54 protein-coding genes, 6 tRNA genes and 1 pseudogene (1 of these 61 only partly in view) are annotated in these 55213 nt (G+C 61.3%); 49 read left to right on the plus strand and 12 right to left on the minus strand.

The window, feature by feature from the left end:
* Positions 1-64 precede the first annotated feature (64 nt).
* A pseudogene (locus ACM6IP_RS21685) lies at positions 65-661 on the plus strand (methyl-accepting chemotaxis protein); the annotation flags it as partial.
* A gap of 58 nt (positions 662-719) precedes the next feature.
* Here the strand turns inward: ACM6IP_RS21685 and ACM6IP_RS21690 are convergent.
* A complete protein-coding gene (locus ACM6IP_RS21690) occupies positions 720-1478 on the minus strand; it encodes a hypothetical protein (RefSeq protein ID WP_174244569.1) in 759 nt (252 codons plus the stop codon).
* A gap of 370 nt (positions 1479-1848) precedes the next feature.
* On the opposite strand from ACM6IP_RS21690, the gene ACM6IP_RS21695 reads away from it, so the two are divergent.
* From ACM6IP_RS21695 to ACM6IP_RS21740, 10 genes are all read left to right on the plus strand, one after another.
* Positions 1849-1924, plus strand: a tRNA-Glu gene (locus ACM6IP_RS21695).
* Between the two features lie 2 nt (positions 1925-1926).
* Positions 1927-2002, plus strand: a tRNA-Gly gene (locus tag ACM6IP_RS21700).
* A gap of 104 nt (positions 2003-2106) precedes the next feature.
* Positions 2107-2182, plus strand: a tRNA-Glu gene (locus ACM6IP_RS21705).
* Positions 2183-2185: 3 nt separating this feature from the next.
* Positions 2186-2261: transfer RNA gene (locus tag ACM6IP_RS21710), tRNA-Gly, on the plus strand.
* Positions 2262-2345: 84 nt separating this feature from the next.
* Positions 2346-2421, plus strand: a tRNA-Glu gene (locus ACM6IP_RS21715).
* 2 nt (positions 2422-2423) lie between these two features.
* Positions 2424-2499: transfer RNA gene (locus tag ACM6IP_RS21720), tRNA-Gly, on the plus strand.
* Between the two features lie 480 nt (positions 2500-2979).
* Positions 2980-3762, plus strand: a complete 783-nt coding sequence (locus tag ACM6IP_RS21725; RefSeq protein WP_095167588.1) for a transporter substrate-binding domain-containing protein — start codon at positions 2980-2982, stop codon at positions 3760-3762.
* A gap of 56 nt (positions 3763-3818) precedes the next feature.
* Positions 3819-4547: an ABC transporter permease gene (locus ACM6IP_RS21730; RefSeq protein WP_095167590.1), complete on the plus strand. Its 729-nt coding sequence runs from the start codon at positions 3819-3821 to the stop codon at positions 4545-4547.
* The gene (locus tag ACM6IP_RS21735) at positions 4544-5254 is read left to right on the plus strand and encodes an ABC transporter permease (RefSeq protein WP_401126748.1); all 711 of its coding nucleotides are present in this window, start codon (positions 4544-4546) and stop codon (positions 5252-5254) included. The genes ACM6IP_RS21730 and ACM6IP_RS21735 overlap by 4 nt, the downstream gene beginning before the upstream one ends.
* Positions 5255-5322: 68 nt before the next feature.
* On the plus strand, positions 5323-6087 hold the full coding sequence (locus ACM6IP_RS21740; RefSeq protein WP_095167593.1) for an ABC transporter ATP-binding protein: 765 nt from the start codon (positions 5323-5325) through the stop codon (positions 6085-6087).
* A 42-nt stretch (positions 6088-6129) separates the two neighbouring features.
* Here ACM6IP_RS21740 and ACM6IP_RS21745 read toward each other — a convergent pair whose 3' ends face one another.
* Together ACM6IP_RS21745 and ACM6IP_RS21750 are read right to left on the minus strand one after the other, a co-directional pair.
* A complete protein-coding gene (locus ACM6IP_RS21745; protein ID WP_159994482.1) occupies positions 6130-6768 on the minus strand; it encodes a LysE family translocator in 639 nt (212 codons plus the stop codon).
* Between the two features lie 82 nt (positions 6769-6850).
* Entirely contained in the window at positions 6851-7477 is a 627-nt protein-coding gene (locus tag ACM6IP_RS21750; RefSeq protein WP_414862255.1) for an alanyl-tRNA editing protein, read from the minus strand.
* A gap of 91 nt (positions 7478-7568) precedes the next feature.
* On the opposite strand from ACM6IP_RS21750, the gene ACM6IP_RS21755 reads away from it, so the two are divergent.
* Positions 7569-8567 (plus strand): LysR family transcriptional regulator, encoded by a 999-nt coding sequence (locus ACM6IP_RS21755; protein WP_095167599.1) that lies wholly within the window; start codon positions 7569-7571, stop codon positions 8565-8567.
* 192 nt (positions 8568-8759) lie between these two features.
* Here the strand turns inward: ACM6IP_RS21755 and ACM6IP_RS21760 are convergent, their stop codons facing one another.
* Together ACM6IP_RS21760 and ACM6IP_RS21765 are read right to left on the minus strand one after the other, a co-directional pair.
* Complete coding sequence (locus ACM6IP_RS21760; protein WP_095167600.1) at positions 8760-9158, minus strand: PA2817 family protein; 399 nt, start codon at positions 9156-9158, stop codon at positions 8760-8762.
* A 95-nt stretch (positions 9159-9253) separates the two neighbouring features.
* The gene (locus ACM6IP_RS21765) at positions 9254-11701 is read right to left on the minus strand and encodes an acyl-CoA dehydrogenase (protein ID WP_414862256.1); all 2448 of its coding nucleotides are present in this window, start codon (positions 11699-11701) and stop codon (positions 9254-9256) included.
* A 250-nt stretch (positions 11702-11951) separates the two neighbouring features.
* Here ACM6IP_RS21765 and ACM6IP_RS21770 point away from each other — a divergent pair, with 250 nt between their 5' ends.
* From ACM6IP_RS21770 to ACM6IP_RS21785, 4 genes are all read left to right on the plus strand, one after another.
* Entirely contained in the window at positions 11952-12611 is a 660-nt protein-coding gene (locus ACM6IP_RS21770; RefSeq protein ID WP_095167604.1) for a transglutaminase-like domain-containing protein, read from the plus strand.
* 43 nt (positions 12612-12654) lie between these two features.
* Entirely contained in the window at positions 12655-13278 is a 624-nt protein-coding gene (locus ACM6IP_RS21775) for a glutathione S-transferase family protein (protein ID WP_414862257.1), read from the plus strand.
* Positions 13279-13411: 133 nt separating this feature from the next.
* Positions 13412-14344, plus strand: a complete 933-nt coding sequence (locus ACM6IP_RS21780) for an ABC transporter ATP-binding protein (protein ID WP_095167609.1) — start codon at positions 13412-13414, stop codon at positions 14342-14344.
* On the plus strand, positions 14341-15120 hold the full coding sequence (locus tag ACM6IP_RS21785) for an ABC transporter permease (RefSeq protein ID WP_095167610.1): 780 nt from the start codon (positions 14341-14343) through the stop codon (positions 15118-15120). Before ACM6IP_RS21780 ends, ACM6IP_RS21785 begins: the two co-directional genes overlap by 4 nt.
* Before the next feature lie 49 nt (positions 15121-15169).
* Here ACM6IP_RS21785 and ACM6IP_RS21790 read toward each other — a convergent pair whose 3' ends face one another.
* Entirely contained in the window at positions 15170-15691 is a 522-nt protein-coding gene (locus ACM6IP_RS21790; RefSeq protein ID WP_095167612.1) for a DUF2062 domain-containing protein, read from the minus strand.
* 135 nt (positions 15692-15826) lie between these two features.
* Here ACM6IP_RS21790 and ACM6IP_RS21795 point away from each other — a divergent pair, with 135 nt between their 5' ends.
* From ACM6IP_RS21795 to ACM6IP_RS21845, 11 genes are all read left to right on the plus strand, one after another.
* The gene (locus tag ACM6IP_RS21795; RefSeq protein WP_401126738.1) at positions 15827-18067 is read left to right on the plus strand and encodes a DNA internalization-related competence protein ComEC/Rec2; all 2241 of its coding nucleotides are present in this window, start codon (positions 15827-15829) and stop codon (positions 18065-18067) included.
* Between the two features lie 105 nt (positions 18068-18172).
* Positions 18173-18808 (plus strand): MotA/TolQ/ExbB proton channel family protein, encoded by a 636-nt coding sequence (locus ACM6IP_RS21800; RefSeq protein ID WP_162530197.1) that lies wholly within the window; start codon positions 18173-18175, stop codon positions 18806-18808.
* Positions 18805-19233 carry an ExbD/TolR family protein gene (locus ACM6IP_RS21805; RefSeq protein WP_095167615.1) on the plus strand — a complete coding sequence of 143 codons (429 nt, stop codon included), beginning with the start codon at positions 18805-18807 and terminating at the stop codon, positions 19231-19233. Before ACM6IP_RS21800 ends, ACM6IP_RS21805 begins: the two co-directional genes overlap by 4 nt.
* On the plus strand, positions 19233-20243 hold the full coding sequence (gene lpxK, locus ACM6IP_RS21810; protein ID WP_414862258.1) for a tetraacyldisaccharide 4'-kinase: 1011 nt from the start codon (positions 19233-19235) through the stop codon (positions 20241-20243). The genes ACM6IP_RS21805 and lpxK overlap by 1 nt, the downstream gene beginning before the upstream one ends.
* A 24-nt stretch (positions 20244-20267) precedes the next feature.
* The gene (locus ACM6IP_RS21815; RefSeq protein ID WP_095167619.1) at positions 20268-20453 is read left to right on the plus strand and encodes a Trm112 family protein; all 186 of its coding nucleotides are present in this window, start codon (positions 20268-20270) and stop codon (positions 20451-20453) included.
* Positions 20450-21214 (plus strand): 3-deoxy-manno-octulosonate cytidylyltransferase, encoded by a 765-nt coding sequence (gene kdsB, locus ACM6IP_RS21820; RefSeq protein ID WP_095167621.1) that lies wholly within the window; start codon positions 20450-20452, stop codon positions 21212-21214. Before ACM6IP_RS21815 ends, kdsB begins: the two co-directional genes overlap by 4 nt.
* Positions 21214-21678, plus strand: coding sequence for a low molecular weight protein-tyrosine-phosphatase (locus tag ACM6IP_RS21825; protein ID WP_159994492.1), 465 nt, complete (start codon positions 21214-21216; stop codon positions 21676-21678). Before kdsB ends, ACM6IP_RS21825 begins: the two co-directional genes overlap by 1 nt.
* The gene (gene murB, locus ACM6IP_RS21830; RefSeq protein WP_414862259.1) at positions 21675-22694 is read left to right on the plus strand and encodes a UDP-N-acetylmuramate dehydrogenase; all 1020 of its coding nucleotides are present in this window, start codon (positions 21675-21677) and stop codon (positions 22692-22694) included. Before ACM6IP_RS21825 ends, murB begins: the two co-directional genes overlap by 4 nt.
* Before the next feature lie 239 nt (positions 22695-22933).
* Positions 22934-23404, plus strand: a complete 471-nt coding sequence (locus ACM6IP_RS21835) for a (2Fe-2S)-binding protein (RefSeq protein WP_095167626.1) — start codon at positions 22934-22936, stop codon at positions 23402-23404.
* On the plus strand, positions 23401-25716 hold the full coding sequence (locus ACM6IP_RS21840; protein WP_414862260.1) for a molybdopterin cofactor-binding domain-containing protein: 2316 nt from the start codon (positions 23401-23403) through the stop codon (positions 25714-25716). Before ACM6IP_RS21835 ends, ACM6IP_RS21840 begins: the two co-directional genes overlap by 4 nt.
* Complete coding sequence (locus tag ACM6IP_RS21845) at positions 25716-26315, plus strand: nucleotidyltransferase family protein (RefSeq protein ID WP_414862261.1); 600 nt, start codon at positions 25716-25718, stop codon at positions 26313-26315. Before ACM6IP_RS21840 ends, ACM6IP_RS21845 begins: the two co-directional genes overlap by 1 nt.
* 126 nt (positions 26316-26441) lie before the next feature.
* Here ACM6IP_RS21845 and rne read toward each other — a convergent pair whose 3' ends face one another.
* Complete coding sequence (rne, locus tag ACM6IP_RS21850) at positions 26442-29642, minus strand: ribonuclease E (protein ID WP_414862262.1); 3201 nt, start codon at positions 29640-29642, stop codon at positions 26442-26444.
* Positions 29643-30382: 740 nt separating this feature from the next.
* Between rne and rluC the strand changes: the two genes are divergently transcribed.
* From rluC to sppA, 3 genes are read left to right on the plus strand one after another with little or no spacing between them, the layout of a single operon-like run.
* Positions 30383-31345 carry a 23S rRNA pseudouridine(955/2504/2580) synthase RluC gene (rluC, locus tag ACM6IP_RS21855; RefSeq protein WP_095167632.1) on the plus strand — a complete coding sequence of 321 codons (963 nt, stop codon included), beginning with the start codon at positions 30383-30385 and terminating at the stop codon, positions 31343-31345.
* The gene (locus ACM6IP_RS21860) at positions 31332-31997 is read left to right on the plus strand and encodes an HAD-IA family hydrolase (RefSeq protein ID WP_095167634.1); all 666 of its coding nucleotides are present in this window, start codon (positions 31332-31334) and stop codon (positions 31995-31997) included. The genes rluC and ACM6IP_RS21860 overlap by 14 nt, the downstream gene beginning before the upstream one ends.
* Positions 31998-32018: 21 nt before the next feature.
* Positions 32019-33008, plus strand: a complete 990-nt coding sequence (sppA, locus tag ACM6IP_RS21865; protein WP_414862263.1) for a signal peptide peptidase SppA — start codon at positions 32019-32021, stop codon at positions 33006-33008.
* A gap of 125 nt (positions 33009-33133) precedes the next feature.
* Here sppA and ACM6IP_RS21870 read toward each other — a convergent pair whose 3' ends face one another.
* Positions 33134-33712, minus strand: coding sequence for a Maf family protein (locus ACM6IP_RS21870; RefSeq protein WP_414862264.1), 579 nt, complete (start codon positions 33710-33712; stop codon positions 33134-33136).
* 105 nt (positions 33713-33817) lie between these two features.
* Between ACM6IP_RS21870 and ACM6IP_RS21875 the strand changes: the two genes are divergently transcribed.
* The 12 genes from ACM6IP_RS21875 to ACM6IP_RS21930 all read left to right on the plus strand — a co-directional run bounded on the left by ACM6IP_RS21875 (position 33818) and on the right by ACM6IP_RS21930 (position 43653).
* On the plus strand, positions 33818-34345 hold the full coding sequence (locus ACM6IP_RS21875) for a YceD family protein (protein ID WP_008050439.1): 528 nt from the start codon (positions 33818-33820) through the stop codon (positions 34343-34345).
* Positions 34346-34358: 13 nt separating this feature from the next.
* Positions 34359-34541 carry a 50S ribosomal protein L32 gene (gene rpmF / locus ACM6IP_RS21880; RefSeq protein ID WP_003179396.1) on the plus strand — a complete coding sequence of 61 codons (183 nt, stop codon included), beginning with the start codon at positions 34359-34361 and terminating at the stop codon, positions 34539-34541.
* A gap of 3 nt (positions 34542-34544) precedes the next feature.
* On the plus strand, positions 34545-35555 hold the full coding sequence (plsX, locus tag ACM6IP_RS21885) for a phosphate acyltransferase PlsX (RefSeq protein WP_095167639.1): 1011 nt from the start codon (positions 34545-34547) through the stop codon (positions 35553-35555).
* A 125-nt stretch (positions 35556-35680) separates the two neighbouring features.
* Entirely contained in the window at positions 35681-36619 is a 939-nt protein-coding gene (fabD, locus tag ACM6IP_RS21890) for an ACP S-malonyltransferase (protein ID WP_095167640.1), read from the plus strand.
* A 16-nt stretch (positions 36620-36635) separates the two neighbouring features.
* Positions 36636-37379, plus strand: coding sequence for a 3-oxoacyl-ACP reductase FabG (gene fabG / locus ACM6IP_RS21895; protein ID WP_414862265.1), 744 nt, complete (start codon positions 36636-36638; stop codon positions 37377-37379).
* Between the two features lie 192 nt (positions 37380-37571).
* Positions 37572-37808, plus strand: coding sequence for an acyl carrier protein (gene acpP, locus ACM6IP_RS21900; RefSeq protein WP_003175607.1), 237 nt, complete (start codon positions 37572-37574; stop codon positions 37806-37808).
* A 108-nt stretch (positions 37809-37916) separates the two neighbouring features.
* The gene (gene fabF, locus ACM6IP_RS21905) at positions 37917-39161 is read left to right on the plus strand and encodes a beta-ketoacyl-ACP synthase II (protein ID WP_095167644.1); all 1245 of its coding nucleotides are present in this window, start codon (positions 37917-37919) and stop codon (positions 39159-39161) included.
* On the plus strand, positions 39161-39976 hold the full coding sequence (gene pabC, locus ACM6IP_RS21910) for an aminodeoxychorismate lyase (protein ID WP_414862266.1): 816 nt from the start codon (positions 39161-39163) through the stop codon (positions 39974-39976). Before fabF ends, pabC begins: the two co-directional genes overlap by 1 nt.
* A gap of 3 nt (positions 39977-39979) precedes the next feature.
* Positions 39980-41164, plus strand: a complete 1185-nt coding sequence (mltG, locus tag ACM6IP_RS21915; protein WP_414862267.1) for an endolytic transglycosylase MltG — start codon at positions 39980-39982, stop codon at positions 41162-41164.
* A 19-nt stretch (positions 41165-41183) separates the two neighbouring features.
* On the plus strand, positions 41184-41816 hold the full coding sequence (tmk, locus tag ACM6IP_RS21920) for a dTMP kinase (protein WP_095167651.1): 633 nt from the start codon (positions 41184-41186) through the stop codon (positions 41814-41816).
* Positions 41809-42795: a DNA polymerase III subunit delta' gene (locus ACM6IP_RS21925; RefSeq protein ID WP_095167653.1), complete on the plus strand. Its 987-nt coding sequence runs from the start codon at positions 41809-41811 to the stop codon at positions 42793-42795. The genes tmk and ACM6IP_RS21925 overlap by 8 nt, the downstream gene beginning before the upstream one ends.
* Positions 42796-42855: 60 nt before the next feature.
* On the plus strand, positions 42856-43653 hold the full coding sequence (locus ACM6IP_RS21930; protein ID WP_414862268.1) for a TatD family hydrolase: 798 nt from the start codon (positions 42856-42858) through the stop codon (positions 43651-43653).
* A gap of 237 nt (positions 43654-43890) precedes the next feature.
* On the opposite strand, the gene ACM6IP_RS21935 is transcribed toward ACM6IP_RS21930, so the two are convergent.
* A complete protein-coding gene (locus tag ACM6IP_RS21935) occupies positions 43891-45024 on the minus strand; it encodes an aminotransferase class V-fold PLP-dependent enzyme (RefSeq protein ID WP_414862269.1) in 1134 nt (377 codons plus the stop codon).
* Positions 45025-45104: 80 nt separating this feature from the next.
* Between ACM6IP_RS21935 and ACM6IP_RS21940 the strand changes: the two genes are divergently transcribed.
* From ACM6IP_RS21940 to ACM6IP_RS21955, 4 genes are all read left to right on the plus strand, one after another.
* On the plus strand, positions 45105-45743 hold the full coding sequence (locus tag ACM6IP_RS21940) for a TetR/AcrR family transcriptional regulator (RefSeq protein WP_095167659.1): 639 nt from the start codon (positions 45105-45107) through the stop codon (positions 45741-45743).
* Between the two features lie 139 nt (positions 45744-45882).
* The gene (locus ACM6IP_RS21945) at positions 45883-46851 is read left to right on the plus strand and encodes a GTP 3',8-cyclase MoaA (protein WP_414862270.1); all 969 of its coding nucleotides are present in this window, start codon (positions 45883-45885) and stop codon (positions 46849-46851) included.
* 67 nt (positions 46852-46918) lie between these two features.
* Positions 46919-47524: a DUF4823 domain-containing protein gene (locus ACM6IP_RS21950; RefSeq protein WP_095167662.1), complete on the plus strand. Its 606-nt coding sequence runs from the start codon at positions 46919-46921 to the stop codon at positions 47522-47524.
* Positions 47525-47541: 17 nt separating this feature from the next.
* The gene (locus ACM6IP_RS21955) at positions 47542-48102 is read left to right on the plus strand and encodes a DUF1285 domain-containing protein (RefSeq protein ID WP_095167663.1); all 561 of its coding nucleotides are present in this window, start codon (positions 47542-47544) and stop codon (positions 48100-48102) included.
* A 20-nt stretch (positions 48103-48122) separates the two neighbouring features.
* Here ACM6IP_RS21955 and ACM6IP_RS21960 read toward each other — a convergent pair whose 3' ends face one another.
* On the minus strand, positions 48123-49343 hold the full coding sequence (locus ACM6IP_RS21960) for an MFS transporter (protein ID WP_414862271.1): 1221 nt from the start codon (positions 49341-49343) through the stop codon (positions 48123-48125).
* Between the two features lie 230 nt (positions 49344-49573).
* On the opposite strand from ACM6IP_RS21960, the gene ACM6IP_RS21965 reads away from it, so the two are divergent.
* Positions 49574-50056 carry a GNAT family N-acetyltransferase gene (locus ACM6IP_RS21965; protein ID WP_095167667.1) on the plus strand — a complete coding sequence of 161 codons (483 nt, stop codon included), beginning with the start codon at positions 49574-49576 and terminating at the stop codon, positions 50054-50056.
* A gap of 8 nt (positions 50057-50064) precedes the next feature.
* Here ACM6IP_RS21965 and ACM6IP_RS21970 read toward each other — a convergent pair whose 3' ends face one another.
* The gene (locus ACM6IP_RS21970; protein WP_414862272.1) at positions 50065-51117 is read right to left on the minus strand and encodes an NAD(P)-dependent alcohol dehydrogenase; all 1053 of its coding nucleotides are present in this window, start codon (positions 51115-51117) and stop codon (positions 50065-50067) included.
* A gap of 179 nt (positions 51118-51296) precedes the next feature.
* Between ACM6IP_RS21970 and ACM6IP_RS21975 the strand changes: the two genes are divergently transcribed.
* Entirely contained in the window at positions 51297-52187 is an 891-nt protein-coding gene (locus ACM6IP_RS21975; RefSeq protein WP_414862273.1) for an AraC family transcriptional regulator N-terminal domain-containing protein, read from the plus strand.
* A gap of 94 nt (positions 52188-52281) precedes the next feature.
* On the opposite strand, the gene ACM6IP_RS21980 is transcribed toward ACM6IP_RS21975, so the two are convergent.
* Positions 52282-53946 carry an electron transfer flavoprotein-ubiquinone oxidoreductase gene (locus ACM6IP_RS21980; RefSeq protein ID WP_159994518.1) on the minus strand — a complete coding sequence of 555 codons (1665 nt, stop codon included), beginning with the start codon at positions 53944-53946 and terminating at the stop codon, positions 52282-52284.
* A 547-nt stretch (positions 53947-54493) separates the two neighbouring features.
* Here ACM6IP_RS21980 and ACM6IP_RS21985 point away from each other — a divergent pair.
* Positions 54494-55213 carry the 5' portion of an electron transfer flavoprotein subunit beta/FixA family protein gene (locus ACM6IP_RS21985; RefSeq protein ID WP_003226982.1) on the plus strand. The gene runs 30 nt beyond the window's last position, so 720 of the gene's 750 nt are visible here — the first part of the coding sequence; the start codon lies at positions 54494-54496; the stop codon falls past the right edge of the window.

Below are 55213 nucleotides of genomic sequence, written 5' to 3' on the forward strand. Positions count from 1 at the left end.
GGCGCAGGCTGCCCAAATCGCTGACAGCAAGGTGGAGTCCGGCCAGCAGGTGGTGCGTCAGAGCATGCAGCGGATCGAACAACTGGCAGACTCGGCGACAGCGGCCAGTACCAGCGTCGAGAGCTTGAGCGCCGAGATCCAGAACATTGGCAGTGTCCTCAGCGTGATCAAGAGCGTGGCCGAGCAAACCAATCTGCTGGCCCTCAACGCTGCGATCGAGGCGGCACGGGCGGGCGAGCAGGGCAGGGGCTTTGCCGTGGTGGCCGATGAGGTCCGCGCGCTGGCCAAGCGCACCCAGCAGTCGACCGAGGAAATCGAGCGCCTGGTGTCTTCCCTGCGCGGCGCCGCGCAGTCTTCAGTGCAGCAGATCCAGAACAGTGGCGAGTTGGTCAAGCTGGCGGTCAGTGATGCGCTGCAGACCGAGAGCGCACTGGGCAGTATCGCTGCGGCCGTTTCGCTGATTCAGCAGATGAACCAGCAGATCGCGGCCGCAGCCGAGCAGCAGAGTTCGGTGGCCGAAGAGATCAATCGCAGCGTCACCAGCATCCGTGCCAGTGCCGATCAATCCTCGCTGGCCATGCAGGGCAATGCCGCGTCGAGCATTGAGCTGGCGCAGCTGGGTGTGGAACTGAAGGGGATGGTCGGGCATTTCAGGCTGTAAGGCGGGGCGCCTTCGAGGATCGCAGGCCAGTACTGGCCCGCGATCCTTGAAGGCGGCATCAGTCGTAGATGACCTTTTTCTTCCAGTCGGCATCGGCCTCGACTTCCTTGAGGCCCTCGGTCAACTCATTCACGTCACCTTCAACCGGGGCAATGTTGGTCAGCACCATGGAGTTGGCGCGGGCCAGGAGTTTTTCCAGGAACTTCAGCTGTTCACTGTAGGCCTGCGGATCGGGTTGTTTGCGCAAGTACTGCACGCCACGCTCGAATGCCAGGCGCGCCTGGCCAGGTTGCTCCTGTTGCAGGGCGTGCTGGCCCAGATTGCTGAAAAACTCGATGTGCAGCAGCACCAGGATGTGGCGGATTTCACGAATCCAGCTTTTTGCCTCGTTGGTGGGCAGGAAACCATCGTGGGCGGCGCGGGTGACCTGTCCATGCAAGGCTTCGAGCAGGAAACGCACGTCCTTGGCCTTGGCCTCGGTCAGGATCGGCGCCGGCGGGTTGTTCACCGGAATCGATTCGCCCTGGGCAATCAAGGCCTTCAACTCTTCGATGCGGCTTTTCAAGGGGGTGCTGGATTTCTCCAGATTGAGCATGCGCTGGCAGACGTTCAGTTCCAGGCGAGCCAGCAGCAACTTGAGGGCCGGTGTCATCAACTGGCCGGGGAAGGTCTCGGTGATTTCGCCGCAGCGGCGCAAGCGGTCATTGAGTTCAACCTTGGTGCGGGCCTTTTGCAGCTTGTTGTTTTCCACCACATTGTTCATGTAGCCAATAGCGATCAGTAGTGCGATCCCGACTATTACTAGCAGGGTGATCATGAGTGGTGTCACCGTGAAGACCTCTTTATTGGGTTTGGGTGCGAGTGTAGTGGCTAAGCCTGGGGGCGGATAGGGCGGTGCGACGAGTTGAAACGGGCCCTGCAGCGGTCGATAGGGGTAGGTGGTCGATGGATGCACAATGCCACTATCGGTGTGCCAAGGACTATAGCGCCTTGGCGAGTGCCAGAATATAGGCGTCAAACACCGGTCGGCCGAAAACCCCGAAACGTCCCACAAAGGACAGCGAAGTCATTGATTTAAATAAATTTATATCGGGGGGTTGACGACCCCTCAATCCATCCATAGAATGCGCGCCACTTACAGCGTAAAGCGAACAGCAAAACGCGGTAGGGAGTGAAGTTGTAGCTGTGTCCCCTTCGTCTAGTGGCCTAGGACACCGCCCTTTCACGGCGGTAACAGGGGTTCGAGTCCCCTAGGGGACGCCAATGCGGGAATAGCTCAGTTGGTAGAGCACGACCTTGCCAAGGTCGGGGTCGCGAGTTCGAGTCTCGTTTCCCGCTCCAATTTTAAACAGCAGTGCTTTCGGGCGGTGCTGAGTGAAACCAGAACCAAGTCTTCGGATGCGGATCTGGACACCGAAACACACACCATGTGTTCCGGGTAGCGTGTCCCCTTCGTCTAGTGGCCTAGGACACCGCCCTTTCACGGCGGTAACAGGGGTTCGAGTCCCCTAGGGGACGCCATTTGCGGGAATAGCTCAGTTGGTAGAGCACGACCTTGCCAAGGTCGGGGTCGCGAGTTCGAGTCTCGTTTCCCGCTCCAAATTTAACGAGAGCGCCACTCAGTGAGTGGCGTTTTTGTTGGTCACCGCAGCACACGCCATGTGTTGCGGGTAGTAGTTGCTGTGTCCCCTTCGTCTAGTGGCCTAGGACACCGCCCTTTCACGGCGGTAACAGGGGTTCGAGTCCCCTAGGGGACGCCATTGCGGGAATAGCTCAGTTGGTAGAGCACGACCTTGCCAAGGTCGGGGTCGCGAGTTCGAGTCTCGTTTCCCGCTCCATATTCATCAAAAACGCCGCTCATCGAGCGGCGTTTTTGTGTGCGTGGGTTTTTTTGTTGCCTCGCCATTCAAGTGGCAATACCTGCTGCCCACCGGGTGTTTCCCCTCGCCATTAAACCTCTCAAATTGTTACCGGACGCACCAATACCGGGCGAAGTGCGCACCGGGTAACAGTCTGAACCTTGAACGGCCTGATCCTCAATACACTGTTTATGTACGGCGAAACCCCCGTGCCTGTGGGCTTGCGTGCCTTTCGCCTGGGGCGGTTTGGCCTTGCGCGGGGGAGTTGGCTGAGTGATTGCATATGCTTGTACGTACAAGTAAGTCTATGTGCGTAAGTGTTGAGGTCGAAGCTCGGCGCACTGGATTGCTTTTGAAGCTAGCGCTTGAGGTTCGGGATCAGGTTTAGCGTCTTGCGCGCAGTCCCTGACCGTATCCATGGGTCACAAGCGCCCGTCATGGTTTTAGGAATTGATAATAATGAAAAGAACATTGCTGACCCTTTCTGCGCTGACCCTCTGCCTGGCTGCCGGTGCTGCCCTGGCCAAGGACTACAAGGAGCTGCGTTTTGGCGTCGATCCTTCTTATGCACCCTTCGAATCCAAGGCCGCCGATGGCAGCCTGGTGGGCTTCGATATCGATCTGGGTAACGCGATCTGCGCCGAGTTGAAGGTCAAGTGCCGGTGGGTAGAAAGTGATTTTGACGGCACGATTCCCGGACTCAAGGCCAACAAGTTCGACGGTGTGATTTCCTCGATGACCGTTACCCCGGCTCGGGAAAAAGTCATCGATTTTTCCAGTGAGCTGTTCTCCGGTCCAACTGCCCTGGTCTACAAGAAGGGTTCCACTGTAGGTATCGACCTGGCTTCGCTCAAGGGCAAAAAAGTCGGCTACGAGCAGGGCACCATTCAAGAGGCCTATGCCAAGCAAGTACTGGACAAGGCTGGCGTGGAAACCCAGGCCTACGCCAACCAGGACCAGGTCTACGCCGACCTGATTTCCGGCCGTCTCGACGCCTCGATCCAGGACATGCTGCAAGCCGAGCTGGGCTTCTTGAAGTCGCCACAAGGTGTCGACTACGAAGTCAGCCCGCCCGTCGACAGTCCGCTGTTACCGGCCAAGACCGCGGTGGGTATTGCCAAGGGCAACACCGAACTGAAGGCCCTGATCAATAAAGGCATCCAGGCGCTGCACGATGACGGCACCTACGCGGCGATCCAGAAAAAACACTTCGGTGATCTGAATCTCTACAGCGGCAAATAACGTCCCGCGCCCTTCTCGGGGAGGGCGCCTCTTTATCGCGATAGGTCCTGTGAATTATGTTCGAAGCTCTCTTACAGACGCTCGGGCTTTCCGCATTCAGCTTGCAGGGTTTTGGCCCTCTGTTGCTGGAAGGCAGCTGGATGACCGTCAAGTTATCGATTTTGTCCCTACTGCTGAGTGTGCTGCTCGGACTGCTCGGTGCCAGCGCCAAGCTGTCCAGCCTCAAACTGTTGCGAATTCCCGCCCAGCTCTACACCACCTTGATTCGTGGGGTGCCGGACCTGGTGCTGATGCTGTTGATTTTCTACAGCCTGCAAACCTGGTTGACCAGTTTCACGGTGGCCATGGAGTGGGAATACATCGAGATCAATCCATTTGGCGCCGGGGTCATCACCCTGGGCTTTATCTATGGCGCCTATTTCACCGAGACCTTCCGTGGCGCGATCCTCGCCGTGCCCCGTGGCCAGATGGAAGCTGCCACCGCCTACGGCCTGAGTCGTGCGCAGCGCTTTCGCTTCGTGGTCTTCCCGCAGATGATGCGTTTCGCTTTGCCCGGCATTGGCAACAACTGGATGGTGATTCTCAAGGCCACCGCGCTGGTGTCGATCATCGGCTTGGCCGACCTGGTCAAGGCCGCCCAGGACGCCGGCAAGAGTACTTATCAGTTGTTCTTTTTTCTGGTGTTGGCGGCGCTGATCTACCTGCTGATCACCAGCGCGTCGAATGTCGTCCTGCGCTGGCTTGAGCAGCACTACGCGGCAGGTTCCCGGGAGGCAGTGCGATGATTGAGCTCTTGCAGGAGTACTGGAAGCCGTTCTTCTACAGCGACGGCTACCACATCACCGGCCTGGCGATGACGATGTGGCTGCTCAGCGCCTCGATCTGCATCGGCTTCCTGGTGTCGATCCCGCTGTCGATTGCCCGGGTTTCACCGCATTTCTACATCCGCTGGCCGGTGCAGTTCTACACCTACCTGTTCCGTGGCACGCCGCTGTATATCCAGTTGCTGATCTGCTACACGGGGATCTACAGCCTCGCCGCGATCCGCGCGCAACCGGTGCTCGATGCGTTCTTTCGCGACGCGATGAACTGCACGATCCTGGCCTTCGCCCTGAACACCTGTGCCTACACCACGGAGATTTTCGCCGGGGCGATTCGCAGCATGAACCACGGCGAAGTCGAGGCTGCCAAGGCCTATGGCCTGACGGGCTGGAAGCTGTATGCCTACGTGATCATGCCTTCGGCCCTGCGCCGTTCGTTGCCCTACTACAGCAACGAAGTGATCCTGATGCTGCACTCCACCACCGTGGCCTTCACCGCGACCATCCCGGACATCCTGAAAGTCGCGCGGGACGCCAACTCGGCAACCTTCCTGACGTTCCAGTCGTTCGGCATCGCCGCGTTGATCTACCTGGCCGTAACCTTTGCCCTGGTCGGTCTGTTCCGGGTTGCCGAACGCCGCTGGCTGGCATTTCTCGGTCCAGCCCATTAAGGGCGGCAGTCACCGTCTGCGACCGATGCGCCGCGACGTACCTTTTTTCTTTCTGGATGTTTGCGCCCATGTACAAACTGACCATTGAAGAGTTGCACAAGAGTTACGGTAGCCACGAAGTGCTCAAGGGGGTTTCCCTCAAAGCCAAGACCGGGGATGTGATCAGCCTGATCGGCGCCAGTGGATCGGGCAAGAGCACCTTTTTGCGTTGCATCAACTTTCTCGAAACCCCCAACGACGGTGCCATGAGCCTGGACGGCAAGTCGATTCGCATGGTCAAGGATCACCATGGCATGCGCGTGGCCGACGACGCCGAGTTGCAACGCCTGCGCACGCGCCTGGCGATGGTGTTTCAGCACTTCAACCTGTGGGGCCACATGACGGTGCTGGAAAACATCAGCATGGCGCCGCGCCGGGTGCTGGGTGTCAGCAAGAAAGAGGCTGAAGAGCGGGCTCGCCGTTATCTGGAAAAGGTCGGCCTGCCGGCTCGTGTGGCAGAGCAGTATCCGGCGTTCCTCTCCGGTGGCCAGCAGCAGCGGGTGGCGATCGCCCGTGCGCTGGCAATGGAGCCGGAAGTCATGCTGTTCGACGAGCCCACTTCGGCCCTGGACCCGGAGTTGGTGGGGGAGGTGCTCAAGGTGATCCAGGGGTTGGCCGAAGAGGGTCGGACGATGATCATGGTCACCCATGAAATGAGCTTTGCGCGCAAGGTCTCCAACCAGGTGCTGTTCCTGCATCAAGGGCGAGTCGAAGAGCAGGGGGCGCCGGAGGAAGTGCTGGGTAATCCGAAGAGCGAGCGCCTGCAACAGTTTCTCAGCGGTAATCTGAAGTAACTGCGTGCGCGTCCGGCCGCGGGGCTGGGCGCGCGCAGTTTGTTACAGCGAGAGCAGCAGGCGTCCGGCAAACAGAATCAGGATCACGCCCATGGTCCGTTCGAACCAGTGGCCCATGCGCATGAACTGCTGGCGCACCCGGTTGCTGGAAAAGAACAGTGCCACCAGGACAAACCACAGGGCGTTGACCAAACACATCCACAGTCCGTACAGCGCCTGCACCTCCAGCGGCGTGGTGGCGCTGATGAGTGTGGTGAAGATCGCCAGAAAGAACAGCGTTGCCTTGGGATTGGTGGCGTTGGTCAGGAAGCCGGTGGTGAAGGCTTTGCCCAGGCTCTGCGGGGCTTCGGCTGTGGTGGCGGCCGGTTCGCTGTCAAGCGTCGACTTGGGTTTGCTGCGCAGCAGGCTCACGCCCAGATAAACGATGTAGCCACCCCCCAGCACCTTGGCCACCGTCAGCAACCAGGGCGTGGTGTGCATCAGTGCGCCGACGCCGAGCACGGTGTACAGCACATGCACTGAAATGCCCGCGCCAATACCCAGCGCAGTGCAGATCCCCACCCAGCGGCCAAACCTCACGCTCTGGCGGATCGTCACCGCAAAATCCGGCCCCGGGGCCACCACGGCGAGAAAGTGGATGGTCGCCAACGCCAGGAACTCACCCAGATAATTCGAAAGCATCTCAACTCCAGCAGGTAGGGGGGAGCATGCTCTGGCGAGCATGCCGGTAACGTGTGCTTTCAGGTGAGGGGCAGGTCGGGGCTCAGCTGACGTCGTAGCGCACCGACAGCGTGCCTTTCTTCTGCGAGAGGCTGGCGATGGTCACCGTGCCGAGTTCCTGCAGGCGCCGCACATGGGTGCCGCCGCAACCGTAGGCCGGTAGTTCACCAAAACTGATTTCCCGCGCGCCTTCGCGCAGCGAGGTCAGGCGCGGCAGGTCGTCTTCAATCCACTGGGCCAGGGCGTCTTGCAGGGCACTGGCATCGAACTCTGTGGGCGTCTCGCCCGGCTTGAACGTCACCCGTCCTTCACCTGGCCAGTGATGACCCTTGATCGGAATCCAGCCGAGGGTTTCGGCAAAGTGCCCGATCAAGTGCCCGGCCGTATGCAGCCGGGTATTGAGTTGGCGACGTTGCTCGTCGAGGCGGATGCGGGTCATGCCGGGGGTGATGGGCCGATCGACGTAGTGCACGATGCGCTCGGGCTCCTGAACCACCCGCAGGACCTGGCTTTCACCGATCCAGCCGGTGTCGCAGAGTTGACCGCCACCTTGGGGATGGAACAGCGTGGCACGCAGTACGACGGCAAATTCGTTCTCGTAGGGCGTGCACTCCAGGACTTCCACGTTGGCACTGTGTTCATCGCTGTGGAAGAACAGGCGAAGCGTCATATTCCAGGCTCTTATCAAAATTTCCGTTTTTTATTATATGGATGGCGCAATAGCGTGATAATCCGTTCAAACATCAAAGGACTGTTGCGCTGTGAGCATAAATCTACCGTTACCGCTATTGGGTGAAATGGCGATTTTCGTCAAGGTGGTCGAGACCGGCAGCTTCTCGGAAGCGGCGCGCCAGCTGGGTTCTTCTCCCTCGGCGGTGAGCCGGAGCATCTCGCGCCTGGAAAAGGCCCTGGCCACCCGGCTGCTGCAACGCACCACGCGCAAGTTGCGCCTGAGCGATGGCGGCGAAGAGGTGTTCAAACGCTGCCAGGAGATGGTCAGCGCCGCCCGTTCGGTCATGGAAATCAGTGGCCAGTTTACCCAGGAGGCCGAAGGGTTGGTGCGGGTCAGCGTGCCCAAGGCTGTGGGGCGGTTTGTGATCCATCCGCATATGCCGGAGTTTCTGCGGCGTTACCCCAAGGTCGATGTCGAGTTGCTCCTGGAGGATCGCGAGGTCGACCTGATCGACGACCATGTCGACCTGGCGATCCGCATCACCGACCGCCCACCGGTGGGACTGGTGGGGCGTCAGTTGCTGACCATCGACCACCTGCTGTGTGCGACGCCGCAGTACCTGGCGGAGCACGGTACGCCGAGCCATCCTCACGACCTGCTGAATCACAGTTGCATCTACCTGGGGGAAACGCCGAGCGATGCGCGCTGGAAGTTCAAGCGAGGCAGCAAGGCGGTGACCGTCGGCGTGCGCGGGCGATATGCGGCCAATCACACTGGAGTGCGCCTGGGGGCCGTGTTGCAGCATATCGGCATTGGCAGCCTGCCGTACTTCACCGCCCGGCATGCCCTTGAGCAGGGGTTGATCGTGCAGGTGCTAGCGGACTGGAGCTTTCTCGCTTCCTACAGTGGTGGCGCCTGGTTGCTGCATTCGCCGACGCGCTACCTGCCGCCCAAGCTGAGGGTGTTCATCGATTATCTGGTGGAGTGCCTGGAGAAAGAGCCGACGCTGAGTAAGCCCGGGAAATCGGCTGGAGTGGGTACGTTTGTTGCGCACTATGAGTTGCCGGAGAGTGAGGGGTTGTTCTGAGGTAGTGCGGGAGGGGGGTACATTTCTGTGGGAGCGGGCTTGCCCGCGATGGCGATTTCCGCCAATCCCCCGTAGCAGCTACCGAGCCCGCGAGGCTGCGTTCGAGGACACAGTCCTCGCCGCCCTTCAATGAGCCGACCTAGCGGTCGGCCTGCTTGGCTGTGCTGTAGGAGGTTCGCTTCCTGCTGTTGATCAGTGCTTGCTGTCCTGATTCGACAGGGCCAGCAGTTGTTTTTCCTGGTTCCAGTCGAAAGGTTCGTCGTTCTGTTCGGCTTCGAAGCGACGTTCTTCCAGGGCTTGGTACAGGTCGATCTCATCGTCGGGCATGTAGTGCAGGCAGTCACCGGCGAAGTACCACAGCAGGTCGCGTGGGACCATATGGGCGATTTGCGGGTAGCGTTGGATGATCTGGCACATCAGGTCCTGGCCCAGGTACTGGCTTTCGATCGGATCGATCGGCAGGGCGGCACGCAGTTCATCGAAGCGTTCCAGGAACAGCGCATGGCTTTCTTCCGGGACCTGCTCGGCTTCACCGACAGCGACCAGGATACTGCGCAGGAGGTCGAGCTGGACGAGAGTTTGGTCGAGCATAACGGGAGTCCTCTAGAACTAAAGCAAAACGGGCGCCGGAGTATATAGCTCTGGCGCCCGTTTTTCATCTCCGCCGCGCTGGACGGGCCAGGGGCCTAGCGGACTTTGCCCTCGGCCAGTTGCAGTTGCTCCTTGGAAAAGTCATCGACGTCGATCACTTTGCGACGCGCCGCTTCGGCTTCGCGCAGGCTCTGCGCCTCCACGGCTTGCAGCACCCCGGCCTCAAGGGCCGCGTCGATGAGGTTTTCCCCGGCAGCGGGCTTGAACTGCCCGTTCTTGAGGGCCAGGTGGAGTTTTTTCTGCAGCGGATGGACCGCATTCAGCAGATTGCAGGCATGTTGCAGGGCGCCCACCGGATCTTCGACAGCTTGCGGACGGTAGCAGCCGCCCAGCAGCTCCTCGAGGGTCGGGTCGCCCTTGGCCCGGCCGATCACGCCTGCCACTTCGGCACCGAGTCGGTCGTCCGGGCCTTTGTGTCGGCGCCCGAACGGAAACACGATGACCCGCAACAGGCAGCCCAGCACCTTGCTCGGGAAGTTGCTCAACAGCTCGTCCAGCGCCCGTTCGGACTGCCCCAGGCTTTCCTCCATTGCCCAGGTGAACAGCGGCCGCATGTGCTCGGGCGAGTCGAGGTCGTGATAACGCTTGAGCGCGGCAGAGGCCAGGTACATGTTGCTCAGTACATCGCCCAGGCGGGCTGACAGGCGCTCACGGCGTTTCAGCTCGCCGCCCAGCAACATCATGCTCAGGTCGGCGAGCATGGCGAAGGCAGCCGCCTGGCGGTTGAGCGCGCGGAAGTAACCCTGGCTGAGTTTGTCGCCGGGACTGTGTTCCAGATGACCAAAGCCGAGGTTGAGGACCAGGGTGCTGGCAGCATTGCTCACGGCAAAGCCGATATGCTTGAGCAGCAAACCGTCGAACTCTTTCAGTGCCTGGTCCTTGTCTTCGCGGCCGGCGAGGGCCATTTCCTTGAGAACGAACGGGTGGCAGCGGATCGCGCCCTGGCCGAAGATCATCAGGTTGCGCGAGAGAATGTTTGCGCCCTCCACGGTGATGAAGATCGGCGCACCTTGCCAGCTACGGCCCAGGTAGTTGTTCGGGCCCATGATGATCGCCTTGCCGCCGTGCACATCCATTGCGTGGCTGATGCACTCGCGACCCCGCTCGGTGAGGTGATACTTGAGCACTGCCGAGAGCACCGAGGGTTTTTCGCCAAGGTCCAGGGCGCTGGCGGTGAGCATGCGGGCCGCGTCCATCATCCAGGCATTGCCGCCGATGCGCGCCATGGCTTCCTGAATACCTTCGAAGGCCGAGAGCGGCACGTTGAACTGTTCGCGCACCTGGGCATATTGGCCGGTGACCAGGCTGGTGAACTTGGCGGCGCCCGTGCCTACGGCTGGCAACGAAATCGAGCGTCCCACCGACAGGCAGTTCATCAGCATCATCCAGCCCTTGCCGAGCATCTCCTGGCCGCCAATGAGGAATTCCAGGGGCACGAAAACGTCCTTGCCGGAGTTGGGCCCGTTCATGAACGAGGCGCCGAGAGGCAGGTGGCGGCGCCCGATTTCCACGCCATCGGTATCGGTGGGAATCAAGGCCAGGCTGATGCCCAGGTCTTCTTCGTCGCCCAGCAGATGGTCCGGATCATAGGCCTTGAACGCCAGGCCGAGCAGCGTGGCCACGGGGCCCAGGGTGATGTAGCGCTTTTCCCAGTTCAGGCGCAGGCCCAGGGTTTCCTCGCCTTGCCATTGGCCTTTGCAGATAATTCCGGTGTCAGGCATCGCGCCGGCGTCGGAACCTGCCAGCGGGCCGGTCAGGGCGAAGCACGGGATGTCATCGCCACGGGCCAGGCGCGGCAGGTAGTGGTTGCGTTGTTCTTCGGTGCCGTAGTGCAGCAGCAGTTCGGCCGGCCCCAGTGAGTTGGGGACCATGACGGTGGAGGCGAGGTCGCCACTGCGGGTCGCCAGTTTCATCGCCACTTGTGAGTTGGCGTAGGAGGAGAACCCCTTGCCGCCGTATTCCCGGGGAATGATCAGGGCAAAAAAGCCGTTGGCCTTGATATGCGCCCAGGCTTCGGCTGGCAGGTCCATGGTCTGGCCGATCTGCCAGTCGCTGACCATGGCGCAGAGCTCTTCGGTCGGGCCGTCGAGGAAGGCCTGCTCCTCTTCGCTCAACTGCGCCTTGGGATAGGCCAGCAGCTTGTTCCAGTCCGGGCGACCGCTGAACAGTTCACCATCCCACCAGACGGTGCCCGCATCGATGGCGTCGCGTTCGGTTTGCGACATGGGCGGCAGGGTTTTCTGGAACCAGTTGAACAGCGGGGCGCTGAAGAACTTGCGCCGCAGATCTGGCAGGAGCAGGGGCGCGGCCACGGCCGCCAGCGCGATCCAGAAAATCAGCATCAACCAGCCGGGTGCGTGACTCAGGATGCCCATCGCCAGCAGGTAGGCGGCGACGATACCCAGGGCGGGCAGGGGCGCGGTGCGGCGGTGAGCCAGATAGGCAATTGCGACCACTAGAACCAGTATCCACAACAGCAACATATTCAATCCTCCGTGAAACCAGGGTCAAAACCACCCCAAGAGCTTAGTCGGCATCTGCCAAAGGGGGCGGTTGGCACTATGTGTTTGAATGTGTAGGAAATAGGGGGGTGTATTTCGCTTGTGAAACCGGGCGGCAAGCCGAACAAAAGCTGCGTGGGGTGTGTGACAAGCTCTCATGTTTGGCCGATATGTCGTTATCTCTGTGCTGAGGGTGTCGCTAGACTCGGGGCTTCCCCAGGAGATTGTTCTCATGCACGAGTATCTGAGTCCCGGCCGCTTCATCGATAGTGACCACCTGTCGGTGGTGGAGTTCGCCGAAAAACATCGGGGTAGCAGTCCAGACCCGGTCACGCAGGCGGTCAATCTCTATTACGCCGTGCGCGAGGCCGTGCGCTACAACCCCTATACCTTCAGTCGTGATCCCGAGACGCTGCGCGGCAGCTTTGCCCTGGCCACCGGTGAAAGCTACTGCGTGCCCAAGGCCACTTTGCTGGCCGGCTGTGCCCGGCATTGCGGCATAGCGGCACGCATCGGCCTGGCGGATGTGCGTAATCACCTGTCGACCCCGCGCCTGATCGCCTTGCTCAAGAGCGATGTGTTCGCCATGCACGGGTACACCGAGCTGTATCTGCAGGGGCGCTGGGTCAAGGCGACGCCGGCGTTCAATGCGCGGCTGTGTGAAATTTTCGATGTGCCGGCGTTGGAGTTCGACGGGGTCAACGACAGTGTGTTTCATGCCTTCAACCGCCAGGGGCTGCAGTCCATGGAGTACCTGGTGGATCACGGGCAGTTTGCCGATGTGCCCGAGGCGTTCTTTTTCGAGCATCTGCAACAGTGCTATCCGCATTTGTTCAGCGAGCGGATGCCGGCCCTGCTGGGGGACATGCAGAGCGATTTGTCTGACGCTTGATCCGGCGTAGACTGCCCCGGCATTCATCCATTGAGGGAAGGTCATGCTGAAGATCTGGGGTCGGAAAAACTCGTCGAACGTCAGAAAACCACTGTGGGCGGCGCAGGAACTTGGCCTGGCCTATGAGGCCATCGACGCCGGCGGCGCGTTTGGGGTTGTCGATACGCCCGAGTACCGTGCCATGAACCCCAACGGCCGGGTGCCGGTGATCGAAGATGATGGCTTTGTGCTGTGGGAATCCAACACCATCGTGCGATACCTGATGGCTCGTCACGCCAATGCGACCCATTGGTACCCGGCCGATGTCCAGGCCCGCGCGAGTGCCGAAAAATGGATGGACTGGACCACCTCAAGTTTCGCCGGCCCCTTCCGTACTGTGTTCTGGGGTGTGTTGCGCACCCCGCCCGCGCAGCAGGACTGGTCGGCGATCAACGCCGCGATCAAGGAGTGCGAAGCCTTGCTGGCGATGGCGGACCAGGCGTTGGCCAGCCAACCCTATCTGTCCGGTGCCGAGATCGGCATGGGCGACATTCCCCTGGGCAGTTTCATCTATGCCTGGTTCGAGATGCCCATCGAGCGCACTCCGCAACCCCATCTGCAAGTCTGGTACGCGCGCCTGAAACAGCGCCCGGCCTATCAGAAAGCGGTCATGACCGCGTTGACTTAATACTGACTATCAATACGCGTGACTGTACTTGTGCGACTTCGCCAAGCACCATAACGCTCATGCGCCGCGGTGGTTTTACTCGCCGCGAGCCGCAACGTATTTCTCACTTCCCTTCTTGGTGCGTAAATCCGATATGAGTTCTGCTCTGTCCATCCGGCAGCTAACCAAAACCTACGGCAACGGTTTCCAGGCCCTGAGTGGTATCGATCTGGATGTCGCTGAAGGTGATTTCTTCGCCTTGCTCGGCCCCAACGGGGCTGGCAAATCCACCACCATCGGCATTCTCTCGACCCTGGTCAACAAGACCAGTGGCAGCGTGAATATCTTCGGTCACGACCTGGACCGCAACCCGGCCGCGCTCAAGCGCAGCATCGGCGTGGTGCCCCAGGAGTTCAACTTCAACCAGTTCGAAAAGACCTTCGACATCGTAGTGACCCAAGCGGGCTACTACGGCATTCCCCCCAAGGTTGCCAAGGAGCGGGCCGAACAGTACCTGACCCAGCTTGGCCTGTGGGACAAGCGCGATGTTCCGTCGCGCTCACTGTCCGGCGGCATGAAGCGCCGCTTGATGATCGCCCGCGCGCTGGTGCACGAGCCGCGCCTGCTGATCCTCGACGAGCCTACTGCCGGCGTCGATATCGAACTGCGGCGCTCGATGTGGAGCTTCCTCACCGAGCTGAACCAGAAGGGCATCACCATCATCCTCACCACCCACTACCTGGAAGAGGCCGAGCAGCTGTGCCGCAACATCGGCATCATCGACCACGGCACCATTGTCGAAAACACCAGCATGCGTAACCTGCTCGGTCAGTTGCATGTCGAGACGTTCCTGCTCGACCTCAAGCACGACATGCAGGTGGCGCCGCAGTTGATCGGCTACCCGAGCCGGCGGATCGACAGCCATACCCTGGAAGTCCAGGTGGATAAAGCGGTGGGCATCACGGCGTTGTTCGCTCAATTGGCGACGCAGAACATCGAAGTGTTGAGCCTGCGCAATAAAACCAATCGCCTCGAGGAGTTGTTCGTGTCCCTGGTGGAGAAAAACCTGGCGAAGGTGGCCATATGAGTTCCGAACTGCAACCCAACCTCGTTGCCCTCAACACCATCGTTTACCGTGAAGTGCGCCGGTTTACCCGGATCTGGCCGCAGACCTTGCTGCCGCCGGCGATCACCATGGTTCTGTACTTCGTGATTTTCGGTAATCTGATCGGCCGGCAGATCGGTGACATGGGTGGCTTCACCTACATGGAGTACATCGTGCCGGGCTTGATCATGATGTCGGTGATCACCAACTCCTACGGCAACGTAGTGTCGAGTTTCTTCGGCAGCAAATTCCAGCGCTCCATCGAAGAGCTGATGGTGTCGCCGGTTTCACCGCACACCATTCTGATCGGCTACACCCTGGGCGGTGTGCTGCGCGGCTTGATGGTTGGGGTGATCGTGACCTTGCTGTCGATGTTCTTCACTGACTTGCAGGTGCATCACCTGGGCGTGACTATCCTGGTGGTGGTGCTGACGGCCACCATCTTCTCGTTGTTGGGGTTCATCAATGCGGTGTTTGCGCGTAACTTCGACGATATCTCGATTATCCCGACCTTTGTGCTGACCCCCCTGACTTACCTGGGCGGGGTGTTCTACTCCATCAGCCTGCTGCCGCCGTTCTGGCAGACGGTGTCGCTGGCCAACCCGGTGTTGCACATGGTCAATGCCTTCCGCTACGGCATTCTTGGCGTGTCGGACATCAAGATCAGCATCGCCATCACCTTCATGCTGGTGGCCACCGTGGTGCTGTACGTCGGCTGTGCACGGTTGCTGGTCAGTGGTCGCGGGATGCGCACCTGATTCAGGCACCCTGCGACAATAAAAACGGCACCCTGCGAGGTGCCGTTTTTTATTTGGTTCGCCGAGCTTTTTTGCGTCGCGTCCATTGCCGGCCGACCCACCAGCGCCAGTAGGTCATGGTCATGCAGTAAGCCAGGGCACCGAGCACCAGGCCGGCCACCACCGACCCTAGCAGGAACGGTTGCCACAGCGTCGACAGTTCACCGCTGATCCATTCCCAGGTCAGTTCCTCCGGCAGGCTGCGGGCAGGCACATTCATCAGCCAGGCGCCGGTCTGGTAGGTGCAGAAAAACACCACTGGCATGGTAATCGGGTTGGTCAGCCAGACCAGGCTCACCGCGATCGGAATATTGCCGCGCACCGAAATCGCCAGTGCCGCCGCTACCAGCATCTGCATGGGGATCGGCAAAAAGGCGGCAAACAGGCCCACCGCCATGGCCCGGGCTACCGAGTGGCGGTTGAGGTGCCAGAGGTTCGGGTCATGCAGCAGGGTGCCGAGAAAGCGTAAGGACTTGTGTTCCCTGATGCTGCTCGGGTCTGGCATGTAACGTTTGAATAAGCGCCGGGGCATAGGGCTTCTCGGTCAGTTCAGGCGGCAAGTATGCCCGGATTCAAGGAAACGCCCATTCAGACTTTGTGACAATTAATAAATGCGCGGCGCCGTGACTCGGCTAATCCAAGAGAGGGCACTCTCAAGGACGGGCTTATGCGCACAGGGATGTTGGCGCTTGCACTGGGTCTGTTGACCCTGGTTTTTTTGCCGGCCTTACCACCGGTCGGGATGTTGCTGGCGATGGTCTTGCTGGCGCTGATGCTGCTGCCGTTTCGCACCTACCCGCTGGCGTTGTTTCTATTGGGCCTGGTGTGGGCCTGTAGCAGTGCGCAGTGGGCGCTCGATAATCGCCTGGCGCCGGAGCTCGACGGCCAGACCCGCTGGATCGAAGGCCGGGTCGTGGGCTTGCCGCAGTACACACCCGGCGTGGTGCGCTTTGAGTTGGCCGATGCCCAGGCGCGGCGCACCGAGGTGCCGAAGTTGCTCCGGCTGGCCTGGTATGACGGGCCGCGGGTCAACAGCGGCGAACGCTGGCGGCTGGCCGTGAAGCTCAAGCGTCCCGTGGGCCTGCTCAACCCCCATGCCTTTGATTACGAGGCCTGGCTGTTGGCGCAACGCATCGGTGCCACGGCCACCGTCAAGGACGGACAGCGCCTGCAGCCTGCGCAATGGGCCTGGCGCGACGCGGTTCGCCAGCGTTTGCTGGCCGTCGACGCCCAGGGCCGAGAAGGGGCACTGGCGGCGTTGGTGCTGGGCGACAGCTCTGGGTTGAGCCGTGCCGACTGGCAAGTCCTGCAGGACACCGGCACTGTGCACTTGCTGGTGATTTCCGGACAGCACGTGGGTTTGCTGGCGGGGATGGTCTATCTGCTGATTGCGGGTCTCGCCCGGTATGGCCTGTGGCCGCAGCGCCTGGCGTGGTTACCCTGGGCCTGTGGCCTGGCGTTCGCCGCGGCACTGGGCTATGGGCTGCTGGCGGGATTCGAGGTGCCCGTGCGCAGGGCCTGCGTGATGATTGGCCTGGTGTTGTTATGGCGCCTGCGCTTTCGTCATCTTGGGGCCTGGTGGTCATGGCTGCTGGCGCTCAATGCAGTGCTGCTGCTGGACCCTATGGCCAGTTTGCGCCCGGGGTTCTGGCTGTCGTTTGCTGCGGTGGCGGTGTTGATTTTCACCTTTGGCGGGCGACTGGGGCCGTGGCGCTGGTGGCAAACCTGGACCCGTGCCCAGTGGCTGATTGCGCTGGGCTTATGTCCGGTGCTGTTGATCCTCAACCTGCCCATCAGCCTCACCGGCCCCTTGGTCAATCTGTTGGCCGTGCCCTGGATCAGCTTGTTGGTCCTGCCCCCAGCCTTGTTGGGCACGTTATTGCTGCCGGTGCCCTATGTCGGGGAGGGCCTGTTGTGGCTGGCTGGCGGTTTGCTCGAGGGGCTGTTCGGCGCGCTGGCCTGGGTGGCGGGGAAACTGCCGGCCTGGTTGGCGCCGGCAGTACCTCTGTGGGTCTGGGCGATCGCCGTGCTGGGCGCGGTATTGCTGTTGCTGCCCAAGGGCTTGCCGCTGCGGTTGCTCGGCTGGCCGATGTTGCTGCTCCTGGTGTTCGCGCCGCTCCGGGAGCTGCCCGAAGGCCGGGCCGAAGTCTGGCAACTGGATGTCGGTCAGGGCCTGGCGATTGTAGTGCGCACCCGGCAGCACACTCTGCTCTATGACACGGGCCCGGGTTTTCGCGACTCTGACCTCGGAGCGCAGGTGGTCCTGCCGGCGTTGCGCAAGTTCGGTGTCCGCCACCTGGACCTGATGCTGATCAGTCACGCCCATGCCGATCATGCCGGGGGCGCTCGCTCGATCTGGCGTGGCCTACCGGTCACGCAGGTGATCAGCGGCGAACCGCCGGACCTGCCGGATGAATTGCGCGCTTTGCCCTGTACCAGTGGCAAGCAGTGGGAGTGGGACGGTGTGCGGTTTACCCTGTGGCATTGGCCTGGGGCGACTGACAGCAATCAGAATTCCTGTGTGTTGCAGATCGAGGCCAATGGTGAGCGCCTGCTGCTGACCGGTGATATTGACGCCCGTGCCGAGCGGGTGTTGCTCGGTTCGTCGCTGGCGGTCCACAGCCATTGGTTGCAAGCGCCACACCACGGTAGCCGCAGTTCTTCATCCGAGGCTTTTGTCCGCGCGCTGACGCCCCAGGGGGTACTGATTTCCCGGGGGCATGGCAACAGCTTCGGTCATCCCCATCCGCAGGTGGTCGAGCGTTATCAACGCCTGGGAGTGCAGATCTATGACAGTGCCGAGCACGGCGCGGTGCGCCTGCTTCTGGGGGAGTTCGCGGCGCCGCAGGCGATGCGTCGTGGAGCACGTTTCTGGCACAGTGCACCGTCCGTCAGCCCTGCACCCTGAGGCGGCGTGGCCTGGTGCCATTGCCGGGCACGGTCGTCGGGGGGCGCGGCCTCTATGGCCTGTCGGTATGCTAAAGTGGCGCACTTTTTCGAGGGGACTGTCACTGTGTGGGAATTGGTCAAATCCGGCGGCTGGATGATGTTGCCGATCATTTTGAGTTCGATCGCTGCATTGGGCATTGTTGCCGAGCGCCTGTGGACCCTGCGGGCCAGCCGTGTGACCCCGGAGCACTTGCTCGGGCAGGTCTGGGTGTGGATCAAGGACAAGCAACTCAATAAAGAAAAACTCAAGGAATTGCGCGCCAACTCGCCGCTGGGGGAAATCCTCGCCGCGGGCCTGGCCAACTCCAAGCATGGTCGCGAGATCATGAAGGAGTGCATCGAAGAGGCTGCCGCCCGGGTCATTCATGAGCTGGAGCGCTATATCAATGCGCTCGGTACCATTGCGGCCATGGCGCCATTACTGGGGCTGCTGGGTACGGTGCTGGGCATGATCGATATTTTCAGTTCGTTCATGGGGTCGGGCATGACCACCAACGCCGCTGTGCTGGCCGGGGGGATTTCCAAGGCCTTGATCACCACGGCCGCGGGCCTGATGGTGGGGATTCCGTCGGTGTTCTTCCACCGGTTCCTGCAACGCCGCATCGATGAACTGGTGGTCGGCATGGAGCAGGAGGCGATCAAGCTGGTTGAGGTGGTGCAGGGCGACCGTGACGTCGATCTGACCGAGGGCAAAGCGTGAAATTCCGCCGTAAGCCACGGGAGAATGTGGACATCAACCTGGCGTCGCTGATCGACGTGGTGTTTATCCTGCTGCTGTTTTTCGTCGTGACCACTACCTTCACCCGGGAAACCCAGCTGCGTGTCGATTTGCCGGAAGCGGTCAGCGGCTCGCCGGCCGAAGACCAGCAGGCCAAGCAACTGGACGTCGCCATCAGCGCCGACGGGACGTTCTCGGTGAACAACCAGGTGCTGCCCAAGAACGACCTGGCCAGCGTGATCGATGCGTTGAAAAAACAGTCCAATGGCGACACCAACCTGCCGCTGTCCATCAGCGCCGATGGCAAGACCCAGCACCAGGCGGTCATCACCGCCATGGACGCCGCCGGCAAGCTGGGATTCACCCATTTGCGCATGACCACTGTCGAGGCGGCTCCGGCACCCTGATGGCCATGTCCGATCGATTGCTCGCCGCGTGGTACGCCGGTCATCCGGCGCTTAAAGTCTTGTGGCCACTGGAGTGGTTGTACCGGCGCGTGGTCACGGCCAAGCGCCAGCGGTTCCTGGCGGGCGAGGGCGAGATCTACCAGCCCCCGGTGCCGTTGATCGTGGTCGGCAACATCACGGTCGGGGGCACCGGCAAGACGCCGTTGATTCTGTGGATGATCGAACACTGCCAGCGCGCCGGCCTGCGGGTCGGGGTGGTCAGTCGTGGCTACGGGGCGACGCCGCCGCAGTTGCCCTGGCGGGTCGAGGCGCAACAGACAGCCGCGATGGCCGGCGATGAGCCGCTGCTGATCGTCCAGCGCACTGGCGTGCCCTTGATGATCGATCCGGACCGCAGTCGCGCCGTCCGTGCGTTGTTGGCCGCCGAGCCGCTGGACCTGATCCTTTCCGACGACGGCATGCAGCATTACCGCCTGGCGCGCGACCTCGAACTGGTGCTGATCGATGCCGCGCGCGGCCTGGGCAATCGTCGTTGCCTGCCGGCTGGGCCGTTGCGCGAGCCGGTGGAGCGCCTGCAAAGCGTTGATGCGGTGCTGTACAACGGCGCCCTGGCTGATGCCGACGATGGTTTTGCATTCCGCTTGCAACCCACGGCTCTGGTCAACCTGTTGACCGGCGAGCGCCGCGGCCTCGAGCATTTTCCAGCGGGGCAGGCGTTGCACGCAGTGGCCGGGATCGGCAATCCGCAACGTTTCTTCACTACCCTTGAAACGCTACACTGGCAGCCTGTGCCACATGCGTTTGCCGACCACGCGCAATACAGCGCGGCGGCCTTGAATTTCACGCCATCGCTACCGCTGGTCATGACGGAAAAGGATGCGGTGAAATGCCGAGCCTTTGCTGCCCCCGACTGGTGGTACCTGGCGGTCGATGCTGCGCCTTCACCGGCTTTCGTGGCCTGGTTCGATACGCAGCTGATGCGGCTGTTGCCCGCACGTCTTTTGCCTTAAACGCTTTTTTCCAGGGAGTTTTTCATGGACACCAAATTGCTCGACATCCTCGCCTGCCCGATCTGCAAAGGTCCACTCAAGCTCAGCGCCGACAAGACCGAACTGATCAGCAAGGGTGCTGGCCTGGCATTTCCGATTCGTGATGGCATTCCGGTCATGCTGGAAACCGAAGCCCGTACCCTGACCACCGAAGAGCGCCTGGACAAATGAGCAACGCGTTCACCGTGGTGATTCCGGCGCGATTTGCCTCCACGCGCCTGCCGGGCAAGCCCCTGCAGATGATTGCCGGCAAGCCGATGGTCCAGCATGTCTGGGAACAGGCGCGTAAAAGTGCCGCCCAACGAGTGGTAATCGCCACTGACGACGCGCGCATTGTCGAGGCCTGCCAAGCCTTTGGTGGCGAAGTGGTGATGACCCGGGTCGACCACAACTCCGGCACTGACCGCCTGGCCGAGGTGGCCACCCAGTTGGGCCTGGCGCCAGATGCCATCGTGGTCAACGTCCAGGGTGACGAGCCGTTGATTCCGCCGAGCGTGATCGACCAGGTCGCCGCCAACCTGGCAGCCCATGCCGAAGCGGGCATGGCGACCCTGGCCGAACCGATCGAAGACCTTGAAACCCTGTTCAACACCAATGTGGTCAAGGTCGTCAGCGACCTCAATGGCCTGGCGTTGACCTTCAGCCGGGCGACCCTGCCGTGGGCGCGCGACCAGTTCGCCAAGAGCCAGACGCAAATGCCTGAAGGCGTGCCGTACCGCCGTCATATCGGGATCTACGCCTACCGTGCCGGCTTCCTGCATGACTTCGTCAGCTGGGGCCCGTGCTGGCTGGAAGACACCGAGTGCCTGGAGCAGCTGCGCGCGCTCTGGCACGGCGTGCGGATCCATGTCGCCGATGCCCTTATTGCCCCGCCAGCGGGGGTCGACACCCTTGAAGACCTCGAGCGCGTCCGTCGCCTGCTGGAGGCCTGATGCGGGTTCTGTTTGTCTGCCTGGGCAATATCTGCCGGTCGCCGACGGCCGAAGGCGTACTGCGGCATAAGCTGCGTGCAGCCGGGCTGACCGGGCAGGTCGACGTGGCTTCTGCAGGTACCGGCGACTGGCATGTCGGCAATCCGCCCGACAAGCGCAGCCAGGCCGCGGCCCTGCGCCGTGGCTACGACCTGTCGGCGCAACGGGCGCAACAGGTAACGCGTGCCGACTTCTCCAGCTACGACCTGATCCTGGCCATGGACCAGAGCAACCTGCGCCACCTCAAGACCCTGCAGCCGACCCAGGGCAAGGCTGAGCTGGACCTGTTCCTGCGTCGATATGAGTCGAGTGTCGATGACGTACCGGATCCTTACTACGACGGTGAACATGGCTTCGAACAGGTGCTGGACCTGATCGAGCAGGCCTGCGATTTGCTGGTGATTGAATTGAAGGGACGCTTATGACTTTGCACCTGCAGTCGCAGGTTTCGCTCAAGCCGTTCAACAGCTTTGGCGTGGATGTGCGCGCGCAGCTGTTCGCCGAGGCCCAAAGCGATGCCGACGTTCGCCAGGCGCTGGCGTATGCCGGCGACCACGGGCTGCCATTGCTGGTGATTGGCGCGGGCAGCAACCTGCTGCTGACGGCGGACATCCAGGCGTTGGTGCTGCGCATGGCCACTCGCGGGATTCGCCAGTTGAGCGACGATGGCACGCGTGTAGTGATCGAAGCCGAGGCGGGCGAAGCCTGGCACCCCTTTGTGCTGTGGACGCTGGCGCAGGGCTTGTCGGGTCTTGAAAACCTCAGCCTGATTCCCGGCACGGTAGGCGCGGCGCCGATGCAGAACATCGGGGCCTATGGCGTCGAGATCAAGGACGTGTTCGCCGGGTTGACGGCCCTCGATCGCCAGACCGGCGAGCTGCGGGATTTCACCCTGGCCGAATGTAACTTCGCCTATCGCGACAGCCTGTTCAAGCAACAGGTTGGCCGCTGGTTGATCCTGCGGGTACGTTTTGCCCTGGACCGGGTCGAGCATTTGCACCTGGAATACGGTCCGGTGCGCCAGCGCCTGACCGAGCAGGGCATCGAGCGGCCGAGCGCCAGCGATGTCAGCCAGGCGATTTGCAGCATTCGCAGTGAGAAGCTGCCTGACCCGGCCGTGCTCGGCAACGCCGGCAGCTTTTTCAAGAATCCGCTGGTCGGCGCCCAGTTGGCCGCGCAAATCCGCCTCGCGCACCCGGGCCTGGTCGGATATCCACAAGCCGATGGCCAGGTCAAACTGGCGGCCGGCTGGTTGATCGAGCAGGCGGGCTGGAAAGGTTTTCGCGAAGGCGACGCCGGAGTACACCGGCTGCAATCGCTGGTGCTGGTCAACTATGGCGGTGCCACCGGGCTTGAGTTGCTCGCGCTGGCGCAGCGGATCCAGAAAGACATATTCGAGCGTTTTAATGTCGAGCTGGAAATGGAACCGAACCGCTATTGAGCTACGCTTGAACGCTGAACCCAGAGCCCTGCACACCCTAATGGTTGCAGGGCTTTTTTGTTAATGATCAGTTAACGTGAGCTTCTGACGATGTTTTCATTTTGCTCCACCGAAGGCCCGGTGAAGACCCATCTTCACAAGAGAGCCCATTAGCCTGAGTCGATCTGCGTGTTCCGAACCCTCGCTACAGCGCGGCAGATAACTCGGCCCCATAACCTCATGCATATGCGGGCGTGCCCATGATTACCCTGAAGCTCAATGGTCAAGACCATCAACTGGACGTCACCGAGGACATGCCGCTGCTCTGGGCGATCCGCGACGTTGCCGGTTACAGCGGCACCAAGTTTGGCTGTGGCATGGGCCTGTGCGGTGCGTGCACCATCCATATCGACGGTGCCCCGGCGCGCAGTTGCATCACCCCGATCGGTTCGGTGGTCGGCCAGGATATCGGTACTATCGACAACCTGCACCGCGATCCGCTCGGCCAACTGGTCCAGCAAGCCTGGCTTGATACGGCCGTGGCGCAGTGCGGGTTCTGCCAGGGTGGCCAGATCATGTCGGCCACGGCATTGCTCAAGACTCATCCCAACCCCAGCGATGAGCAGATCGAGACCGCGATGGTCGGCAATATCTGCCGCTGTGGCACCTATAACCGGATCAAGACTGCAATCCGCCAGGTGGCGACTCATCTGCAGGAGGCCAAGGCATGAGCCGCTTACCCAGTGATTTTGTCCTGAGCAACCTCAGTCGACGCGGCTTTCTCAAGGGGGTAGGTGCCACCGGTGCGCTGGTGCTGGCAGCCAGTTGGGGGTGGCAGGAGGCGTTCGCCGAGGTCAAAAAGTTCGGTGCCGAGGGCATGCCCAACGGCTGGATCGATGACCCCAAGGTGTACGTCAGCATAGCCGCCGATGGCACGGTGACGGTGCTGTGCAACCGCTCGGAAATGGGCCAGGGCGTGCGCACCAGCTTGAGCATGGTGGTGGCCGATGAACTGGACGCCGACTGGGCCATGGTCAAGGTCCGCCAAGCGCCGGGCGATGAAGTACGTTTCGGCAACCAGGACACCGACGGTTCGCGCAGCATGCGCCACTGGTACGAGCCGATGCGCCGGTGTGGGGCCGCGGCGCGGAGCATGCTGGAGCAGGCGGCGGCCAATCAATGGCAAGTGCCAGTCGACGAATGCCGGGCGCAATTGCATACCGTCCGCCATCAGCCCAGTGGTCGCCAATTGGGCTACGGCGCGCTGGCCGAGGCGGCCGCTGCCTTGCCGGTACCGGCGCGAGAAAGCCTGCGGCTGAAGCAGCCGTCGGAGTTTCGTTACATCGGCAAGGAGTCGGTACGTGCCATTGACGGCGAAGACATTGTCACCGGGCGGGCGGTCTACGGCGCCGATGTGCACTTCGAAGGTATGCTCTTTGCCACCGTAGCGCGGCCGGCGGTGTATGGCGGCACGGTCAAGTCCTTTGATGCCAGTGCGGCGCTGAAGGTGCCGGGGGTGGTCAAGGTGATGCAGATCGACAGCCGGCCGATTCCCTCCGAGTTCCAGCCGCTGGGCGGTGTGGCGGTGATTGCGAGCAATACCTGGGCGGCGATCAAGGGGCGCGAGGCGCTGAAAATTGTCTGGGCCGACGGCGCCAATGCAGCGTATGACTCGCTTGCCTACCGCAAGGAACTGGAGGCTGCTGCGCTCAAGCCGGGCAAGGTAGTGCGCAGCACCGGCAATATCGACGAGGCGTTGAACAGTGCCGACAGCAGCCTGGAAGCGTCCTATTACTTGCCTCACCTGGCACAGTCGCCAATGGAACCGATGGTTGCCGTAGCGCGCTTCAAGGATGGCCAGTGCGAAGCCTGGGCGCCGAGCCAGGCCCCCCAGGTCACCCGTGAGCGCATCGCCGAACGCCTGGGCATACCGTTCGACAAGGTCAGGGTGAACGTCACCTTGCTCGGTGGTGGTTTCGGGCGCAAGTCCAAGCCGGACTTCATCCTCGAGGCGGCGATCCTGGCCCAGGCGTTTCCCGGCAAGGCGGTGCGGGTGCAGTGGACCCGTGAAGACGATATCCACAACTCCTACTTCCATACGGTTTCGGCCGAATACCTCAAGGCCAGTCTCAATCAGGACGGCATGCCATCCGGTTGGCTGCACCGCACCGTGGCGCCGAGCATCACCGCGTTGTTCGCGCCGGGGATGAATCACGAAGCCGCTTTTGAGCTGGGCATGGGCTTCACCAACATGGCCTATGCGATTCCCAACGTGCGCCTGGAAAATCCCGCAGCCGCTGCCCATACCCGGGTCGGCTGGTATCGTTCGGTGTCGAACATTCCCCATGGTTTCGCCATCCAGAGCTTTGTCGACGAGCTGGCGCACAAGGCCGGCCAGGATCCGCTCAAGTACCAGATCAAGCTATTGGGGCCTGATAGGCAGATCGACCCGCGGACCTTGAGCGAGGAGTGGAACTACGGCGAATCCCCCGAACGTTACCCGATCGACACCGCGCGTCTGCGTGCGGTGCTGGAAACCGCCGCCCAGGCTGCCGGCTGGGGTCGCGAGTTGCCCAAGGGCCGTGGCCTGGGGCTGGCAGTGCACTACAGCTTCGTCACCTATGTGGCGGCAGTCATCGAAGTGGAGGTCGGGGATGACGGGACGCTGGTGGTGCACAAGGCGGATATCGCCGTCGATTGTGGTCCGCAGATCAATCCCGAGCGTATTCGCTCGCAGTTCGAGGGGGCCTGCGTGATGGGCCTGGGCAACGCGGTGCTGGGGGAGATCAGCTTCAAGGACGGCAAGGTCCAGCAAGACAACTTCCATATGTACGAGGTGGCACGCATGTCCCTGGCGCCAAAGGTGCTGGCGGTGCATCTGGTCACGCCACCGGGCAACGTGCCATTGGGCGGGGTCGGCGAGCCGGGCGTGCCACCGATTGCACCGGCCCTGTGCAATGCGATCTTTGCCGCGACTGGCAAGCGTATCCGTAGTTTGCCCGTGCGTTATCAGCTGCAAGGCTGGCAGCAGGAAAAGGCGTGATGGCGCGTGTGCAGCGCAATGTCGGCGCGATCATTCTCGCGGCAGGGCAGGGCAGTCGTTATCGACAAGTGGCCGGCGCTGACCAGGACAAGCTGCTGGCGCTGTGCAAAGGCCGCGATGGGGTTGTCCGGCCGGTGCTCGAGCATAGCCTGCGCAACTTGCCGGACAGCGTCCAGCCGCGCTGGTTGGTGACCACGCCGGACCGCGCCGAGGTCGCCCGGCTGGCCCGTGTCTACGGCTGCGAAGTGCTGTGGCTGGCATCGGCGGGCATGGGCGACAGCATCGCCGCGGCGGTGGCGGCCTGCCCAGGGTTGGAGGGCTGGCTGGTGGTGCTGGGAGATATGCCGTTTATCTTGCCGGCGAGTATTGATGAGGTGGTTGCCCAAGTGGCGGCCGATACCATCAGTGTGCCGGTGCGGGCGGGCGAGTTCGGCCACCCCGTGGGGTTTGGCGCATCGTTTGGCCCGGCGTTGATGGCCCTGTCCGGAGATCGTGGGGCCAAGCCGTTGTTTGCCACGGCCAAGGTGGTCGAGGTGGCGGTGACGGATGGGGGTGTTCTGTGGGATGTGGATGAGCCACAGGCGCTGGTCTTTGGTTAGTCAGCCGGGTGATGCCTTTGTGGCTTGCCAGCGATGGACGTACCAACCTGGGAGCGGGCGCCGGTTCCCACGATAAAAAAAGCCCCGCCTGATTGCTCAGGCGGGGCTTTTTAGTGGCGGATGGAATCAGGCGAGGGGTTTAGGCTCGTGTTCTTTTTCCAGGGCCTCAGGGTGTTGCTCTACCACTTCTTCAACGGAACGCAGGTTTTCGTCGATGGCAGGGGCAGCAGGCTCGGCAGCAACTTCAGCGACCGGTGCAGCAGTGGCAGCCAGTTCGGCTTCCTTCTGCAGGCGCTCGGCTTCGCGCTTGCGGCGACGCACTTCACGTGGGTCGTTCGGCGCACGACCGTTTTCGGTCAGGACCGCAGCTGGCGCAGCTTCGGCCACAGGGGCGGCAGCTTCAGCCACTACCCGGGCTTCAACTGGCGCTGGTTCGGCAGCCACGGGGGCTGGCTCGGCAACCACTTCGGCAACCGGTGCCACAACCTCGGCAGCCACGGCTTCAACCACGGCTGGCTCAGCTACCCAGTTGAAGGCAGTCTGCTCTTCGCGGGCTTCAGGCGCCTGTTCGGCGACTGGTGCTTCGAAAGCAGGTGCTTCAACCACCACAGGGGCTTCGACAACGGCCTCTACAGCGACAGGTGCTTCAACCACGGCTTCGGCTTCAGCCACTACTTGCGGTTGTGCTTCAACAGTCTGGGCTTCAACCGCCGGAGCCACTTCTACAGCAGGAGCGGCTGGTGCTTCGACTGGAGTGGTGGCTTCCACGACTGGCGCTTCAACCTGGGCGGTTGGCTGAACAACTTCTTCAGTCACGGCGGCGGTTGCACGTTCAGCTTGCTGATGAGCCTCGGCTTCGGCTGGAGCACTGATCACGGTGCTGGCAACAGCGGCGGTCACGGCCAGGCCGGCAGCCAGTTCTGCGCCCGTAGGCTCTTCGCTGCCTTCGGACTCTTCCGAGCCTTCGATCACATTGCCATTGGCATCACGTTGACGCTCACGACGGTTGCTGCGGCGACGCTGGCCACGGGAGCGGCGGCGTGGACGATCGCCTTCGGCGTTGTCCTGGCCATCTTCCGGCAGTTGCTCTTCGCTGGTTACCAGTTCTTCTTCTTCGGCAACCGGGGCTGCAGCTTGTTCGGCACGTGGTTGACGCTCTTCACGCGGCGGACGCGGTGCACGCTCTTCGCGTGGCTGGCGAGCCGGGCGCTCTTCAGCGACGGCGCTAGCAGCAACAGCAACGGCGGCAGCAGGTGCGGCATCCAGAGGTTCACGCAGTTCGCGCACTGGGCGGTCTTCACGATCGCCACGTGGCTTGCGCTCTTCACGTGGTGGACGTGGAGCGCGCTCTTCGCGTGGGGCGCGAGGTGCGCGTTCTTCGCGAGCGACGGTCGGGGTCTCTTCACGGGCTTCGCGTGGTTGACGCTCTTCGCGCGGCTCACGTGGAGCGCGTTCTTCACGCGGTGCACGTTCTTCGCGTGGCTTGCGTTCTTCATCGCGGCGACCGTTACGGTTGCGGCTCTGCTGACGACCGTTGCGACGTTCTTCGTTGCGGGCTGGACGCTCGGCGGCAGGTTTTTCAACCACTACCGGAGCGGCTGGCTCTTCCTTGGTGGCGAACAGGCTGACCAGCGACTTCACCAGGCCCTTGAACAGGCTTGGCTCTGGTACCGCAACCGGAGCGACTACCGGAGCAGCTGCGACTTCAACCGGCACCGGTGCGTTGGCACGGGCGGGTGCAGTCTTCACGGCAGCTTCCTGGCGAACCAGGGTGCGGGTGGCGGCGGCCGGTTGCACTTCTTCCACTTCAGCCGCGGCAGCTGCGATTTCGTAGCTGGACTGGTTGGTGTGGGCTTCCGGGCTGTCATCGCGCAGGCGCTGCACTTCGAAGTGCGGCGTCTCGAGGTGATCGTTCGGCAGGATGACGATGCGGGCACGGGTGCGCAGTTCGATCTTGGTGATCGAGTTGCGTTTTTCGTTGAGCAGGAACGCTGCCACCGGGATCGGCACCTGGGCGCGAACTTCGGCGGTACGGTCTTTCAGGGCTTCTTCTTCGATCAGGCGCAGGATCGCCAGCGACAGCGATTCAACGTCACGGATGATGCCGGTACCGTTGCAACGCGGGCAGACGATGCCGCTGCTTTCGCCGAGAGACGGACGCAGGCGCTGACGGGACATTTCCAGCAGGCCGAAGCGCGAGATGCGACCGACTTGTACGCGAGCGCGGTCGGCTTCCAGGCATTCGCGGACTTTCTCTTCCACGGCGCGCTGGTTCTTGGCAGGGGTCATGTCGATGAAGTCGATGACGATCAGGCCGCCGATGTCGCGCAGGCGCAACTGACGGGCGATTTCTTCAGCGGCTTCAAGGTTGGTCTGCAGAGCGGTTTCTTCGATGTCGCTGCCTTTGGTGGCGCGCGCCGAGTTGATGTCGATGGACACCAGGGCTTCGGTCGGATCGATGACGATGGAGCCGCCGGAAGGCAGTTCGACAACGCGCTGGAATGCGGTTTCGATCTGGCTTTCGATCTGGAAACGGTTGAACAGCGGCACGCTGTCTTCGTACAGCTTGATCTTGCTGGCGTACTGCGGCATCACCTGGCGGATGAAGGTCAGGGCTTCGTCCTGGGCTTCAACGCTGTCGATCAGCACTTCGCCGATGTCCTGGCGCAGGTAGTCGCGGATCGCGCGGATGATCACGTTGCTTTCCTGGTAGATCAGGAACGGCGCGGAACGGTCCAGCGAAGCTTCTTTGATGGCGGTCCAGAGTTGCAGCAGGTAGTCGAGGTCCCACTGCATTTCTTCGCTGCTGCGGCCAAGGCCGGCAGTGCGCACGATCAGACCCATGTCAGCCGGGGCAACCAGGCCGTTCAGGGCTTCACGCAGTTCGTTGCGCTCTTCACCTTCGATGCGACGGGAGATACCGCCGGCACGTGGGTTGTTCGGCATCAGCACCAGGTAACGACCGGCCAGGCTGATGAAGGTGGTCAGGGCTGCGCCCTTGTTGCCACGTTCTTCTTTTTCGACCTGAACGATGACTTCCTGGCCTTCGCTCAGGACGTCCTTGATATTGACGCGGCCTTCAGGCGCTTTCTTGAAGTATTCGCGGGAGATTTCTTTGAGGGGCAGGAAGCCGTGGCGCTCAGAGCCGAAATCGACAAAGGCAGCCTCAAGGCTTGGTTCGATGCGAGTAATCCGGCCTTTATAGATGTTGGCCTTCTTCTGCTCGCGTGCACCGGATTCGATGTCCAGGTCGTAGAGGCGCTGGCCATCTACCAGTGCAACACGCAACTCTTCGGGTTGAGTTGCGTTAATCAGCATTCTTTTCATGTAGTACCGTCGGTTTCCGGGCTGCCGGAAACGGCGTTCGGCACACACGACTTCTCACGGTCGGTGTCAGGTGCGTCGGGAGTGGTTGGCCATTCCCGTGTCTAGCGAAGTCCGGCCAATGTGGGCCTTCATCGCGACGTACGCGTCCTGCTTGCTGTGGCTACTTAAGCACTCAGTCAGGAGGAGGAATCAACCGGCGACTGTGGACGAGATGAAGCGTCTAAATATAAGCCTAGTGCTACACGGTCCGACGGTTGTGCATCTCCACCCTACACGTATCCCTGATAATTCGGGTGCTGCCGCGCGCAGAATCCGCAGCGGGTTGGCATTTACCGTGTTCTCCAATGGGGAGTCCACGCTCATGGCTACACAAGACTGGGTGAAAGCTGTTTGGCTGGCTCCCAGCTTGTAACAGGCGTTGTTTCCGAAACTCTCGACCCAGGTGTGATTCGGGACTGACTGCACTTTGTGAACTGGCCGTAAATATCGGCGCAACAGACGAGTGGTACTCTGTTTGTTGCACTCGCTTCAGGCCTCATGTCACCTGCGCTTGTTACAATCACGAACCTTCCAGAAGATGCGAAAGCCCCGTAGGACGGCCTCGCGTCCTGATGAATTGCGTTGGTCAGGGCCGGCAACTTGCCGTTTGTCCTCTGTCCAGCCGCTTTTGGCGGCGTTCGCGACTATAGCAGCAATGATTAAGTGCTTCAATTCCATAAAAAATTGTTATCATTCGCGGCATGACGACTACTGCCCCCCCGACCCCAGCCGTACAACTGCTGGAGGTCTCGCCGGAATATGCCGGCCAACGAATTGACAACTTCCTTCTTGCTCGGCTCAAAGGTGTGCCCAAGACCTTGATTTACCGCATTTTGCGTAAAGGCGAAGTGCGCGTGAACAAAGGTCGGATCAAGCCCGAGTACAAGCTGCAGGCGGGCGACATCGTGCGCGTGCCGCCGGTGCGTGTGCCGGAGCGTGACGAGCCAGTGCCCCTGGCCCAGGGGTTGTTGCAACGCCTGGAAGCCTCGATTGTCTTTGAAGACAAGGCGCTGATCGTGATCAACAAGCCTTGCGGCATTGCGGTCCACGGTGGCAGCGGCTTGACCTTCGGGGTGATTGAAGCCTTTCGTCAGTTGCGTCCCGATTGCAAGGAGCTCGAGCTGGTGCACCGTCTCGACCGTGATACCTCTGGCCTGCTGATGATCGCCAAGAAACGCAGCATGCTGCGTCACTTGCACACGGCATTGCGCGGCGATGGTGTCGACAAGCGCTACATGGCGCTGGTTCGCGGCAACTGGGCGAGCTCGATCAAGCAAGTCCGGGCGCCGCTCGGCAAGAGCAATCTGCGCTCCGGCGAGCGCATGGTCGAAGTCGACGAGGAGGAGGGCAAGGAGTCGGTGACCGTGTTCAAGGTCCTGCGTCGTTTTGGCGACTTTGCCACCCTGATCGAAGCCAAGCCGATTACCGGCCGGACTCACCAGATCCGCGTCCACACCTTGCACGCCGGGCACTGCATTGCTGGCGATACCAAGTACGGCGAGGAAGGTTTCTCCAAGGAGATTCGCGATCTGGGCGGCAAGCGATTGTTCCTCCATGCCTACATGCTGACCGTGCCGCTGCCCGATGGCGGTGAGTTGAAGTTGCAGGCGCCAGTGGACGAAATGTGGGCCAAGACCGTGGAGCGCCTGAGTGCACCCCTCTGATTGCAAGCTACTGATTTTCGATTGGGACGGGACACTGGCCGATTCCATTGGTCGGATCGTCGAGGCGATGCACGTCGCGTCTGAACGCTCGGGTTTTGCGCTGTGCAGCGATCTGGCGGTCAAGGGCATTATCGGGCTGGGTTTGCCAGAGGCGATTCGCACCTTGTATCCGCAAATCGGTGATGCCGAGCTGGTGGCGTTTCGTCAGCATTATGCCGATCACTACATAGCGCTGGAGGCCGAGCCTTCGCCGTTGTTCGAGGGCGTGCTCGAGTCGCTTGAGGCGTTCCGCGCCGAGGGCTATCAGTTGGCCGTAGCCACTGGCAAGGCGCGTCGTGGCCTGGATCGGGTGCTGAAGTCCCATGGCTGGGAAGATTATTTTGATATCACCCGCGCCGCCGACGAAACCGCTAGCAAGCCGCACCCCTTGATGCTCGAGCAGATCCTGGCGCATTGCGCGGTCGGGCCTGGGCAGGCGCTGATGGTGGGGGATTCGTCGTTCGATCTGCAGATGGCTCGCAATGCCGGGATGGCGTCTGTGGCAGTCAGCTATGGCGCGCAATCCATAGAGGCGCTGCGTGCGTACGAGCCGTGCCTGGCCATTGATCATTTTTCGCAATTGCATGCCTGGCTGGGTCAGCAGGCCAATTAAGTTTGGGTTGGGGTAGATGCAATGACTGACGAATGGAAGGCGCCTGTCAAAGCCAGTGCTGAAGACGGCGAAGACAAGAGCTGGAAACTGCTGGAAAAAACCCTGCTGGCCGGGGTGCAGGAGCAGCGTCGCTCGCGGCGTTGGGGGATTTTCTTCAAGCTGTTGACCTTTGTGTACCTGATTGTCGCGTTGATCCTGTTCACGCCGCTGATGGACATTGAAAAGAGCGCGACGCGCAGCTCGGGCTACACCGCATTGATCGAGATCACTGGGGTGATTGCCGATAAAGAGCCGGCCAGTGCCGACAATATCGTCGGCAGCCTGCGTGCGGCGTTCGAGGATGCCAAGGTCAAGGGTGTCGTGCTGCGGATCAACAGCCCTGGCGGCAGTCCGGTGCAGTCCGGCTACGTCTATGACGAAATTGTGCGCTTGCGCGCCTTGCACCCGCAAATCAAGGTTTATGCGGTGATTTCCGACCTGGGCGCCTCGGGTGCCTACTACATCGCCAGCGCTGCGGACCAGATCTATGCCGACAAGGCCAGTCTGGTGGGTTCCATTGGTGTCACAGCGGCCGGCTATGGCTTTGTAGGTACCATGGAGAAGCTGGGTGTCGAGCGGCGTACCTACACCTCGGGTGAGCACAAGTCGTTCCTCGATCCGTTCCAGCCGCAAAAACCGGAAGAAACCAAATTCTGGCAGAGCGTGCTGGATACCACCCATCAGCAGTTCATCGCCAGCGTGAAGAAGGGGCGTGGTGATCGGCTCAAGGACAAAGATCATCCGGAGCTGTTTTCCGGGCTGGTCTGGTCGGGCGAGCAGGCATTGCCGCTGGGCTTGATCGATGGCCTGGGCAGTGCCAGTTCGGTGGCGCGGGACGTGATCGGTGAGAAAGAGCTGGTGGACTTCACCATCCAGGAATCGCCGTTCGATCGCTTCTCGAAAAAGCTCGGCGCCAGTGTGGCCGAGCAGTTGGCCATGTGGATGGGCTTTCATGGCCCCGCCTTGCGCTGATTGCTGTGCGAGATAAAAAAACCGGCCTGCGTGGCCGGTTTTTTTATGGCCTGTAGCAGCTGCCGAGCCCGCGAGGCTGCGTTCGAGGGCGCAGTCCTCGCCGGGTGCGTTGGATCTGGCGACAGCTACGGGATCTGCACGCCTTCGGCCAGCAGCATGTCTACCAGGCGAATCAGCGGCAGGCCGACCAGGCTGGTGGCGTCCGGGCCTTCGGTGCGTTGGAACAGGCTTACCCCCAATCCTTCGGCCTTGAAGCTGCCAGCGCAGTCGTAGGGCTGCTCTGCGCGCAGGTAGCGCTCCACGCTTGCTGGGTCGAGCGTGCGCATGTGGACGGTAAAGGGGATGCAGTCGAGCTGGCAGTGGCCGCTCTGGCTGTTGAGCAGGGCCAGGCCGGTGAGGAAGGTCACGCTGGCACCGCTGGCGGCCAGCAGTTGTTCGCGGGCCTTGTCGAAGGTGTGGGGCTTGCCGATGATCTTGCCGTCGAGTACCGCGACCTGGTCCGAGCCGATGATCAGATGCCCCGGATGGCTGGCGGCCAGTGCTTGGGCCTTGGTTTGTGCCAGGCGCCTGACCAGCTCGGTGGCGGACTCGCCCGCCAGTGGGCTTTCGTCGATATCCGGGGAACTGCAGGTAAAAGGCAACTGCAGGCGAGCCAGTAATTCGCGGCGATAAACCGAGCTTGAAGCGAGTAATAAAGGCAACATAGGGCTCTCCAGAAGTCAGCCGCAAATTCTAGCGGGGCCTGCAAGTGACGGACAGGACTGAATTTCCTTTGACAAGGGCGGGTGCATCCCTATAATGCTGCGCCTATGTTGAATGACCCGATTCCACCTCACGTTGACCCGCGCAAATTGGCTGATCGTGGCACCACCCTTCAAGGTGAAATGCTGCTGGCCGATTTGGAGAGACTCTGCGACCCGCTTTCCGACAATGTCGGTACGGTGCAGGCTAAATTCGTTTTTGAACGAGATGAACGTAAATCTGTGGTGATCCACAGCTTTATCGACACCGAGGTCAAAATGGTTTGCCAGCGTTGTCTTGAGCTGGTCACCCTGCCGATTCACAGCGAATGCAGTTATGCTGTGGTAAAGGAGGGTGCGAATACCCAGTCGTTGCCGAAAGGTTATGACGTGCTGGAACTGGGCGAAGATCCTTTGGATCTGCAGTCACTGATCGAGGAGGAGCTTTTGCTCGCCTTGCCCATTGTGCCTGCTCATCATCCGGAAGAATGCCAGCAGCCGGCGGGTCTCGATGAGCCCGAACCGAGCGAGGACGAGGTAACGCGGTCCAACCCGTTCAGTGTATTGGCGCAGTTAAAGCGTGACCCAAACGTTTAGGAGTTAATCAATTATGGCTGTTCAGCAGAACAAAAAATCCCGCTCCGCCCGTGACATGCGTCGTTCGCACGACGCTCTCGAGGCAAGCACTCTGTCCGTAGAAAAGACCACTGGTGAAGTTCACCTGCGTCACCACGTATCGCCAGAAGGCGTATACCGTGGCCGTAAAGTGATCGACAAGGGCGCTGACGAGTAATCCTTGTCCGCTCAAGTCATCGCGATTGACGCAATGGGCGGGGACTTCGGTCCCCGCAGCATTGTTCAGGCCAGCCTTGCTTGCCTGTCTGCTACGCCCTCGCTGCACCTGACCCTCGTCGGTCAACCCTCCCTTCTTGAAGAATTGATCGCTGGCCAATCGGCTGTGGATCGCGCGCGCCTGTCGATTGCTCCAGCGTGCGAAGTCATCACCATGGACGAAAAGCCTGCCCAGGCCCTGCGTGGCAAGCCCGATTCGTCGATGCGCGTGGCGCTGGAGTTGCTGCGTGATGGCAAGGCCCAGGCCTGTGTCAGTGCCGGCAACACCGGCGCGCTGATGGCGTTGTCGCGGTTCGTGCTCAAAACGTTGCCGGGTATCGATCGGCCAGCGATGGTCGCGGCGATCCCGACACAAAAGGGTTACTGCCAGTTACTGGACCTGGGGGCTAACGTCGATTGCAGTGCCGAGCACCTGTTCCAGTTCGCGGTGATGGGTTCGGTGGCGGCCGAGACGCTGGGGATCGCCCGGCCCCGGGTGGCGTTGTTGAATATCGGCACCGAGGACATCAAGGGCAATCAGCAGGTCAAGCTTGCGGCGACCCTGTTGCAAGGTGCCCGGGGCCTGAACTACATCGGTTTTGTCGAGGGTGACGGCCTGTATCGGGGTGAGGCGGATGTGGTGGTCTGTGATGGTTTTGTCGGCAACATCCTGCTCAAGTCCAGCGAAGGCCTGGCGACCATGATTGCCGGGCGTATCGAGGCCTTGTTCAAGCAGAATCTTGCATCAAGGATGGTCGGGGCCCTGGCCTTGCCCTTGATGAAGCGTTTGCAGGCTGACCTGGCGCCCGCCCGGCACAACGGCGCGAGCTTCCTCGGGTTGCAGGGGATCGTGGTCAAGAGCCACGGTTCAGCTGGCGTGCAGGGCTTTCAGAGTGCGATCCAGCGAGCCTTGATCGAGATTCAGGAGAATCTGCCGCAGCGACTCCATGGGCGTCTCGAGGATTTGCTGCTTTAGGCATTTTCGTCGGACAATGCTTAAATGTGACCGCTCGGTTCAATTGGCCATCCAACTGTCAGTTTCTTGCGTCCCCACAGCGGGGCGTCAACTCTCCGACGACAAGATCATTAGGGGCTTGTTACATGTCTGCTTCCCTCGCATTCGTCTTTCCAGGACAGGGTTCGCAGTCCCTCGGCATGCTGGCCGAGTTGGGCGCGCAATATCCGCTGATCCTCGAAACATTCAAAGAAGCTTCCGATGCTCTGGGTTACGACCTGTGGGCACTGACCCAGCAAGGGCCGGAAGAGCAGCTCAATCAAACCGACAAGACCCAGCCGGCCATCCTCACTGCCTCGATCGCCCTGTGGCGCCTGTGGCTGGCTGAAGGCGGTGCGCGTCCGGCTTATGTGGCCGGTCACAGCCTGGGCGAATACAGTGCCCTGGTCGCGGCAGGCAGCCTGAGCCTGGGCGACGCCGTGAAGCTGGTCGAGCGTCGTGGTCAACTGATGCAGCAAGCCGTTCCGGCCGGGCAGGGCGCCATGGCGGCGATTCTCGGCCTGGACGACGCTGACGTGCTGGCGGCCTGTGCCGAGGCGGCGCAAGGCGAAGTGGTCAGCGCGGTCAACTTCAACTCCCCGGGCCAGGTGGTGATCGCCGGTGCCAAGGCGGCCGTCGAGCGTGCCATCGAAGGCTGCAAGGCGCGGGGTGCCAAGCGCGCCATGCCGTTGCCGGTCAGCGTGCCGTCGCACTGTGAGCTGATGCGTCCTGCGGCCGAGCAGTTTGCCGAGTCCGTCGCCGCGATTGACTGGCAGGCCCCGCAGATTCCAGTGGTGCAGAACGTCAGCGCACAAGTGCCGGCCGATCTGCAAACCCTCAAGCGTGATCTGCTCGAGCAACTGTTCAAGCCAGTACGCTGGGTCGAGTCCGTACAGGCGCTGGCGGCCAAGGGCGCGACCAATCTGGTCGAGTGCGGCCCGGGCAAAGTCCTGGCCGGCCTGAACAAGCGTTGCGCCGAAGGCGTGTCGACATCCAACCTCAATACCCCAGACGCCTTCGCTGCCACCCGTGCAGCGTTGGCCTGAATCAGGAGAAGCTTGCATGAGTCTGCAAGGTAAAGTTGCACTGGTCACCGGTGCGAGCCGTGGCATCGGCCAGGCTATCGCCCTGGAATTGGGTCGTCAGGGCGCCATCGTGGTGGGTACCGCTACTTCCGCCGCAGGTGCCGAGCGCATTGCCGCCACCCTGAAGGTAAATGGTATTCAAGGCACGGGCCTGGAACTCAACGTCACTAGCGACGAGTCCGTGGCCAGTGTTCTTGCGAGCATCCAGGAGCAATTCGGTGCGCCGGCGATCCTGGTCAATAACGCCGGTATCACCCGCGATAACCTGATGATGCGGATGAAAGATGACGAATGGCATGACGTCGTCGATACCAACCTGAACAGTCTGTTCCGCCTGTCCAAGGGTGTTTTGCGCGGCATGACCAAGGCGCGTTGGGGTCGAATTATCAGTATTGGTTCGGTTGTGGGTGCCATGGGCAACGCAGGCCAAGTAAACTATGCAGCCGCCAAGGCAGGTCTGGAAGGTTTCAGTCGCGCTTTGGCCCGTGAAGTGGGCTCGCGCTCGATTACGGTCAACTCGGTGGCTCCTGGGTTCATCGACACCGATATGACCCGCGAACTGCCTGAAGCGCAGCGTGAAGCCCTGCAGACACAAATTCCGCTGGGTCGTCTGGGGCAAGCTCAAGAGATCGCGTCTGTGGTCGCTTTTCTTGCGTCGGACGGTGCGGCTTACGTTACTGGGGCTACAATCCCGGTGAACGGCGGGATGTACATGAGTTAAATGTGACGGATCGCTTCAAAAAAATGTCATACGAGCTGTCTAAAATCCGTTATAAAGCTGCAATCTATTTATAGGCAGCCGGTCGTCAGGGTTTGAGGAGTGAAGCTTTCAGTTGAAAAACTGAAAAGCCTTTCTATACACTTACCCACTGGCCAGCTGCCTGAATTTGTCCATTAGGAGTGAAAACAAGGTATGAGCACCATCGAAGAGCGCGTCAAGAAAATCGTTGCTGAGCAACTGGGCGTTAAAGAAGAAGAAGTGGTGAACACTGCTTCCTTCGTTGAAGACCTGGGTGCCGACTCCCTTGACACCGTTGAGCTGGTGATGGCTCTGGAAGAGGAATTCGAGACCGAAATCCCTGACGAAGAAGCTGAGAAGATCACTACTGTACAAGCTGCCATCGATTACGTTACTAGCCACCAGGCGTAATAGTTTGTAATCGTTGTTAGCTGTCATGGAAAAACCGCACTGCCATCATGGCGTGCGGTTTTTTCTTTAGGTCTGATGCAAAGTCGTCATTTGAAAAAGGAGAGTGCTGTGTCGCGTAGACGCGTCGTAGTCACCGGTATGGGTATGTTGTCGCCACTGGGCACGGATGTGCCGAGCAGCTGGCAGGGCATTCTGGCTGGCCGCAGTGGCATTGGTCTGATCGAACACACTGACCTTTCTGCCTATTCCACTCGTTTTGGCGGCTCGGTAAAGGGCTTCAATGTCGAGGAGTACCTGTCGGTCAAGGAAGCTCGCAAACTCGACCTGTTCATTCAATACGGTCTGGCGGCCGGATTTCAGGCGGTGCGTAATGCCGGCCTGGAAGTCACCGATGCCAACCGTGAGCGTATCGGCGTGGCTATGGGCTCGGGTATTGGCGGACTGACCAATATCGAAGAGACCAGCCGCACGCTGCATGATTCCGGGCCGCGACGGATTTCGCCGTTTTTCGTGCCGGGCTCGATCATCAATATGATTTCCGGTTTCCTGTCGATCCACCTGGGTATACAGGGACCTAACTACGCCATTGCCACTGCCTGCACCACCGGTACTCACTGTATCGGCATGGCTGCGCGCAACATTGCCTACGGCGAAGCCGATGTGATGATTGCCGGCGGTGCCGAGATGGCCGCCTGTGGCCTGGGCATGGGGGGCTTTGGTGCTGCCCGTGCACTCTCCACGCGTAATGACGAGCCGACCCGCGCCAGCCGTCCATGGGACAAGGGCCGTGATGGTTTTGTACTGTCCGACGGTGCCGGGGCCCTGGTTCTCGAAGAACTGGAGCACGCCAAGGCACGCGGGGCGACCATCTACGCCGAGCTGATTGGCTTTGGTACCAGCGGCGATGCCTATCACATGACCTCGCCTCCGGCGGACGGTGCCGGTGCTGCTCGCTGCATCGCCAACGCCCTGCGTGATGCGCGGATCAATGGCGACCAGGTGCAGTACATCAATGCCCACGGCACCTCGACCTCGGCCGGCGACCTCGCCGAAGCCCAGGCGATCAAGACCGTGTTCGGCGATCACGCCTACAAGCTGGCCATCAGCTCGACCAAGTCCATGACCGGCCACCTGCTGGGTGCCGCGGGCGCCGTTGAGGCGATCTTCAGCGTGCTGGCGATCAACGGCCAGGTCGCGCCGCCAACCATCAACCTGGACGAGCCGGACGAAGGCTGCGATCTCGATTTTGTGCCGCACACTGCGCGTAACATGGATATCGACGTAGTGCTGTCCAACTCCTTCGGGTTTGGTGGCACCAACGGTTCGCTGGTGTTCCGTCGGTTCGTCGACTGATGGAAAGCTGGGTCGACGGTCAGCCGGCTGACGCACTGTCGCTAAAAGACCGCGGCCTGGCCTACGGCGATGGCTTGTTCGAGACCATCGCCGTCAGGGGCGGCCAACCCGTATTGCTGGAACGCCACCTGCAACGCCTGGCCGAGGGCTGCTTGCGCCTGGCGCTGGCGGCGGATCACAGGCTGATTCGCGCCGAACTGGTGGCCTATGCCGCCGAGCTCGGCGACGGCGTGCTCAAGCTGATCCTGACCCGCGGCGACAGTCAACGCGGTTATGCCTTCGACCCTGCAGCTACGCCGCGACGTATCCTGCAAGGCAATCCCCCTGCACATTACCCCAGCGTTCATGCCGAGTACGGCGTGCGCCTGTTCCCCTGTGCCACGCGTTTGGCCAGCCAGCCGCTGCTGGCCGGCCTCAAGCACCTCAATCGTCTTGAGCAAGTCCTTGCCCGCGCCGAGTGGCAGGGGCCTGAATGCGCAGAAGGGTTGATGTTGGACGTAGATGCCCGAGTCATCGAGGGTGTGTTCAGTAATTTGTTCATCGTGCGTGATGGCGTGCTGCTGACCGCCGATTTGCGCCGATGTGGTGTCGCCGGGGTGATGCGGGGCGAATTATTGTTTCAAGCCAAGTCACTGGGGATCCCCACTGAAATCACTGACATCAGCCTCGAACAACTGCAACAGGCCGATGAAGTCTTTGTCTGCAACAGCGTCTACGGCATCTGGCCGGTAAACGCATATGCTGCGCTGAGCTGGCCGGTTGGGCCGCTCACCCGTAAACTGCAGGGAATTGCCCGCGCGCTACTGGATGCTTGATTCGTGAGACGTAAACTCTTGCTGCTGCTGGAAACCGGATTGGTTCTGGCGGGGCTGCTGCTGGGCGCTTCGGCCTGGAAAATCAATTCGGCGCTGGAACAGCCACTCAACATTACTCAGGAAGAGTTACTCGACGTACCCACTGGCTCGACGCCGTCCGGGACCTTCAATCGCCTGGAAGCCGACGGTGTGCTCGAGGACGCTTTCTGGCTGCGCCTGTACTGGCGTTTCAACCTGGCCACCCATCCCTTGCACAGCGGCGAATACCGCATGCTGCCGGGCATGAGCGCACAAGGCCTGATCGGCCTGTGGCAGCGCGGCGAAGTGGTCCAGTACAGCCTGACGCTGGTGGAAGGCTGGAACTTCCGCCAGGTGCGTGCAGCGCTGGCGAAAAACGATAAGCTCGAACAGACCCTGGCCGGCCTCAGCGACAGCGAGCTGATGGAAAAACTCGGGCATGCCGGTGTATTTCCCGAGGGTCGGTTCTTTCCGGACACCTACCGTTTCGTCCGCGGCATGACCGATGCCGAAGTCCTGGAAAAGGCCTACGATCGGCTGGAAGAAGTGCTGGCCAAGGAATGGAGCAAGCGCTCCCCGGATGTGCCGTACAACGAGCCCTACCAGGCGCTGATCATGGCGTCTCTGGTGGAGAAGGAAACCGGGGTGCCACAGGAGCGCGGACAGATTGCCGGAGTGTTTGTACGGCGCATGCAGATCGGCATGATGCTGCAGACCGATCCGACCGTGATCTATGGCATGGGTGAGCGCTACAACGGAAAGCTGACCCGCGCGTCCCTGCGCGAGCCGACGCCCTACAACACCTATGTGATTTTCGGCCTGCCGCCGACCCCGATTGCCATGGTCGGCCGTGAAGCGATTCACGCGGCCCTCAACCCGGTGTCGGGCAGCAGCCTGTACTTCGTCGCGCGCGGCGACGGCAGCCATGTATTTTCCGATGACCTGGATGCCCACAACAACGCCGTGCGCGAGTATCAACTCAAGCGCCGCGCCGACTATCGTTCCAGCCCTGCGCCCGCCAACGGTGCGGTGACGCCCGAGGAGCCGGCGCCGGTGGTGCCGCAGGTGCCCGAGGTGCCAGCAGTACCCGAAGCGCCTGAGGCGGTCCCGCAGGATCAACCGCCTGCGCCGCCAACGCCTGACGCCCAGGCACCGCAAAGCCCGCAATGACTCTGACTAAGGACTGCCTGTGACTGGCTTGTTTATTACCCTGGAAGGCCCCGAAGGCGCCGGCAAAAGCACCAATCGCGAATACCTTGCCGAACGCCTGCGTGACGCCGGTATCGAAGTGGTGCTGACACGCGAGCCCGGCGGTACCCCCTTGGCCGAGCGCATCCGCGAAGTGCTGCTGGCGCCGGTCGATGAAGTCATGCATGCCGACACCGAGCTGTTGCTGGTGTTCGCCGCGCGCGCCCAGCACCTGGCCGAGGTCATCCGCCCGGCGCTGGCGCGCGGCGCGGTGGTGCTCTGTGACCGGTTTACCGATTCGACCTACGCCTATCAGGGCGCCGGCCGCGGGTTGTCGCTGGAGCGCATCGCGGCGTTGGAGACCTTCGTCCAGGGCGATTTGCGCCCGGACCTGACCCTGGTGTTCGATTTGCCGATCGAGATCGGCATGGCCCGCGCCAGTGCCCGTGGCCGACTGGATCGGTTCGAGCTGGAAGGCCGGGTGTTCTTCGAGGCCGTGCGCGCGGCATTCCTCCAGCGTGCCGCGGCAGATCCGCAGCGTTACCTGTTGGTCGATGCCGCCCAGCCATTGGCGCAGGTGCAGCAGGCGCTGGACGGCTTGCTGCCACAGTTGCTGGAGCGTCACCGTGGCTGAAGCCTATCCGTGGCAGGACAGCCTCTGGCAGCAACTGGCCGGCCGCGGGCAGCACGCCCACGCCTACCTGCTCCATGGCCCCAAGGGCATTGGCAAGCGCGCCCTGGCCGAGCGTCTGATGGCGCGCCTGCTGTGCCAGCGGCCAGACGGCCTGGACGCTTGCGGACAATGCAAATCCTGCCTGCTGCTCAAGGCCGGCAGCCATCCGGACAACTACATCCTCGAGCCGGAGGAGGCGGACAAGGCGATCAAGGTCGACCAGGTCCGTGAGCTGGTCAGTTTCGTGGTCCAGACCGCGCAGTTGGGCGGGCGCAAGGTGGTGCTGATCGAGCCGGTGGAGTCGATGAACATCAACGCCGCCAACGCCTTGCTCAAAAGCCTCGAAGAACCGTCTGGTGACACCGTGCTGTTGCTGGTCAGCCACCAGACCAGTCGCCTGTTGCCGACCATCAAGAGTCGCTGTGTACAGCAAGCCTGTCCGCTGCCCAGCGAGGCCATGAGCCTGGCATGGCTGGCCCAGGCGTTGCCCGATTGCACGCAAGAGGAGCGGGTCGAGTTGCTGACCCTGGCAGCCGGTTCGCCCCTGGCAGCGGTCACCCTGCAGGCCCAGGGCGTACGCGAACAGCGGGCGCTGGTGGTCGACGGGGTGAAGAAACTACTCAAGCAACAGCAGTCGCCCACCCAACTGGCCGAAGGCTGGAATGCGATCCCGCTGCTGTTGTTGTTCGACTGGTTCTGCGACTGGTCGAGCCTGATCCTGCGTTATCAACTGACCCAGGATGAAGCCGGCCTCGGCCTGGTGGATATGCGCAAGGTGGTGCAGTACCTGGCGCAGAAGTCTTCCCAGGACAAGGTGCTGAACATCCAGGACTGGATCCTGGCCCAGCGGCAGAAGGTCCTGAGCAAGGCTAACCTCAACCGTGTGCTGCTGCTCGAGGCCCTGCTGGTGCAGTGGACAGGGTTGCCGGCTCAACGTTAAACCGCGCTGCCCGGACTGTGTCCGGGCGCCCCACCCATACGATTTAGTTGCAACCTCACTATGCTTGTAGATTCCCATTGCCATCTCGACCGTCTCGACCGTCTCGACCTCGCCGCCCACGACGGCTCCCTGGACGCTGCCCTTGAGGCGGCGCGCCAGCGCGGGGTCGGGCATTTCCTGTGTATCGGCGTCAGTGTCGACAACGCGGCCGACGTCAAGGCGCTTGCCGAGCGCTACGACGACGTCGACTGCTCGGTGGGCGTGCATCCGCTGGACGTCCAGCCGGGCGCGGCACCGGCGTTGGACTGGCTGTTGCACGAGCTCAATCATCCGCGCGTGGTGGCCATTGGCGAGACGGGCCTTGACTACCATTACGAGCCAGAGGCGGCCGAGCTGCAGCAGCAATCCTTCCGCCTGCACCTGCAAGCCGCCCAGCAAACGGGCAAGCCGGTGATCGTCCACACCCGTGGCGCACGTGCCGATACCCTGGCATTGCTGCGCGAGGCAGCCTTGCCCCAGGCGGGTGTGCTGCATTGCTTCACCGAAGACTGGGACATGGCCAAGGCGGCGCTTGACCTGGGCTTCTACATCTCGTTGTCCGGCATCGTCACCTTCCGCAATGCCGATGCCTTGCGTGATGTCGCGAGCAAGGTGCCGGCCGATCGCCTGCTGGTGGAGACCGATTCCCCCTACCTGGCGCCGATTCCTTACCGCGGCAAACCTAACCTGCCGCAATACGTACGCGAAGTGGCGGAGTTCCTGGCGATGCTCCGCGGTGAGTCCTACGAGCGGTTTGCCGAGCAGACCACCGAAAACTTCAAGCGACTGTTCCCCTTGGCCCACGTTAAGTCGGTTTGAGCGACGGCCTGGGGAGGCAAATCGCAGGCAAAAAAAACCCGGGTTCTGGGGGGTGAATCCGGGTTAAGACCATTAGGAGTAAAACAAAGGTACGCGGTCCGTTGGTACCTATATCCACGCGCCACTTGGGGGAGATGACGCGCCGACATTTCAAGTATTGATCAGTATTGCGCCGAGTCCAGTTTGCTCCCCGGGTTTCTTAAACATATTTGGAATACCGGCGCTTCGCTTGAGTTCTCACTGCTTGGCGATGGCTGCGACTATGGCGATAGTTTCGTCGATCACGCGTTTTTCGGTATAGAAGTGCGGGGAAAACCGCACACCCGGCCCGCGCGGAATACACACTACCTGCTGGGCCTTGAGAGCCTCGTACACGACCTGGTTATCGATGCCGTCGATGCTGAAGGAAAAAATCCCCCCGCGCCGAGCCGGATTGAGCGGGCTGTGCAGGGTGATCCCGGCGATTGCGCCCAAACCGTCCTGCAGCCACTGCACGCGTTCGGCGATGAGTGTGGCGACGGTCGGCATGCCGACTTCTTCCAGTAACGACAGACTCGCCTCCAGGGCCATCGCGCCGAGCATGTTCGGGCTGCCGCACTCAAAACGCCGGGCACTCTTGGCCGGCTCCCAGGTGGTGCGGGTGTAGTCGCCCATGTGTTCAAGCATGTGCCAGCCGAATTCGTGCAGCTTGAGTTGTTCGCGCAGTTCGCTGCGCACGTAGAACACCCCCAGGCCTTCCGGGCCCAGCAACCATTTGTGGCCATCGGCCATGGCAAAGTCGCATTGATAGCTCTGGACGTCGAAGGGCAGGGCGCCGAGTTGCTGGATGGCGTCGATGCAAAACAGCACGTTTTGCTGTTTGCAGCCGGCTCCGAGGCGCTGCAGGTCCAGGCGCAGGCCGCTGGCAAATTGTATGGCGCTGACCGACATCAAGCGCGTGCGGGGGCCGCAGGCAGCCAGCAGCGCGCCTTCCGGATCGTCGCTCTTGAGGCTGGCCTGGATCACTTCGACGCCTTGCGCGGCCAGGGCTTCCCAGACGATGCGGTTGGATGGGAACTCCTCATCGCTGATGACGATCTGGTCACCGCTCTGCCAGGGCAGTCCGAAGGCGACAAAAGACAGCGCTTCAGAAGTATTTTTGACCAGCGCGATGTCGTCCGTCGACGGTGCGTTTAGCAGGCGCATCAGGCGTTCACGCAGGCGCTGCTCCAGTGACATCCAGTCCGAATAGTCCCGCGCGCCCAGCAAAACGTTCTCTTGGGCGAAGCGCGCCACGGCGCTGGCCGCCCGATTTGGCCAGGGCGCGACGGCTGCATGATTCAAATAGCGAAGGCCTGGAGCCTGTACAAATTCATCAAGAAACGTAGTCATGGTCGGATGATCCGTGCAATTTGGCGCAAGTTAGGCATAATACGCGGCTTCGAATTTTGACCCCTACAGACCTTTTTCTTATGCACAAAGAACCTCGTAAGGTCCGTGAGTTTCGTCGCCGCGAGCAAGAAATTCTCGACACCGCGCTCAAGCTGTTCCTCGAACAAGGTGAAGACAGTGTCACCGTCGAGATGATCGCTGATGCCGTGGGTATCGGCAAAGGCACCATCTATAAGCACTTCAAGTCCAAGGCGGAGATCTATCTGCGCCTGATGCTCGATTACGAGCGTGACCTGAACGAGCTGCTGCACTCTGCCGATGTCGACAAGGATAAGGAAGCCCTGTCCCGGGCCTACTTCGAATTCCGCATGCGCGACCCGCAACGCTACCGGTTGTTCGATCGCCTGGAAGAGAAAGTGGTCAAGGGCAACCAGGTGCCAGAGATGGTCGAGGAGTTGCACAAGATCCGCGCCTCCAACTTCGAGCGCCTGACCCTGTTGATCAAGGGCCGGATCAGCGAAGGCAAGCTGGAAGACGTGCCGCCGTATTTCCACTACTGCGCATCCTGGGCGCTGGTGCACGGCGCGGTGGCGCTGTATCACTCGCCGTTCTGGAGCAATGTGCTGGAAGACCAGGAAGGTTTCTTCCAGTTCCTGATGGATATCGGCGTGCGCATGGGCAACAAGCGCAAGCGCGATACCGACACCCCAGGCAGCTGATTCATTCAGCAGCCTTATTGCGCCATGTTTCCCTGTATGGCGCAGTGCCCCAGGAATATACTCAGGCTTAGGTATTGCTAAAACTTGATTTGTGAGTCAAGTTTTAGCTTTTCCGCACCGACTTCCGCCGGAGTAATCCATGATCGTTGACCGACAAGGCAGGCGCTTCCGCAATTTGCGCGTCAGCCTGACCTCCGCCTGCAACTATGCCTGTACCTACTGCGTGCCTAACGGCAAGCGGCTGGTGGCTGCGCAGGACGAGCTGTCGGCCGAAGCCATGGCGCGCGGGGTTGCGTACCTGATCGAGGCGGCTGGCATCGAGCGGCTGCGCATTACCGGCGGTGAGCCGCTGGTGAGCCCGAAGCTGGAAACCTTCATGCGGGCGGTCGGGCAGATGGGCCTGGATGAGATCAGCCTGACCACCAATGGCCAGTTGCTGGGCAAAAAGCTGCAGTTGCTGGTGGATGCCGGTATTCGGCGGATCAACGTTTCCCTCGATACCCTCGACCCGGCGGCCTTTCGCGGCATCGCTCGCGGTGGCGATCTGCCGACGGTGCTCGATGGCATGCAGCAGGCCCGCGCCGCGGGCATCAAGATCAAGGTCAACATGGTACCGCTGCGCGGGCAGAACCTGGACCAGGTGATGCCCTTGCTCGAATACTGCCTGGAGCGCGGCTATGAACTGCGTTTTATCGAATTGATGCGCATGGGCCACCTGGCCTCTGACTCGAATGCCTTCCTGCAGCAGTTCGTCAGCCTCCAGCAGCTACTCGGCCTGATTGGCGAGCAATACGAATACCTGCAAGCCGATGCGCCGGTGGATGCCACGGCGGTGCGCTATGAAATCCCCGGGCTCGGCCATTTTGGCGTGATCGCCAATGAAAGCGTGCCGTTCTGCCGGACCTGCTCGCGCCTGCGCTTGTCGTCCACGGGCTGGTTGCATGGCTGCCTGTCATCGAGCAATCGGCATTATGTCGGCGACCTGCTGGACAAGCCCCGTCACCAGGCCTTGCCGGCGTTGCAACGGCTGTTGGTGAAGGCCCTGGGGGACAAGCAGGAAGTGGCATTTTCCGGTGGCGCGACCGTGATGAAAATCATCGGCGGCTGAGCTGGCGCGGAAGCTGCATCTTGCCCGGATTCGCCGGTTTTCCGTCACCGGCTTCTGGAGGGTAAGGATGCGTAGCCTGGTTTTGCTGCTGGCGGTTGTCACGCTTGGCGGCTGCATGACTGTCAGCGACATGGGCGAAGGGGTTCGCGATCAGATGAGCGACGCCGGTTTTCTCGATCACAGCGACAGCCGTCGGGTGAACAACCTGCGTATTCAGCCAGACTCGTTCATCTACATTGCCCAGGGCCCGTTTGCCCCGCCTGGCAGTGCCGAGCCGCGCCCCAACGTGGTTGCCGAACAGGCTTTCAACGGCTTTATCGAGTATTTCCCGATGGTCCGTCGCGCCCGCGCGCCCGAGGGCCTGGATGCCGCCATGGGCGAGGCACGGGCTGCAGGCGCCCATTACCTGCTCTATACCCGCTTTGCCAGCGCCGACGACCGCATCGGCAACTCGGATGAATGGCTCGATCAAGAGGCTGTGGATCGCCTGGGTATCGACAAAGGGGTGATTCAACTGATGTTGATCGAGACCAGCACCCAGTATTTGATTGATACTGCACGGATCAAGAGTCGTGGCGGTTTACTGACGTTCCACGACACCAGGCCAGAAGATCTGCTGGGCCCGCCGCTGGCGCAATATGCGCGTAGCCTGCTGGGCCTGGGCGATCAGTAGTTCAACCGGAGAACAACATGAGTGGTGCGCAAAAAGCTAACGATCTGCTGGGGCAAATCCCCAAGTCCAAAGGCTTGCCGCCGGTTCATCTGTGGAACCCCGACTTCTGTGGCGACATCGACATGCGCATCGCCCGCGACGGCACCTGGTACTACCTGGGCACGCCGATCGGGCGCAAGCCGATGGTCAAGCTGTTCTCCACCATCATGCGCCGCGACGGTGACGATTATTTCCTGATCACCCCGGTGGAGAAGGTCGGGATCAAAGTGGATGACGCGCCTTTCGTGGCCGTGACCCTGGAGGTGCAAGGCGAGGGTGAGGCCCAGGTTTTGCGTTTCACCACCAACGTCGAGGAAGTCACCGAAGCCGGGCCAGAGCACCCTCTGCGAGTGGTCATCGACCCGCAGACCCAGGAACCAGCCCCTTATGTGCACGTACGGAGCAACCTCGAAGCCTTGATCCATCGCAACGTGTTCTACCAACTGGTCGAGCTCGCGGTCACCCGCGAACTCGACGGCCAGCGCTGGCTGGGGGTTTACAGCGGTGGCGAGTTTTTCCCCATCGGGCTCGAGCCCTGAGCGTGACTGACACGAGCACCCTACGCCTCCTGCAATGCCTTGCTCACGACCAGCCAGCGCCACAATAACCGCCCGATGGTGATCAACCAGTTCAACAGCGCCACGCCCAGCACCACCAGCAGCATCGCCGGCAGCCCTTGCTCGACGATTATCCTGCCCGCCAGCCAGGGAAAGCCGAATACCCCGACAAAATAGCCCAGGCTGAACAGCAGCAGGGCTTGAGAGGTGCTGCCGGGCGGCGCTTCGTTGGCGGCCAGGCCATTGATCACCGAGTAGGTCAGGCCGTAGCCGATGCCCAGCACCACGGCTGCCAGCAGGTAGCTGAAGGCATCGTCGACGACGAAGCCGAACATCAGCACCGACACCACCATCAATCCTGACAGCAGGCAGGATGCCCAGTAAGGGTCGCGCTTGACCACGAAGCTGGCAATCAGCATGCGGCTGGTAATCGCCGCGCTCATGAACCCGAGAAAGAACAGCGAGTAATCCAGCGCACGCGCGGCGGCGTAGCTGGTCTGAAAGCTCGACAGCCCGCCGAAGACACAACCACCCAGGCCCACCATGATGATCGGGAACAGCGCCCTGGAGGACATCACCCGAACCGTCGCCGCCCAGGAAATACGCGATAGCGCGGCATTGCCCAGCTGATTGGGTCGTTGCGAAAGCACTGCACCCAGGCGCCAGAACAGCAGCGCACCGATCAGGCTGGCGAGGGCGGCAAGGAAAAACGCGCTGCTCAGTGGATAACCCAGGGCGCTGGCGGCGCGCCCCAGCAAGGGCCCGGACCCGATGCCGGTCATCATGCTGCCCGACAGCAGGGCGAAATACCTGGTCCGTTGTGCTGCGGGCACCAGCATGGCCACGATGATCGGCCCCAGGGTGTAGAACACGCCCCAGCCCAAGCCCAGGGTCAGGCCAAAAAACAGCAAGGCGCTGCCAAAGCCCGGCGTCAGGGCAAACCCCAGGCTGGCCAGCACCAGCAGGCCGCCGAACAGGGCAATCGAACGCGCGGCACCGAACAGGTCCGACAAATGCCCGGAAACCAGCACCGCGGCGAAGGTGCTGAGCATCGCCGCGGAAATCACGCTGCCGGCATCGTGCTCGTTACCGCCCCGTGAGCTGATCAGCAGGGACAGTAAAAAGGTCGAGCCGTAGGACAACGACAGCAGGTAGCTGGCGAGGCAGAACAGGCCAAACAGTTTTCCCGCAACGGCGGAGTCCGGAGTAGGGCGACGGGGCATGGCGATATCTCGTGACCGGTAGGTTTGTCGAACCCTTATCTACCACGGCCAGCCCGAGTGTTTGTTCTGTGGTTGGCGGTTTCAGGGTTAGCGGATAGCGGAGTAACCCCTGGGCAGCGCGAGTCCTTTGATCAGCACCAGCGCTGCCTGGAGAAAATTTGACAGTGCCATGTGACGAACGTCGATCGGCGACATAGTATGGCGTTTTCATTCGTTCTCAAGGGACGTCCATGTCGATCGAGATCCGCCCGGCCACACCCAGCGATGCCCCGCAAATTCTCGCCTTCATCACCGAGCTGGCGGATTACGAGCGCGCCCGCCATGAAGTCATCGCCAGTGTCGCCGACATCGAACGCAGCCTGTTCAGTGAAGGTGCCACCGCTCACGGCCTGATCTGTCTGCGCGATGGCCTGCCGATCGGGTTTGCGGTGTTTTTCTTCAGCTATTCGACCTGGCTGGGCAGTAACTGCCTGTACCTTGAAGACCTGTACATCACGCCCGAGCAGCGCGGCGGTGGCGCAGGCAAATACTTGCTGCGCCACCTGGCGAAGATTGCTTGCGCCAACGACTGCGGGCGTTTTGAATGGAGTGTGCTGGAGTGGAACACCCCAGCCATCGAGTTCTACAAATCCCTCGGCGCCCAGCCCCAGGAAGAGTGGGTGCGCTATCGCATGGACGGCAATGTCCTGCGTGATTTCGCCGAGGGGCGCTGAAGCGTTGCTCAGGCCTTGAGGGTCGCCATGTCGATGACAAAGCGATACTTCACATCGCCGGCGATCATGCGCGCATAAGCCTCGTTGATCTGGCGGATATCGAGCATTTCGATGTCACAGGTGATCCCGTGTGCAGCGCAGAAATCCAGCACTTCCTGGGTTTCGGCAATGCCACCAATCAGCGAGCCAGCGAGGACCCGGCGGCTCATCACCAGTTTGCCGGCGTGGACCGGTGGATCGATGGGTTCAATCAAGCCCACCAGGATGTGCACGCCGTCAAAGCGCAGGGTGTCGAGGTAGGGGTTGAGGTCGTGCTGCACCGGGATGGTGTCGAGCAGGAAATCGAACTGTCCGGCCGCCGCAGCCATCTGCGCGGCATCGGTGCTGACGATCACGTGGTCGGCCCCCTGGCGACGCCCTTCTTCAGCCTTGCTCGCCGAGCGAGTGAACAGCGTCACTTCGGCGCCCATGGCCTTGGCGAACTTGATCCCCATGTGGCCCAGGCCTCCCATGCCGAGAATGCCGACCTTGTCGCCAGCCTTCACGCCGTAGTGCTTGAGCGGCGAATAGGTGGTGATACCGGCGCAGAGGATCGGTGCGGCGCTGGCTGGGTCCAGTTGCGACGGGATGCGCACCACAAAGTGTTGATTGACCACGATGCTGTCGGAGTAGCCGCCCATGGTGTTGCTGCCGTCGACCCGGTCCGGGGTGGCGTAGGTCATGGTCGGGCCTTCGCGGCAGTACTGCTCCAGGTCAGCCTGGCAGGCTTCGCAGTGGCGGCACGAGTCGACCATGCAGCCGACGCCGACCAGGTCGCCGACTTTATGTTGGCTGACGTCGGCGCCGATGGCTGTGACCCTGCCGACGATCTCGTGGCCCGGCATCAGCGGGTAAACGGCAATCCCCCATTCGTTGCGTGCCTGGTGGATGTCGGAGTGGCAGACGCCGCAGTAGAGGATCTCGATTGCGACGTCGTCAGCTCGTGGGCTACGACGTTGGAATTGCACGGGGGCGAGGGGAGTGGTGGCCGACTGGGCGGCGTAACCGATGGCGGTGTACATGATGAACCTCGCAAATACAGTGACAGGAGAGGCGGCGCATTCTGGGCGCCAAGGCGGTCAACGGCCATGGCGATTCCTCCGGGTGTCATGCCTAATCCTCCGGCATCGGCCTGCCAAGGCTCGCATTGGCGAGCAGACCTGCGATGATGCTTTCATCCCATTTTTGCGAAGTTTTTCCTATGTTGCTGACCCGTCATCTCGACGCCAATGCCAGCCTGGTGGCGTTGATCGAGCCGCTGGCCACCGGTGATGGCTTCACCCCGACCGCGTTGCCCGGCGTGCAGGTACTGCGCGCCAGTTGCGACGTTGCCCGCGGCCCTCATATCTATGAGCCGAGCCTGATGATCATCGCCCAGGGCAGCAAACTGGCGTACCTGGGGCCGCGGACCATGGAGTATGGGGCCGGGCATTACCTGATCCAGGCATTGCCGGTGCCCTTCGAATGCGAAACCTATGCCTTGCCCAATGCCCCCTTGCTGGGGGTCTCGGTGGCGATTGACCGGGTGCTGCTGGGGGAGTTGGTGCTGGCCATGGGGCTGGCGCCAGGGCGGGCCGGTGCCGCACAGACGCCCGAGTCGATGACCTCGGTGGTGCTCGATGACGGCATGCGCGGTTGTGTCGAGCGGTTGTTGTCGTGCCTGCACGATCCGCTGGAAGCTCGGATCATGGGGCCGGCGCGCCTGCGTGAATTGTTGTTCACCGCCCTGCGCGGGCCCCAGGCCGATGTGCTGCGGGCGCTGGTGGAGCAGCAGGGCCAGTTCGCCCGCGTCGCGGCGTCGATCAGCCATCTGCATGCGCACTACAACGAGCCGTTGAACGTCGAGACCCTGGCCAGCTGCGCCAACATGAGCGCCTCGACTTTCCATGAACACTTCAAGCGCAGCACTTTGTTGTCGCCGGTGCAGTACTTGAAGCGCCTGCGCCTGCTCAAGGCTCAGACTTTGCTGGTGGCCGAGGGCCTGGGCGTGGCGCAGGTGGCGCATCGGGTCGGTTATCAGAGCACGTCGCAGTTCAGTCGCGAGTACAAGCGCTACTTCGAGCGCAACCCGGGAGACGAGCGCGCCGCTTGACCCAGCCGTGCGCTGCTCGGCAGCTGCTACCAGAGCTTTATTGCAGGCAACAAAAAGGCCCCCATTCGGGAGCCTTGATGTTCAGGCATACGGCTTACATGTTCGGGTAAGTCGGTCCGCCCGCGCCTTCCGGCGTCACCCAGGTGATGTTCTGCGCAGGGTCCTTGATGTCACAGGTCTTGCAGTGCACGCAGTTCTGGGCGTTGATCTGGAAGCGTTTCTCGCCGTCTTCCTTGGTGATCACTTCATACACACCGGCCGGGCAGTAGCGCTGCGCAGGCTCGTCGTAGAGCGGCAGGTTCTTGCTGATCGGGATGCTCGCGTCGGCCAGCTTGAGGTGGCACGGCTGCTCTTCTTCGTGGTTGGTGCCGGAGATGAACACCGAGCTGAGCTTGTCGAAGCTGAGTTTGCCGTCGGGTTTCGGGTAGTCGATCTTCTTGCAGTCGGCCGCCAGCTTCAGGCACGCGTAGTCTGGCTTGGTGTCGTGCAGGGTGAACGGCAGCTTGCCGCCGAAGATGTTCTGGTCGAGCCAGTTGACCCCACCGCCGACGATCGCGCCGAACTTGTGGATCGCTGGACCGAAGTTGCGGCTGGCGAACAGTTCTTCGTACAGCCAGCTTTTCTTGAAGCTGTCGACATAGGCCGTCAGTTCGTCGCCGCCTTCGGATTCGGCGAGCAGGCGATCAGCCACCGCTTCAGCCGCGAGCATGCCGGACTTCATCGCCGTATGGCTGCCTTTGATCTTGGCGAAGTTCAGGGTGCCCAGGTCGCAACCGATCAGCGCGCCGCCCTTGAAGACCATTTTCGGCAACGAGTTCAGGCCGCCTTTGCAGATTGCCCGGGCGCCGTAGCTGATGCGCTTGCCGCCTTCCAGGTATTGCTTGAGCACCGGGTGATGCTTGAGGCGCTGGAACTCGTCGAATGGCGACAGGTAGGTGTTGCTGTAGGACAGGTCGACGATCAGGCCCACGACCACCTGGTTGTTTTCCAGGTGATAGAGGAACGAGCCGCCGGTGTTCTCGGTGCCCATGATATCCAGCGGCCAGCCGGCGGTGTGGACCACCAGGCCAGGCTGGTGCTTGGCCGGGTCGATTTCCCAGATTTCCTTGAGGCCGATGCCGTAGTGCTGGGCGTCGGCATCGCTGTCCAGGTTGAAGCGCTTGATCAGTTGCTTGCCAATGTGGCCGCGGCAACCTTCGGCGAACAGCGTGTACTTGCCGCGCAGTTCCATGCCGGGGGTGTACAGGCCTTCTTTCGGATTACCTTCGCGATCGACGCCCAGGTCACCGGTGATGATCCCGCGGACCACGCCATTTTCGTCGAACAGGGCTTCCTGTGCGGCGAAGCCGGGGTAGATTTCCACGCCCAGGTTCTCGGCCTGCTGGGCGAGCCAGCGGCACAGGTTGCCCAGGGAGATGATGTAGTTGCCTTCGTTGTGCATGGTCTTGGGCACAAAGAAGTCAGGAACCTTGACGGACGCCTCGGGGTTGCGCAGCACATAGATGTCATCGCGCACGACCGGGGTGTTGAGCGGGGCGCCGAGCTCTTTCCAGTCCGGGAACAATTCGTTCAGGGCTCGAGGTTCGAACACCGCGCCGGACAGGATATGCGCACCGACTTCGGAGCCTTTTTCGACCACGCAGACGCTAATTTCCTTACCGGCTTCGGCGGCCTTCTGCTTCAATCGGCAGGCGGCGGAAAGACCAGCGGGGCCGGCACCGACGATGACCACGTCGAATTCCATGTATTCGCGTTCCACAGGTTATCTCCTACTCAAGGCTCAACAGTTTTTTTTCTAATTGGAGGTTTGGTGTAGCCTCGATCAATTGCTCTGCCCTGTGGGCAGGAGGACAATCGAGGGCCCACCTTTCTCTCTAGGTGGCGCATTATATCTACACCACTCTCAGCGTCCAATACAAACGTTTGTTTGAAATTGCTGGAAGCCAGATAAATCAAAGAAGCGCGGCTTATAACTGACCATTTTGCCGTATTGACCGGAATAGGCGTTCCGGTCAAGATACGGGCGGTTTTGCGCTCGCCGTAGGCTGACTGTTGGTTTCAAGAGCACCTCTAAAGACAGGGCGAAGGCAGTACAAGGTGATGCGCAATGTGGGTTCGCGGCGAAGTCTACACGCTGTGAAAACGAATGACTTGTCAGTCACCGCTGACGAACGGTCATTTGCCTCCTGAGCAGGATTACCCGATACACAGGCCGGCGTTTTTAGAGGTGCCCTTGTGCCCGATGAGCATCAACCGCCAGGTTCGCCTAGGCGACTTTCTTTTCACCGGAGAGTAACGAGGAATCCATGAAGGTTCTTGTAGCTGTCAAACGAGTGGTCGACTATAACGTCAAGGTCCGCGTCAAAGCGGATAACTCCGGCGTCGATCTCGCTAACGTCAAGATGTCGATGAACCCTTTCTGCGAAATCGCAGTGGAAGAAGCCGTACGCCTGAAAGAGAAAGGTGTTGCGACTGAAATCGTCGTCGTCTCCATCGGCCCGTCCACCGCTCAAGAGCAACTGCGCACCGCGCTGGCTCTGGGTGCCGACCGCGCCATCCTCGTCGAATCCGCCGAAGACCTGACTTCCCTGGCCGTTGCCAAGTTGTTGAAAGCTGTTGTCGACAAGGAACAGCCGCAGCTGGTGATCCTCGGTAAACAAGCGATCGACAGCGACAACAACCAGACTGGCCAGATGCTCGCTGCATTGAGCGGCTACGGTCAGGGCACCTTCGCTTCGAAAGTCGAAGTGTCTGGCGACAGCGTTGCCGTGACTCGTGAAATCGACGGCGGCGCGCAGACAGTTTCCCTGAAACTGCCAGCCATCGTCACCACCGACCTGCGTTTGAACGAGCCGCGTTATGCGTCCCTGCCAAACATCATGAAAGCCAAGAAGAAGCCGCTTGAAGTGCTGACTCCGGATGCTTTGGGCGTTTCCACTGCCTCCACCAACAAGACCCTGAAAGTCGAAGCGCCGGCTGCACGCAGCGCGGGTATCAAGGTCAAGTCGGTGGCTGAACTGGTCGAG

The sequence above is a fragment of the Pseudomonas sp. IT-P176 genome, from assembly GCF_949767245.1.
Classification (GTDB): Bacteria; Pseudomonadota; Gammaproteobacteria; order Pseudomonadales; family Pseudomonadaceae; genus Aquipseudomonas.

Bases quoted from the DNA above. Each gene is read 5' to 3' on its own strand.
- ACM6IP_RS21690 (WP_174244569.1), bottom strand. From the start codon at position 1,478: ATGATCACCCTGCTAGTAATAGTCGGGATCGCACTACTGATCGCTATT.
- ACM6IP_RS21725 (WP_095167588.1), top strand. From the start codon at position 2,980: ATGAAAAGAACATTGCTGACCCTTTCTGCGCTGACCCTCTGCCTGGCT.
- ACM6IP_RS21730 (WP_095167590.1), top strand. From the start codon at position 3,819: ATGTTCGAAGCTCTCTTACAGACGCTCGGGCTTTCCGCATTCAGCTTG.
- ACM6IP_RS21735 (WP_401126748.1), top strand. From the start codon at position 4,544: ATGATTGAGCTCTTGCAGGAGTACTGGAAGCCGTTCTTCTACAGCGAC.
- ACM6IP_RS21740 (WP_095167593.1), top strand. From the start codon at position 5,323: ATGTACAAACTGACCATTGAAGAGTTGCACAAGAGTTACGGTAGCCAC.
- ACM6IP_RS21745 (WP_159994482.1), bottom strand. From the start codon at position 6,768: ATGCTTTCGAATTATCTGGGTGAGTTCCTGGCGTTGGCGACCATCCAC.
- ACM6IP_RS21750 (WP_414862255.1), bottom strand. From the start codon at position 7,477: ATGACGCTTCGCCTGTTCTTCCACAGCGATGAACACAGTGCCAACGTG.
- ACM6IP_RS21760 (WP_095167600.1), bottom strand. From the start codon at position 9,158: ATGCTCGACCAAACTCTCGTCCAGCTCGACCTCCTGCGCAGTATCCTG.
- ACM6IP_RS21765 (WP_414862256.1), bottom strand. From the start codon at position 11,701: ATGTTGCTGTTGTGGATACTGGTTCTAGTGGTCGCAATTGCCTATCTG.
- ACM6IP_RS21770 (WP_095167604.1), top strand. From the start codon at position 11,952: ATGCACGAGTATCTGAGTCCCGGCCGCTTCATCGATAGTGACCACCTG.
- ACM6IP_RS21775 (WP_414862257.1), top strand. From the start codon at position 12,655: ATGCTGAAGATCTGGGGTCGGAAAAACTCGTCGAACGTCAGAAAACCA.
- ACM6IP_RS21780 (WP_095167609.1), top strand. From the start codon at position 13,412: ATGAGTTCTGCTCTGTCCATCCGGCAGCTAACCAAAACCTACGGCAAC.
- ACM6IP_RS21785 (WP_095167610.1), top strand. From the start codon at position 14,341: ATGAGTTCCGAACTGCAACCCAACCTCGTTGCCCTCAACACCATCGTT.
- ACM6IP_RS21790 (WP_095167612.1), bottom strand. From the start codon at position 15,691: ATGCCCCGGCGCTTATTCAAACGTTACATGCCAGACCCGAGCAGCATC.
- ACM6IP_RS21795 (WP_401126738.1), top strand. From the start codon at position 15,827: ATGCGCACAGGGATGTTGGCGCTTGCACTGGGTCTGTTGACCCTGGTT.
- lpxK (WP_414862258.1), top strand. From the start codon at position 19,233: ATGGCCATGTCCGATCGATTGCTCGCCGCGTGGTACGCCGGTCATCCG.
- ACM6IP_RS21815 (WP_095167619.1), top strand. From the start codon at position 20,268: ATGGACACCAAATTGCTCGACATCCTCGCCTGCCCGATCTGCAAAGGT.
- kdsB (WP_095167621.1), top strand. From the start codon at position 20,450: ATGAGCAACGCGTTCACCGTGGTGATTCCGGCGCGATTTGCCTCCACG.
- ACM6IP_RS21825 (WP_159994492.1), top strand. From the start codon at position 21,214: ATGCGGGTTCTGTTTGTCTGCCTGGGCAATATCTGCCGGTCGCCGACG.
- murB (WP_414862259.1), top strand. From the start codon at position 21,675: ATGACTTTGCACCTGCAGTCGCAGGTTTCGCTCAAGCCGTTCAACAGC.
- ACM6IP_RS21835 (WP_095167626.1), top strand. From the start codon at position 22,934: ATGATTACCCTGAAGCTCAATGGTCAAGACCATCAACTGGACGTCACC.
- ACM6IP_RS21840 (WP_414862260.1), top strand. From the start codon at position 23,401: ATGAGCCGCTTACCCAGTGATTTTGTCCTGAGCAACCTCAGTCGACGC.
- ACM6IP_RS21845 (WP_414862261.1), top strand. From the start codon at position 25,716: ATGGCGCGTGTGCAGCGCAATGTCGGCGCGATCATTCTCGCGGCAGGG.
- rne (WP_414862262.1), bottom strand. From the start codon at position 29,642: ATGAAAAGAATGCTGATTAACGCAACTCAACCCGAAGAGTTGCGTGTT.
- rluC (WP_095167632.1), top strand. From the start codon at position 30,383: ATGACGACTACTGCCCCCCCGACCCCAGCCGTACAACTGCTGGAGGTC.
- sppA (WP_414862263.1), top strand. From the start codon at position 32,019: ATGACTGACGAATGGAAGGCGCCTGTCAAAGCCAGTGCTGAAGACGGC.
- ACM6IP_RS21870 (WP_414862264.1), bottom strand. From the start codon at position 33,712: ATGTTGCCTTTATTACTCGCTTCAAGCTCGGTTTATCGCCGCGAATTA.
- ACM6IP_RS21875 (WP_008050439.1), top strand. From the start codon at position 33,818: ATGTTGAATGACCCGATTCCACCTCACGTTGACCCGCGCAAATTGGCT.
- rpmF (WP_003179396.1), top strand. From the start codon at position 34,359: ATGGCTGTTCAGCAGAACAAAAAATCCCGCTCCGCCCGTGACATGCGT.
- fabD (WP_095167640.1), top strand. From the start codon at position 35,681: ATGTCTGCTTCCCTCGCATTCGTCTTTCCAGGACAGGGTTCGCAGTCC.
- fabG (WP_414862265.1), top strand. From the start codon at position 36,636: ATGAGTCTGCAAGGTAAAGTTGCACTGGTCACCGGTGCGAGCCGTGGC.
- acpP (WP_003175607.1), top strand. From the start codon at position 37,572: ATGAGCACCATCGAAGAGCGCGTCAAGAAAATCGTTGCTGAGCAACTG.
- pabC (WP_414862266.1), top strand. From the start codon at position 39,161: ATGGAAAGCTGGGTCGACGGTCAGCCGGCTGACGCACTGTCGCTAAAA.
- ACM6IP_RS21930 (WP_414862268.1), top strand. From the start codon at position 42,856: ATGCTTGTAGATTCCCATTGCCATCTCGACCGTCTCGACCGTCTCGAC.
- ACM6IP_RS21935 (WP_414862269.1), bottom strand. From the start codon at position 45,024: ATGACTACGTTTCTTGATGAATTTGTACAGGCTCCAGGCCTTCGCTAT.
- ACM6IP_RS21940 (WP_095167659.1), top strand. From the start codon at position 45,105: ATGCACAAAGAACCTCGTAAGGTCCGTGAGTTTCGTCGCCGCGAGCAA.
- ACM6IP_RS21945 (WP_414862270.1), top strand. From the start codon at position 45,883: ATGATCGTTGACCGACAAGGCAGGCGCTTCCGCAATTTGCGCGTCAGC.
- ACM6IP_RS21950 (WP_095167662.1), top strand. From the start codon at position 46,919: ATGCGTAGCCTGGTTTTGCTGCTGGCGGTTGTCACGCTTGGCGGCTGC.
- ACM6IP_RS21955 (WP_095167663.1), top strand. From the start codon at position 47,542: ATGAGTGGTGCGCAAAAAGCTAACGATCTGCTGGGGCAAATCCCCAAG.
- ACM6IP_RS21960 (WP_414862271.1), bottom strand. From the start codon at position 49,343: ATGCCCCGTCGCCCTACTCCGGACTCCGCCGTTGCGGGAAAACTGTTT.
- ACM6IP_RS21965 (WP_095167667.1), top strand. From the start codon at position 49,574: ATGTCGATCGAGATCCGCCCGGCCACACCCAGCGATGCCCCGCAAATT.
- ACM6IP_RS21970 (WP_414862272.1), bottom strand. From the start codon at position 51,117: ATGTACACCGCCATCGGTTACGCCGCCCAGTCGGCCACCACTCCCCTC.
- ACM6IP_RS21975 (WP_414862273.1), top strand. From the start codon at position 51,297: ATGTTGCTGACCCGTCATCTCGACGCCAATGCCAGCCTGGTGGCGTTG.